This is a genomic window from Agrobacterium deltaense RV3, assembly GCF_900013505.1.
Classification (GTDB): domain Bacteria; phylum Pseudomonadota; class Alphaproteobacteria; order Rhizobiales; family Rhizobiaceae; genus Agrobacterium; species Agrobacterium leguminum.
In genome coordinates, this window is record NZ_LT009746.1 from 1,525,064 (window position 1) to 1,580,071 (window position 55,008).

At 60.3% G+C, this 55,008-nt stretch carries 57 protein-coding genes and 2 pseudogenes (1 of these 59 running past the window's edge); 34 read left to right on the top strand and 25 right to left on the bottom strand.

The genetic code is table 11. The features are described from left to right. Positions 1-104 precede the first annotated feature (104 nt). The 11 genes from tssH to AGR7B_RS21405 all read left to right on the top strand — a co-directional run bounded on the left by tssH (position 105) and on the right by AGR7B_RS21405 (position 10,345). Positions 105-2,759, top strand: coding sequence for a type VI secretion system ATPase TssH (gene tssH / locus AGR7B_RS21355; protein ID WP_080857815.1), 2,655 nt, complete (start codon positions 105-107; stop codon positions 2,757-2,759). Positions 2,760-2,816: 57 nt separating this feature from the next. After that, complete coding sequence (locus AGR7B_RS21360) at positions 2,817-3,293, top strand: Hcp family type VI secretion system effector (RefSeq protein WP_003504561.1); 477 nt, start codon at positions 2,817-2,819, stop codon at positions 3,291-3,293. 109 nt (positions 3,294-3,402) lie between these two features. Then, positions 3,403-3,792: a Rap1a/Tai family immunity protein gene (locus AGR7B_RS21365; RefSeq protein ID WP_065654968.1), complete on the top strand. Its 390-nt coding sequence runs from the start codon at positions 3,403-3,405 to the stop codon at positions 3,790-3,792. 11 nt (positions 3,793-3,803) lie between these two features. Continuing rightward, complete coding sequence (locus AGR7B_RS21370; RefSeq protein WP_059761067.1) at positions 3,804-4,304, top strand: type VI secretion system amidase effector protein Tae4; 501 nt, start codon at positions 3,804-3,806, stop codon at positions 4,302-4,304. Between the two features lie 13 nt (positions 4,305-4,317). Further along, a complete protein-coding gene (gene tssI / locus AGR7B_RS21375) occupies positions 4,318-6,681 on the top strand; it encodes a type VI secretion system tip protein TssI/VgrG (protein WP_080857816.1) in 2,364 nt (787 codons plus the stop codon). A gap of 8 nt (positions 6,682-6,689) precedes the next feature. Beyond that, entirely contained in the window at positions 6,690-7,286 is a 597-nt protein-coding gene (locus AGR7B_RS21380) for a DUF4123 domain-containing protein (protein WP_078053317.1), read from the top strand. Further along, positions 7,283-7,762 carry a hypothetical protein gene (locus AGR7B_RS21385; protein WP_078053316.1) on the top strand — a complete coding sequence of 160 codons (480 nt, stop codon included), beginning with the start codon at positions 7,283-7,285 and terminating at the stop codon, positions 7,760-7,762. The genes AGR7B_RS21380 and AGR7B_RS21385 overlap by 4 nt, the downstream gene beginning before the upstream one ends. Continuing rightward, a complete protein-coding gene (locus AGR7B_RS21390) occupies positions 7,759-8,685 on the top strand; it encodes an HNH endonuclease (protein WP_078053315.1) in 927 nt (308 codons plus the stop codon). Before AGR7B_RS21385 ends, AGR7B_RS21390 begins: the two co-directional genes overlap by 4 nt. 15 nt (positions 8,686-8,700) lie before the next feature. Beyond that, positions 8,701-9,219, top strand: coding sequence for an SMI1/KNR4 family protein (locus AGR7B_RS21395; RefSeq protein ID WP_121490445.1), 519 nt, complete (start codon positions 8,701-8,703; stop codon positions 9,217-9,219). 12 nt (positions 9,220-9,231) lie between these two features. Then, positions 9,232-10,020, top strand: coding sequence for a cell division cycle protein 123 family protein (locus AGR7B_RS21400; RefSeq protein WP_078053314.1), 789 nt, complete (start codon positions 9,232-9,234; stop codon positions 10,018-10,020). Between the two features lie 22 nt (positions 10,021-10,042). Beyond that, positions 10,043-10,345: a PAAR domain-containing protein gene (locus AGR7B_RS21405; protein ID WP_078053313.1), complete on the top strand. Its 303-nt coding sequence runs from the start codon at positions 10,043-10,045 to the stop codon at positions 10,343-10,345. A gap of 49 nt (positions 10,346-10,394) precedes the next feature. Here the strand turns inward: AGR7B_RS21405 and AGR7B_RS21410 are convergent, their stop codons facing one another. After that, positions 10,395-12,368, bottom strand: a complete 1,974-nt coding sequence (locus AGR7B_RS21410; RefSeq protein WP_162934221.1) for a putative bifunctional diguanylate cyclase/phosphodiesterase — start codon at positions 12,366-12,368, stop codon at positions 10,395-10,397. Between the two features lie 341 nt (positions 12,369-12,709). Here AGR7B_RS21410 and AGR7B_RS21415 point away from each other — a divergent pair, with 341 nt between their 5' ends. The 3 genes from AGR7B_RS21415 to AGR7B_RS21425 are packed head-to-tail and all read left to right on the top strand — an operon-like array spanning position 12,710 to position 15,897. Then, positions 12,710-13,549, top strand: a complete 840-nt coding sequence (locus AGR7B_RS21415; protein WP_080857817.1) for an inositol monophosphatase family protein — start codon at positions 12,710-12,712, stop codon at positions 13,547-13,549. Between the two features lie 60 nt (positions 13,550-13,609). Next, positions 13,610-14,218, top strand: a complete 609-nt coding sequence (locus AGR7B_RS21420; RefSeq protein ID WP_080857818.1) for a dual specificity protein phosphatase family protein — start codon at positions 13,610-13,612, stop codon at positions 14,216-14,218. Beyond that, entirely contained in the window at positions 14,212-15,897 is a 1,686-nt protein-coding gene (locus AGR7B_RS21425; RefSeq protein ID WP_080857819.1) for a metallophosphoesterase family protein, read from the top strand. Before AGR7B_RS21420 ends, AGR7B_RS21425 begins: the two co-directional genes overlap by 7 nt. Before the next feature lie 33 nt (positions 15,898-15,930). On the opposite strand, the gene AGR7B_RS21430 is transcribed toward AGR7B_RS21425, so the two are convergent. The 8 genes from AGR7B_RS21430 to AGR7B_RS21465 form a co-directional block, all read right to left on the bottom strand. Continuing rightward, positions 15,931-16,917: a LacI family DNA-binding transcriptional regulator gene (locus tag AGR7B_RS21430; protein WP_080857820.1), complete on the bottom strand. Its 987-nt coding sequence runs from the start codon at positions 16,915-16,917 to the stop codon at positions 15,931-15,933. 92 nt (positions 16,918-17,009) lie between these two features. Beyond that, entirely contained in the window at positions 17,010-17,231 is a 222-nt protein-coding gene (locus AGR7B_RS21435) for a hypothetical protein (RefSeq protein WP_080857821.1), read from the bottom strand. 54 nt (positions 17,232-17,285) lie between these two features. Then, the gene (locus AGR7B_RS21440; RefSeq protein ID WP_080857822.1) at positions 17,286-18,371 is read right to left on the bottom strand and encodes an ABC transporter ATP-binding protein; all 1,086 of its coding nucleotides are present in this window, start codon (positions 18,369-18,371) and stop codon (positions 17,286-17,288) included. Next, the gene (locus AGR7B_RS21445) at positions 18,368-19,195 is read right to left on the bottom strand and encodes a carbohydrate ABC transporter permease (RefSeq protein WP_065655228.1); all 828 of its coding nucleotides are present in this window, start codon (positions 19,193-19,195) and stop codon (positions 18,368-18,370) included. The genes AGR7B_RS21440 and AGR7B_RS21445 overlap by 4 nt, the downstream gene beginning before the upstream one ends. Beyond that, on the bottom strand, positions 19,192-20,094 hold the full coding sequence (locus tag AGR7B_RS21450; protein ID WP_078053306.1) for a carbohydrate ABC transporter permease: 903 nt from the start codon (positions 20,092-20,094) through the stop codon (positions 19,192-19,194). Before AGR7B_RS21450 ends, AGR7B_RS21445 begins: the two co-directional genes overlap by 4 nt. A gap of 110 nt (positions 20,095-20,204) precedes the next feature. Continuing rightward, positions 20,205-21,437, bottom strand: coding sequence for an ABC transporter substrate-binding protein (locus tag AGR7B_RS21455; RefSeq protein WP_078053305.1), 1,233 nt, complete (start codon positions 21,435-21,437; stop codon positions 20,205-20,207). Positions 21,438-21,499: 62 nt separating this feature from the next. Next, the gene (locus tag AGR7B_RS21460) at positions 21,500-22,402 is read right to left on the bottom strand and encodes a sugar phosphate isomerase/epimerase family protein (RefSeq protein WP_080857823.1); all 903 of its coding nucleotides are present in this window, start codon (positions 22,400-22,402) and stop codon (positions 21,500-21,502) included. A 12-nt stretch (positions 22,403-22,414) separates the two neighbouring features. Further along, positions 22,415-23,449, bottom strand: coding sequence for a Gfo/Idh/MocA family protein (locus tag AGR7B_RS21465; protein WP_080857824.1), 1,035 nt, complete (start codon positions 23,447-23,449; stop codon positions 22,415-22,417). 139 nt (positions 23,450-23,588) lie between these two features. On the opposite strand from AGR7B_RS21465, the gene AGR7B_RS21470 reads away from it, so the two are divergent. Then, entirely contained in the window at positions 23,589-24,617 is a 1,029-nt protein-coding gene (locus AGR7B_RS21470) for a LacI family DNA-binding transcriptional regulator (RefSeq protein ID WP_080857825.1), read from the top strand. A 15-nt stretch (positions 24,618-24,632) separates the two neighbouring features. Here the strand turns inward: AGR7B_RS21470 and AGR7B_RS21475 are convergent, their stop codons facing one another. Both AGR7B_RS21475 and AGR7B_RS21480 read right to left on the bottom strand, forming a co-directional pair. Continuing rightward, positions 24,633-25,511 carry a hypothetical protein gene (locus tag AGR7B_RS21475; RefSeq protein WP_080857826.1) on the bottom strand — a complete coding sequence of 293 codons (879 nt, stop codon included), beginning with the start codon at positions 25,509-25,511 and terminating at the stop codon, positions 24,633-24,635. A gap of 164 nt (positions 25,512-25,675) precedes the next feature. Then, on the bottom strand, positions 25,676-26,071 hold the full coding sequence (locus tag AGR7B_RS21480) for a (R)-mandelonitrile lyase (protein WP_080857827.1): 396 nt from the start codon (positions 26,069-26,071) through the stop codon (positions 25,676-25,678). Positions 26,072-26,375: 304 nt separating this feature from the next. Here AGR7B_RS21480 and AGR7B_RS21485 point away from each other — a divergent pair, with 304 nt between their 5' ends. The 8 genes and pseudogenes from AGR7B_RS21485 to AGR7B_RS21520 all read left to right on the top strand — a co-directional run bounded on the left by AGR7B_RS21485 (position 26,376) and on the right by AGR7B_RS21520 (position 34,352). Then, entirely contained in the window at positions 26,376-27,398 is a 1,023-nt protein-coding gene (locus AGR7B_RS21485; RefSeq protein WP_080857828.1) for a substrate-binding domain-containing protein, read from the top strand. A gap of 103 nt (positions 27,399-27,501) precedes the next feature. Then, complete coding sequence (locus AGR7B_RS21490; RefSeq protein ID WP_080857829.1) at positions 27,502-28,995, top strand: sugar ABC transporter ATP-binding protein; 1,494 nt, start codon at positions 27,502-27,504, stop codon at positions 28,993-28,995. A gap of 74 nt (positions 28,996-29,069) precedes the next feature. Next, positions 29,070-29,327 (top strand): annotated as a pseudogene (locus AGR7B_RS21495) (sugar phosphate isomerase/epimerase family protein); the annotation flags it as partial. A gap of 11 nt (positions 29,328-29,338) precedes the next feature. Beyond that, a complete protein-coding gene (locus AGR7B_RS21500) occupies positions 29,339-30,508 on the top strand; it encodes a Gfo/Idh/MocA family protein (protein ID WP_080857830.1) in 1,170 nt (389 codons plus the stop codon). A 129-nt stretch (positions 30,509-30,637) separates the two neighbouring features. Next, the gene (locus AGR7B_RS21505; protein ID WP_162934222.1) at positions 30,638-31,492 is read left to right on the top strand and encodes a sugar phosphate isomerase/epimerase family protein; all 855 of its coding nucleotides are present in this window, start codon (positions 30,638-30,640) and stop codon (positions 31,490-31,492) included. Positions 31,493-31,641: 149 nt separating this feature from the next. Continuing rightward, the gene (locus AGR7B_RS21510; protein ID WP_080857832.1) at positions 31,642-33,327 is read left to right on the top strand and encodes a GMC oxidoreductase; all 1,686 of its coding nucleotides are present in this window, start codon (positions 31,642-31,644) and stop codon (positions 33,325-33,327) included. Next, positions 33,327-33,887, top strand: coding sequence for a gluconate 2-dehydrogenase subunit 3 family protein (locus tag AGR7B_RS21515; RefSeq protein WP_080857833.1), 561 nt, complete (start codon positions 33,327-33,329; stop codon positions 33,885-33,887). The genes AGR7B_RS21510 and AGR7B_RS21515 overlap by 1 nt, the downstream gene beginning before the upstream one ends. A gap of 69 nt (positions 33,888-33,956) precedes the next feature. After that, the gene (locus tag AGR7B_RS21520) at positions 33,957-34,352 is read left to right on the top strand and encodes a c-type cytochrome (protein WP_080857834.1); all 396 of its coding nucleotides are present in this window, start codon (positions 33,957-33,959) and stop codon (positions 34,350-34,352) included. A gap of 58 nt (positions 34,353-34,410) precedes the next feature. On the opposite strand, the gene AGR7B_RS21525 is transcribed toward AGR7B_RS21520, so the two are convergent. The 3 genes and pseudogenes from AGR7B_RS21525 to nirK form a co-directional block, all read right to left on the bottom strand. After that, positions 34,411-35,112, bottom strand: a complete 702-nt coding sequence (locus tag AGR7B_RS21525; RefSeq protein ID WP_078053290.1) for a Crp/Fnr family transcriptional regulator — start codon at positions 35,110-35,112, stop codon at positions 34,411-34,413. A gap of 150 nt (positions 35,113-35,262) precedes the next feature. Next, a complete protein-coding gene (locus AGR7B_RS21530; protein ID WP_080857835.1) occupies positions 35,263-36,180 on the bottom strand; it encodes an SUMF1/EgtB/PvdO family nonheme iron enzyme in 918 nt (305 codons plus the stop codon). A 106-nt stretch (positions 36,181-36,286) separates the two neighbouring features. After that, positions 36,287-37,428 (bottom strand): annotated as a pseudogene (nirK, locus tag AGR7B_RS21535) (copper-containing nitrite reductase). Between the two features lie 236 nt (positions 37,429-37,664). On the opposite strand from nirK, the gene AGR7B_RS21540 reads away from it, so the two are divergent. Continuing rightward, positions 37,665-38,897, top strand: coding sequence for an NnrS family protein (locus tag AGR7B_RS21540; RefSeq protein ID WP_080857836.1), 1,233 nt, complete (start codon positions 37,665-37,667; stop codon positions 38,895-38,897). Between the two features lie 88 nt (positions 38,898-38,985). Here AGR7B_RS21540 and AGR7B_RS21545 read toward each other — a convergent pair whose 3' ends face one another. The 8 genes from AGR7B_RS21545 to AGR7B_RS21580 all read right to left on the bottom strand — a co-directional run bounded on the left by AGR7B_RS21545 (position 38,986) and on the right by AGR7B_RS21580 (position 45,714). Beyond that, positions 38,986-39,519 (bottom strand): DUF2249 domain-containing protein, encoded by a 534-nt coding sequence (locus tag AGR7B_RS21545; RefSeq protein WP_080857837.1) that lies wholly within the window; start codon positions 39,517-39,519, stop codon positions 38,986-38,988. 78 nt (positions 39,520-39,597) lie between these two features. Continuing rightward, entirely contained in the window at positions 39,598-39,903 is a 306-nt protein-coding gene (locus AGR7B_RS21550; protein ID WP_162934223.1) for a DUF2249 domain-containing protein, read from the bottom strand. Between the two features lie 143 nt (positions 39,904-40,046). Continuing rightward, positions 40,047-41,945, bottom strand: coding sequence for a nitric oxide reductase activation protein NorD (locus AGR7B_RS21555; RefSeq protein WP_080857839.1), 1,899 nt, complete (start codon positions 41,943-41,945; stop codon positions 40,047-40,049). A gap of 72 nt (positions 41,946-42,017) precedes the next feature. Next, entirely contained in the window at positions 42,018-42,830 is an 813-nt protein-coding gene (locus AGR7B_RS21560; RefSeq protein WP_080858202.1) for a CbbQ/NirQ/NorQ/GpvN family protein, read from the bottom strand. A gap of 64 nt (positions 42,831-42,894) precedes the next feature. Next, positions 42,895-44,241: a nitric-oxide reductase large subunit gene (locus AGR7B_RS21565; protein ID WP_080857840.1), complete on the bottom strand. Its 1,347-nt coding sequence runs from the start codon at positions 44,239-44,241 to the stop codon at positions 42,895-42,897. Between the two features lie 24 nt (positions 44,242-44,265). Continuing rightward, a complete protein-coding gene (locus AGR7B_RS21570) occupies positions 44,266-44,718 on the bottom strand; it encodes a c-type cytochrome (protein WP_003520968.1) in 453 nt (150 codons plus the stop codon). 167 nt (positions 44,719-44,885) lie between these two features. Continuing rightward, a complete protein-coding gene (locus AGR7B_RS21575) occupies positions 44,886-45,176 on the bottom strand; it encodes a hypothetical protein (RefSeq protein ID WP_080857841.1) in 291 nt (96 codons plus the stop codon). A 4-nt stretch (positions 45,177-45,180) separates the two neighbouring features. Continuing rightward, positions 45,181-45,714 (bottom strand): cytochrome c oxidase subunit 3, encoded by a 534-nt coding sequence (locus AGR7B_RS21580; protein ID WP_080857842.1) that lies wholly within the window; start codon positions 45,712-45,714, stop codon positions 45,181-45,183. Positions 45,715-45,851: 137 nt separating this feature from the next. Between AGR7B_RS21580 and AGR7B_RS21585 the strand changes: the two genes are divergently transcribed. Further along, positions 45,852-46,007 (top strand): hypothetical protein, encoded by a 156-nt coding sequence (locus tag AGR7B_RS21585; protein ID WP_003520964.1) that lies wholly within the window; start codon positions 45,852-45,854, stop codon positions 46,005-46,007. Between the two features lie 12 nt (positions 46,008-46,019). After that, entirely contained in the window at positions 46,020-46,697 is a 678-nt protein-coding gene (locus AGR7B_RS21590) for an NnrU family protein (protein WP_080857843.1), read from the top strand. A 4-nt stretch (positions 46,698-46,701) separates the two neighbouring features. Here the strand turns inward: AGR7B_RS21590 and AGR7B_RS21595 are convergent, their stop codons facing one another. From AGR7B_RS21595 to AGR7B_RS21605, 3 genes are read right to left on the bottom strand one after another with little or no spacing between them, the layout of a single operon-like run. Continuing rightward, positions 46,702-47,292 carry a UbiX family flavin prenyltransferase gene (locus AGR7B_RS21595; RefSeq protein WP_080857844.1) on the bottom strand — a complete coding sequence of 197 codons (591 nt, stop codon included), beginning with the start codon at positions 47,290-47,292 and terminating at the stop codon, positions 46,702-46,704. Further along, entirely contained in the window at positions 47,289-48,803 is a 1,515-nt protein-coding gene (locus tag AGR7B_RS21600) for a UbiD family decarboxylase (protein WP_162934224.1), read from the bottom strand. The genes AGR7B_RS21595 and AGR7B_RS21600 overlap by 4 nt, the downstream gene beginning before the upstream one ends. Before the next feature lie 55 nt (positions 48,804-48,858). Then, positions 48,859-49,209, bottom strand: coding sequence for a DUF488 domain-containing protein (locus AGR7B_RS21605; RefSeq protein ID WP_080857845.1), 351 nt, complete (start codon positions 49,207-49,209; stop codon positions 48,859-48,861). A 149-nt stretch (positions 49,210-49,358) separates the two neighbouring features. Between AGR7B_RS21605 and ubiT the strand changes: the two genes are divergently transcribed. From ubiT to AGR7B_RS21645, 8 genes are all read left to right on the top strand, one after another. Beyond that, a complete protein-coding gene (gene ubiT / locus AGR7B_RS21610; protein ID WP_080857846.1) occupies positions 49,359-49,874 on the top strand; it encodes a ubiquinone anaerobic biosynthesis accessory factor UbiT in 516 nt (171 codons plus the stop codon). After that, on the top strand, positions 49,865-50,842 hold the full coding sequence (ubiU, locus tag AGR7B_RS21615) for a ubiquinone anaerobic biosynthesis protein UbiU (protein ID WP_080857847.1): 978 nt from the start codon (positions 49,865-49,867) through the stop codon (positions 50,840-50,842). The genes ubiT and ubiU overlap by 10 nt, the downstream gene beginning before the upstream one ends. 5 nt (positions 50,843-50,847) lie before the next feature. Then, entirely contained in the window at positions 50,848-51,786 is a 939-nt protein-coding gene (ubiV, locus tag AGR7B_RS21620) for a ubiquinone anaerobic biosynthesis protein UbiV (RefSeq protein WP_080858204.1), read from the top strand. Beyond that, on the top strand, positions 51,783-52,166 hold the full coding sequence (locus AGR7B_RS21625; RefSeq protein WP_080857848.1) for a hypothetical protein: 384 nt from the start codon (positions 51,783-51,785) through the stop codon (positions 52,164-52,166). The genes ubiV and AGR7B_RS21625 overlap by 4 nt, the downstream gene beginning before the upstream one ends. 147 nt (positions 52,167-52,313) lie before the next feature. Beyond that, a complete protein-coding gene (locus AGR7B_RS21630) occupies positions 52,314-53,297 on the top strand; it encodes an ABC transporter substrate-binding protein (protein WP_080857849.1) in 984 nt (327 codons plus the stop codon). Positions 53,298-53,302: 5 nt separating this feature from the next. After that, positions 53,303-54,112, top strand: a complete 810-nt coding sequence (locus AGR7B_RS21635; protein WP_080857850.1) for an ABC transporter permease — start codon at positions 53,303-53,305, stop codon at positions 54,110-54,112. Continuing rightward, a complete protein-coding gene (locus AGR7B_RS21640) occupies positions 54,109-54,861 on the top strand; it encodes an ATP-binding cassette domain-containing protein (protein WP_080857851.1) in 753 nt (250 codons plus the stop codon). Before AGR7B_RS21635 ends, AGR7B_RS21640 begins: the two co-directional genes overlap by 4 nt. Further along, positions 54,858-55,008, top strand: partial view of an NnrS family protein gene (locus AGR7B_RS21645; protein ID WP_080857852.1) — the start only. The gene runs 1,037 nt beyond the window's last position; 151 of the gene's 1,188 nt are visible here — the first part of the coding sequence; its start codon is at positions 54,858-54,860; its stop codon lies off the right edge, out of view. The genes AGR7B_RS21640 and AGR7B_RS21645 overlap by 4 nt, the downstream gene beginning before the upstream one ends.

A 55,008-nucleotide genomic window follows, 5' to 3' on the forward strand; every position in this document is an offset into this window, starting at 1 on the left:
ATCTAACCCGATAAAAAATAAACTTCGGGGTGGACAACCCGGTTTCATCATCATAGTTATTCCACGTCACGTTGTGGAATGAACCCGGGCAGGAGGCTCATTGCATGTCGCATATCGATCTCAATCGCCTCGTTGAAGCGCTTGAGCCTGACCTGCGCGTCACGCTTGAAGCTGCGGCTTCCGTTGCGGTGCGTATGGGGCACAGGTACGTGGATATCCCGCATTGGCTGCTGGCGGTTGTAGATGCCGGTATCTATGCGAAAACATTCGAGGAATTAAAAATTCCACTTCCGGTATTGCAGGCGGAAATCGGCCGCAGCCTGGAAGAGGCCGTGATCGGCGATGGCGAGGCTTTGTCGCTCTCACAGAACATTCTGACGGCGGGCCGTGAGGCATGGGTTCTCGCGTCGCTGGAGGCCGGGCGCGACCGCGTGACGCTTTGCGATCTGCTTCTGGCGATGGACGAGGAAACCTCGCTTCGCTCTTTCGTCCGCTCGGCATTTCCGTCGCTGAAGGCGATGGATCGCGCGGCTCTCGAACGCCTTCGCAGTTCGGTTGAAGACAGCAGCGGAAGAGAAGTTCCTGCCGCGGCGGCGGGTGCCGCGACGGCCGCCGGCCAGAACGATTTTCTGCGCCTTTACACCCAGGACATGACAGCCGACGCCCGGAACGGCAAGGTCGATCCGGTGATCGGGCGCGATGATGAATTGCGCCAACTCGTTGATATTCTTACGCGCCGTCGTCAGAACAATCCCATTCTGGTGGGTGAGGCCGGCGTTGGCAAAACGGCGGTCGCCGAAGCGCTGGCGCTCGAAATCGCTTCCGGAAATGTGCCGGAAAAATTGCGCAACGTCCGCCTGCTGAACCTCGATATTTCGCTGCTGCAGGCCGGTGCCGGCGTGAAGGGCGAGTTCGAGCGCCGTCTTCATGGCGTGATCGATGCGGTAAAACGCTCGGCCGAGCCGGTCATCCTGTTCATCGACGAGGCGCATGGCCTTGTCGGCGCCGGTGGTACAGCCGGACAGGGCGATGCGGCCAATATTCTCAAGCCCGCTCTGGCGCGCGGCGAAGTGCGCACCGTCGCAGCCACGACCTGGAGCGAATACAAGAAATATTTCGAAAAGGATGCGGCGCTGACGCGTCGTTTCCAGCCCGTGCATGTGCGCGAGCCGGATGAGACGACTGCGATCCGCATGTTGCGCGGTGTCGCCGACAGCTTCGTCAGCCATCATAACGTTGTGGTTCGTGACGAGGCGATTGTGGCGGCCGTGCAATTATCGGCGCGTTACATGCCGGCGCGGCAATTACCGGACAAGGCCGTCAGCCTTCTCGATACGGCTGCGGCCGCCGTTTCGCTGGCGCGGCAGACCCTGCCGGAACGGCTGCGCGCCATGGAAAGCGAGCGGCGTCTTCTGACCGATGAGTTGAACTGGCTTCTGCGTGAACCGCAGGATGACGAGATGCAGAGCCGTATCCACTCGATACGCGACGAAGTCGAGAAGCTCGAGAGCGGGATCGACGATCTGCGCGGCCGTTACGATGCGGAAATGGCTGAACTCAGCGAAGAGCAGCCCGTTGAAACCGGTGCATCGAATGTGTCGCGCCTGCGGCCTGCGGCTGAGACCAAGCCGGCAAATGCCGAAAGACTTGTGCCGACGGTGGTCGACCGTGAAGCAATTGCATCCGTCGTATCGCGCTGGACCGGTATTCCGCTCGGTAAGCTTCTGGCCGACCAGATCGAAAGCGCGCGCACATTGGATGCGCGCATGCGCCAGCGGGTCGTGGGGCAGGATGCTGCAATTACCCGCATTGCCGATGCCATGCGCACCGCCCGTGCCGGATTGTCCGATCCGCGTCGCCCGCCCGCCGTGTTCTTCCTCGTCGGTATGTCCGGAACGGGAAAGACCGAGACGGCGCTGTCGCTCGCCGATCTGCTCTATGGCGGCAACAGCCATCTGACGACGATCAACATGTCGGAGTTCAAGGAGGAGCACAAGGTTTCACTGCTTCTCGGTTCGCCGCCCGGTTATGTCGGTTTCGGCGAAGGCGGCGTGTTGACGGAAGCGGTGCGCCGCCGACCGTTCGGCGTTCTCCTTCTCGATGAGATCGACAAGGCCCATCCCGGCGTCCAGGATATTTTCTATCAGGTGTTCGACAAGGGCGTGCTCCGCGATGGCGAAGGCCGCGATGTCGATTTCAAGAACACCACGATCTTCATGACGGCCAATACCGGTTCGGAGCTGCTGGCCGCGCTTTCCGCCGATCCGGATACGATGCCGGAAGGCGAGGCGCTGGAAGCGCTGCTGATGCCGGAACTGACCAGACAGTTCAAGCCCGCATTCCTCGGGCGCACGATCATCCTGCCCTTCATGCCGCTCGGTGCGGAAGAGCTCGCAAGGATCGTGGATATGCAGATCGGCAAGATCAGGGAACGCGTTCTCGCAACATACGGCGCCGACCTGACCCTTTCCGATACCGCGCGCGACGCGTTGGTGGCGCGCGCCGGTGCAAGTGAAATTGGCGCACGCGCCATTGAAATCATGATCGGCAAGGATCTCCTGCCGCCTCTTTCCAGCTTTTTCCTCGAAAAAGTCATCGCGGGAGAACGCGTGGGCAAGATCGTTGTCGATTTTGGTGAAAACAGGTTCGGCATTCGTGCCGAAGCGGCTGGGGAAACAGATGAATTCGCCGCGCCCGAAGAGGGTGGGGTGGATGAAGTTGCCGCGTCGGAAGGGGCTACCCGACGCATGCGGCATTAGACGAAGGGTAACGCGGCCTCGAAGCAAGAGGTCATTTCAGCTACAGGAGCTTACAGCATGCCAATTTATCTGCAGATTGACGGTATCCAGGGCGACGCCACGCATGAGGAACACCGCAAGTGGATGGACATCGAAGCCATTCACTGGAACGTAGCGCGCAACATGAACACTTCTGCCGGTTCTGCTGCAAACCGCGAAGCATCCGAACCGACCATTTCGGAAGTCATTCTGACCAAGGTTAGCGATTCTTCTTCCACCAAGCTTTTCCAGGAAGCCTGCGCCGGCCGCACTGGCAAGCTCGCAACCATCCATCTGGTGACTACGGGCAATCCGGGCAACACTTATATCGAGTATCTGCTGACGAACACGCTCATCGCGAGCTACTCGGTGGATTCCAGCGGTGACCGTCCGGTGGAAACCATCAAGCTCAACTTCACCAAGATGGAAGTGAAGTACACGCCGTTCGACGACAACAACTCGCCGCAGTCTCCGATGATCGCCTCTTACGATCTGGCGACGACGAAGGCCGCTTGATAGCGACGCGACCCGGTGCCGGTATTTGCCGGCACCGGAACGTTTTCATTGCAGTTTTGCAGCTCACGTCGTGATGTTTCTCATCCACGTTGGACGAGGCGGGTTTTTCATGCGCTCCCTATATGCGTTTTTTGTTTCCGTGCCGGTTGTTCTGGCTCTGTCCGGTCTTTCGCCGGCGGGTGCCGAGGAACGGACTTGGATATTCTCCGGTGCTGAACTCAAGCAGGCCATCGAGGGCAAACTTGCCCCGGAAGTGTCTGATCCGGAAATGCGGCGGCTGGTTTCCGTCGCAAAATCGAGCGCCTATATCGCCGGTGTGGCCGATCTGACAAGCGGATCGGACTGGTGCGGTGCGGGCGCCGTGGCGCCCCATGAACTCACCGACCGGATCTACACCTATCTCGGCGATCTTTCTGCGGAAAAACTGGATGAACAGGCAGCCACTCTCGTGCGGGAGGCGCTCAAGGTCTCCTTTCCCTGTGAGCAGAAAAGTAACTAGTGGGACGAACGATGCGCGTTAACTTTGACACTCTCTATAAGAATTATCCGAGCAGCGACCCGTCGCATCCAAACTATCTCAGCCAGCGTGATCTGTTCACGGAAATCGGCTGGGACGATTTCATCGGCAATCCGAACTATCACAATACCTGCGCCATCCGCGTCAGCATCGCTTTCGTGAAGTCGGGCATCAACATCGTGCCCGCCTCGCACCGCATCCAGAAGGGCCCCTATGCCGGAAAGGGCATAGAGGTGAACATGCGCCGCCTTGCCAGCCTGATGAAGCGGACGAGCTATCTTGGCGAACCCGAGCCTTTCACCCCCGCGACGGCGCGTAACGGTATCGGCGCGCGCAACGGTGTCGTGGCGTTCAACAATATCCCCGGCTACACGGGCGGCGGTCATATCGATCTTGTGCGGGGCGGCTCCGAAGCCACCCAATGCGCTTCGGCCTGCTACTACAATTCGGAAACGATCTGGTTCTGGCCCCTGCAGTCCAGCCGCGGGTCCTGATTAGGAGTATCCCATGAACGACCAGCCGTCTTTTTCCGATTTCGTTCAGGCGAGCCGCGTTCTGAAGGTGTCTTCGCCACTCGGCGAAGACCAGCTTCTGCCGGAGCGCCTGTCCGTCGAGGAGGGCGTGTCGCAGCTCTTCGACATTCGTCTGACGGTGCGTGCCAAGAAGGAAGCGGTCAAGCCCGAAGAGCTGATCGGACGGCTGGTCGATATCTCCATCGAGATCAGCCAGGGCGAGGGCGATGGCGGCGGTGTTCGTCGCCCCTTCAACGGCCTGGTGACGGAGCTGCATGAAGGCCCGCCGATCACCCGCGGCATGCGCTCCTATGCGCTGACGATCCGCCCGCAAATGTGGCTTCTGTCGCGCCGTTCCGATTGCCGTATCTGGATGGACAAGACGGCGGTGGAGGTCGTCGAGACGCTGTTTTCCGAACACGGTATTCCCGCTCCCGATACATCGGGCATCATCTCGCCGCCGCCCGCACAGCATTACAGCGTACAATGGAACGAGACGGATCTCGATTATCTCACCCGCCGTTTCGAAGAGGACGGCCTGTTCTACTGGTTCAGCCATGAGGATGGTTCCCACAAGCTGCATGTGGCCGATAGCGCCAGTGGCTGGCTCGGGCCGTCACCGTCCGCTAAGGGCGAGGGCCGGGTGCGTCTGGCGCAGGGGTCTTCGGATCGCAATCACATCAACGACTGGGCGCGGCGTTTTTCCTATGTCTCGGGCCAACGTGCGGGTGCGGACTGGAATTTCGAGACGCCGGGCATGGTGCCGGGCACGATGACACCGTCGCTGGTGCAGATGCCGGATGCGACGAAGCGCGAGCTTTACGAATATCCGGCCCGCATCAAGACGGTGGAAGAGGCCGAGCGCGCGCAGAAACTGCGCACCCAGTCCATCGAAGCCGATCACGACCGGGTTTTCGGTTCGTCGACCTCGCGCATTCTGGAGGCCGGCCGCCGTTTCACGCCTTACGAGGTCGCCCACCCCGAACACGCCTATGAAGAACATGTGATCATCAGGGCAAGCCACAATATCGTCGATCTCTCTTATGAGACCAATGGCAACGAGCCGGAATATCGCAATCACTTCGAGGCAATCCCCGCCCGTGTGCCGCTGACGCCGCACCGGTCAACAAAACGCCCGCGCATCGAAGGGACGCAGGTGGCGATCGTCGCCGGACCTGAGGGCGAGGAAATCCATCCTGACCAATATGGCCGCATCAAGCTGTGGTTCCCGTGGGACCGCAAGGCGAAGAAGGATGGCACGGATACGTGCTGGGTTCGTGTCAGCCAGGCATGGGGCGGCGGCACTTGGGGTGCGCAGGTTATCCCGCGCATCGGCATGGAAGTGATGGTCGCCTTTGTCGATGGAGACCCGGATAAGCCGCTGGTCATCGGCGTGGTCAACAATCCGGCCAATTCCGTGCCTTACGACCTGCCGGCCAACAAGACACGTATGGTGTTGCGCTCCAACAGCCACAAGGGCGACGGTTTCAACGAAATCACCTTCGAGGATGAGGCCGGCAAGGAGAACCAGTTCTTCCACGCCCAGAAGGACCAGACGACGCGGGTTCTGAATGACCGGACCAAGCGCATCGACCGGCATGAGGTCGCCTCGGTCGGCGGCAACCGCGCGGTGGAAGTTTCCGGCAACCAGAAACACGAGATCGGCGGCTCGGTAAACACCGTCGTCGGCGGAACGGGGCCGATGGCGATGATGGCCATGGCCGGCGTGCAGGCGCTCTCCGGGCAGACGGCGGGGCTGCTTTCGCAGGCCGCCCAGATCGCCGGCGGCGGTGGCCCGGGTGTCGCGGCCTTCGCCACCACGCTCGCCTCATCCGCACTCGGCTTCCTCGGCGCAGGCGGTCTTTCCTCGCGTGAGGGGGTCGTTTCCGGCCCGAGCCCGCGCGCGGATGCGGGTACGGCGCTTGCCGGCTCCGGCTCGGGCGTCGGTTCCGATGCTTCGGGATTGTTTCCGCTGCCGGGCATCATGAACACGATCGTCAGCACGTTCAAATCCGACAGCGTCGGGGTGGCGCGGGCAGAACAGATCGGGGTGAGCAAGGTTACGAATGTCGGCCAGACGTCGCTGGAAAGCGTCGGAAAGACAAAGAAGACAACCGTTGGAGAGCGTTACGAAATAAACGTTGGCAAAGCCATTTTCACGCAAACTGAAAATCACACGGTGATCGTCAGCGACAAGATAGTGCTTGCGGCACCGGGCGGCGTTATCGAGATCAACAAAAATGGGGTGTTTATCAAGGCAACCAAGTTCGAGGTCAAAGCAAACGCTGTGAACTTCAAGCGTGGCAGTGCCGGCAAAAGCACGAACAAGCCTTTTGCTGAAGACTGCTCGAAGAAGTAGGGGTTGGCGTGGAACTCAATAGCGAGAAGAGGCAGGAAGTTCTTTCCAAACTGCGCGAGGAGCAGGGGGCTGGCGGAGCCGCGCGTCTTTATGCCGTGGTCGATGCGTCCCGGGCGCCGATGATTATTCCACCGGCGCTTCAAGCCATGACGGACAAGGTAGCATGTCTTTACAGAGGCAATGCGCTTGAGGAGTTCGGGGACGATACGGCTTGGGTCGCAGAAATGACATCTGACGAAAGCGTGTTGCAATGGCTTATCGACAATGGCTTTGGCAAACGCTGGTCGATTTTTCTGCGAACGTCGCATGCATTGGAAGATGTCGTCCGGCATTTGAGGAAATTTACGATGGTCAAAGATAGTGAGGGGACCATTCACTTCTTTCGTTATTACGACCCACGAACGCTGCGCCAATATCTGCCAGTCCTAACATCGGAGCAGGCCGCTGTTTTTTTCAACGGAATTGAGTGTTTTTATTGTGAAAACGACCTGAAGGCGGGAGAATTCCTCAAGTTCCGCTTTGGAAATGGCATTGTACATCGTGAGATCGTTTTGCCTTCCGGAGGCACAGGTCAGGCAAAGGCAGTTGAGAGGGCATTATCATGATCATTGAATTCGATCCGCGTCAGATGAATGCGATGCTGCACGATGACGACGATTTTACGAATTATTTCACCAGAGAAGTGATGCCAAAGCATCTACCCAGTTTCGCTGATATGGCGGGGTCGCCCCAGGCTACCGAAATGACACGCTGGGGCAGACGCTATGCTGAGCATTTCGGCTTTTCCGACCCGATTTATCAGATTCACTTCGTTGTTCTGATGTGGCGGATCGGGCCGGATTTCTTTATGTTCGAACCTTATAAATCCATCCTTGCCGATCAAAACCAGACTGAGGAACAGCGCATCGAGCGTTGTAACCTTGAACCGACCATGAGCCAGGAAGGGAACGCGATCGCGCGGAGCGATAATGCCTTCTGGTTCCCGCAATATATGAAGAACAACATTCTCGGCGTCCCTTATGACGACATCGAGGAGGAGTTCGAGCGTGAGCGTGCTGCCAGGGCGAGAGACGTTCAATGAGCCAGCATCTTGATGATCTCGTCAATGTTCCTGACACGCGCGAGCTTGAACTGGCCCGTCGTGATCTGGACATGCTGAACCAGCGCTATACAGAAATCGCGAAAGAAGCGGGTTGGCTGGCTGCTTCGTCCGTTCCCGTAGTGGGTGGTGTCGTGGATGTTGCGAGCGCCATTGGAAACGCCTGGACTGGCAACTGGGCAGATGCCGGTCTGGATCTCGTCGGTCTCGTTCCCGTCTGGGGTGATGGGGCCAAGGCCGCTGCCAAAGGCACCAAGATTGCGCGGTATGCCGAAAAACTGATGAGCCAGGTTGCCGCCGCGCAGCGCAAGGTCAAGGCGCTCGAGGAGCATGTACGAAAGTCGGCGGCGGCATCGAAATATTGGGCTTCCAAGCGCGGCGAAGCCTACCGCAAGCTTCAGGAAGATTTGAGAAAATGCAATACGAAGGCATGCCGTCAGAAAAAAATCGACGAGTATAAGAATGGCGGCAAATACAAGAACATTCCACGAGAAGGGAAGTGGTCTGGAGAGCCGGGCAACAGCAAATGGTCCCCCGAGCCCGGATCGAATGCCGATAAAGCGCTGAAAGAATACGGTCAGGATGGGATTTCTTACAAAAACGGAAAACCCGATTTTTCACCATTCATGAAAAAAGGACCGGATGGGCAGCCGATTCAGACCCGCATATCCAATATGAAGGGCGACCTGGCAAGAGGGCCGGACGGCGACGTGGGCCAGGCCGTTGGTCCGCTCAAGGAAAGGTATGGCAGCTGGAGCAAGACTGCCGATGAAAATGGCTTTACGTGGCATCACAATGAAGACACATCCACGATGCAGCTGGTCGACTCGCGTATACATAATACCGGCCAAGGCGGCGGTGCCCACAGCGGCGGCGCTTCTGCAGTCAACGATCCTTCCTATTAGAACGGAGTTGTTCCAATGGTTGTCTTAAAAGATGCGGTTCAATTCCTGGAGGAGAACAGCGATTTTCAACGAGTTCCGGATACGACGTGGACTGACCGCGATTTCGGTCGCTTTACGGAACTTACCGGGCTGATCGTTCCGAAACAGCTGGAAGAGGTTCTGAGGCAATACGGTCACTGTGGAACCGAATACAACGATTCATTTCTGGTGGAATACGATGACGGCAGTCGGTCGGTACATGATGTGCAGGTGCTTGTTTCGAATTTCGATACCATCGTTTCGTGGCACGACACCTTTATTGCCAATTCCAGTTGGGAAAAACAGTTCACGCTCCCAATGATATTTTTTGGATCGGCGGATTCGGGACATGCCTATTTGTTGATGGATGGCAAAAATCCTGAAAATGGGGCTGTTTACTTCTGGGAAAGGGCGACAGACCCATTTGGTACAGGAAATAACGCAAAAGGGATCGTCAAGCTGGCGGACAGTCTGCCGGAATTCCTGATCAATCTCTCCGCACCAGAAAACCTTTGATGGGTAACGAATATGCTTGGTCTACACGAAAAATGGCGGGCAACCTTTATTGAATCCTGGCCGGACGAAGTGTGCGAGCTGGGGTTACCCTTTGAGCAGTGGCTTGTCTCGGAGCAGGATCGTCTCGCCATAGGGAGCAGGACCGCGGCTTTCCGGGCTCTGTTCAGTGTAGATGAACTCCCTCAACTGTCAGATGAATTCCGCGTAGCCATTGATGCCAAAACCGCGGTTTTCAAAGAAGGCGCCCATTTTCGCTTTGGTGGATGCAGTTTCAAGCAGCCAGGACAATACCAAAAGGGGCCGATCTTCAACAGCGCCCAACTTATGTCTCATATATTGCGGGATAACCCCCGTGTGGCGGGACTTCTTGCAAGTTCACTTCAAGATAAATTTGACGTTTGCATGTTCATACGGCCTTGGAAAGACATTCCGAAATGGTCTGAGTTCAGGCTCTTCATGAAAAACCGGGAATTCCTCGGCGCTTCCCAGTATTTTCATACGGCTTTTTTTCCTGAGATAGAGGCAAATGCCAAATCCATCGCGGCAGCTCTGGTGGATTTTGCGGACCGTTTCAGGGAGGTCGCTCATATTGATGATGCTATCGTCGACATTTACCTGAAACCTGGCGATGTCGCCGGATTTGAAGCTGTGCTTCTGGATATTAACCCGCTCATCGTGCGGTCCGACCCGTGCCTTTTTCAATGGAGGAACGGGGGGGATTTTGACAGGGGGCTACGCTTCCGGGGCGGGAATAATCGAGTGCTCGCCATAGCACCGTTGCCTTTTGCTCGTGCGGCTTGATTTAGTTGAGAAGGAGGAGCCAATGACCGCCAGCCCAGTCTCCCTTAAAGGCCACATGCATGTCTGCCCCAAGGTCGATCCCGGCCCAAGACCGCATGTTGGTGGTCCCGTCATCTCCACCCAACAGAGTTTTGTTACGGTTGAAGGAACGCCGGTCGCAACTGTCGGTGATACCTGTTTGTGCACGGGAGTTCCGACGACCGATACAATTACTGCCGGCTCGTCCTTTGCCGCTATTGATGGAAAGAAGATAGTGCGGCAGGGTGATGCATGCGCGCATGGTGGAAGATTGGTGCAGGGAACCTCCTGGATCACGTTCGAGTAATCTGAAATTAGGGTGCCGTGACGACAATCTGCCTCATGCAATGGTTTGACTAGCGGAGCCTGTTTCTGCGTTTGCCAGCGGAAGTTCCGCTTCTAGTCGCCTGTCCCGAAAGAAACGCACCGACATCCTCTTCCCGAAGCGGCGGTGCATAGATGTAGCCCTGTACCAGCGTGGCGCCGAGGCCTTCGAGTGCGGTTAGCTCGGCTGGTGTTTCCACCCCTTCCACCACGCATTCCAGTCCCATGTCGCGGCTGAGGGTGAGGAGGGATTTCACGATTTTGTAGCTGGCCGGTTTTTCGTGCAGGTCCGTGACGAAGCTGCGGTCGATCTTGATCTTGGTCAGCGGCAATGCATGCAGTCGCGTCAGGCTGGAATAGCCGGTGCCGAAATCGTCCAGCGATATGCCGCAGCCGAGGCGGCGCAGCATTTCGACCGATTGCCTCACCTGCTCGAAATCATGGGCAAAAGCCGTCTCGGTAATTTCAAGGTCCAGCCGTCGAGCATCGAAGCTGCTGTTTTCGATGATGCCGAGCAGGGAAAGCACGCCCTCATGAGAATTGAGGTCCTGGGCCGAAAGGTTGAACGACAGGCGCAGTGAAGGTTCCCACTTGGCGGCGGAGGCGAGCGCCATCTTGAGAAGCGGCCGCGTCAGCGAACCGACGATGCCGGCTCGCTCGGCGATGGGGAAGAACTGGCAAGGCGGCACATATCCGAGAACCGGGCTGTGCCAGCGCGCCAGCGCTTCAAACCCTGCCGTCCTTCCGTCGCGTATATCGACGATCGGCTGGAACACCACCGAAAGCTCGTTCTCCATATCCCGCTGTTTGAGCAGGTGCTCGACGCGGGCTTCGATATTGATCTGCTTTTCGTGCTCCGCATCGAAGAGAACGGCGTCGCCACGCCGGGTTTTCTTGGCGTGGTAAAGGGCATAATCCGCCCTGTCGAAAAGCTGTTCGAGCGTTGAGGCGAGGTTTGGAAACACGGCAATTCCCATGGAAGCGGAAACATGCACGGTTCCTTCCGGCATATGGTAAGGCGCCCTCAACTGCTCGGAGATCGCATTGGCATTTGTGACGAGTTGCGCGTCATCCGGTATGATCGGAGCGACGATGGCGAATTCGTCACCGCCCAGTCGAAAGGCCCTGCTGGTTTTCAGATTGGCGGTGAGGCGTTTGCTGACATTGACAAGCAGCCTGTCTCCCACGGAGTGTCCGTAAAGATCGTTGACCGGCTTGAACCCGTCCAGATCGATCACCCCCAGCGCCAGCCGGGTTCCGTTGGCCCTGGCTTTCTCGAGCTCGGCCTCAAGGTGAGCGAAAAAAGCGCGGCGGTTGGGCAGTTCCGTCAGGCTGTCGATATTGGCAAGCAGCAGGTTTTCGTTGCTGAGCGCTTCCGTGCGCTGTTGTGAAATGACCATGCGCTCGAAATTGCGGTAGTTGGTCAGCAGAATGGACATCATGCCGGTGCAGACCAGCAGCACGTTGATGGCGATGGCAACAAATGTCGGTTGCTGCGACGCCAGAAAGAAGGCGATGAAGGCGCCATTGACGATGAGCGTCACCGTGAAGGCGGCCGAGCGCACATACATCAGACAGAAAATGCAGGAAATGACGGTAATCGCCATATAGAAGGCGACGTGGGATTGCGTATAGGCATCCCCATAGGGCACCAGCAGAAAAGACCAGAGCGTGAATGCCATGGCGATGCCGGCAGCGAGGCGATTTGTGCGCCGAAGGGCTGCATGCGCCACCCGCGGTTCGGGATCCATGCCGCGCGTCCTCCACCAGAAGGCGACCCTGAGCGTGCAGCCGAGTGTGAATAGGGCGGGAACTCCAACGGTGAGCCAAGACGGCGCCAATTGCATATGCGTCACGGCAAGCGCCCATGTGCTTGAAAGCAGGATGAAATACATCATCGGCATCTGTCGGGTGAAAGCGCGGTACTGTGCTTTCAGCAGATCAGGATTGTCGGACCGGACGGACATGAAGTCCTGCAGTTTTTGTGTGGCGGTCAGTATTTTCATTCATGGCTCTTCAAGTACAGAGCGGCATTCGTAACATAACTCCCGTTACATCATTGGAAATACACAGGGTTAACCGACAGACAACTACATCAACCGCAAGATGCAGGCGCTGCGTTTCGCAACATTCTAATGTTCTTAGTATTAAACGATTCCTGCGGGGATATTGTTAGCGGTGAAGCAACCCTTTGCTTCATGCCACGTGTCGCGGCGAATCCATTGAATTGGCATGATCGGCCCGCCCTCTTCCAATGTCCGTTAGCTCCCTTTCAATGCGCCTTGAAAAGTTTGAACGCGCGTGCAATATGAACGCGTGTTCAAACTTTGAGAAATGGTTCTTGCGCATGGATTCGATCCACTATCCCGATACATTGGCGGCGCGTGCCGAATTGTGCCGCAGCGTTATTCTTTCCGCCGGCGAACTGGTGCTGAAAGGTTTTCAGGGCGAGGCGACGCGCAGCTTTTCGATGAAGGGGCCGCAGGATTTTCTAACGGTGACAGATGCTGCCTCCGAAGCGCATATTCGCGGCGCGATCACGGCCGCTTTCCCGGAAGACAGTTTTTTCGGGGAAGAGGGCGGCGGTGAGATCGGTGAGCGCGTCTGGGTCGTGGATCCAATCGATGGCACCGCCAATTTTGCCCGTGGCATTCCGCATTTCTGCATCTCCATCGCCTATGTCGAAAACGGCCAGACCGAAATCGGGGCGATCTATAATCCCGCCCTTGGCGAGCTTTATTTTGCTCGCCGCGGCGAGGGAGCGACGCGCAACGGTCAGCCGATCCGGACTGCGGAAACGGAGCGCTTCGATGCCGCTTCGATCGAGATGGGGTGGTCCACCCGTATCGCGAATGCGGCCTATCTCGATGTCGTCAGGAACCTGCTCGACATGGGCGCCAATGTCCGCCGCGCCGGCTCCGGCGCGCTGGCGCTTGCCTATGTGGCTGATGGCCGTTCCGATGGCTATCTCGAATTGCATATGAATTCATGGGATTGTCTTGCAGGGCTGCTACTGGTCAGCGAAGCTGGCGGCGATGTGTGCCCTTTTCTGGAGATCGGCAGTCTCAGGGAGGGCGGGCCGGTGCTGGCCGCAGCCGCCGGTGTTGCCAAAGGCGTCAGCCAGGCATCGAATATAGCGCTGGCCGCGCGGCAGCTGTCGGATCGTCCGCGGGCGGCATCGGCGTGATTCATGGCGGAGGCCCTTTTGCAGAGGGGGCCTCGTGCTTCATGCATGTGGAGGAATGAAATGGATGGACCCGTTTATGCCCGGCCTGCAATCAGCCTGATTGCGGAAGGGCTCGGCCCGCACAATGCCGCGCTTTACATTGGCGGCAGCGATGGTGCGAGCGATCTCGGGCTCCTGCGCCGGCATGGCATCACCACCGTCGTCAATTGCGCCGTCAATCTTGATATAAATCTCGTGCAGGCGGCGGAGGAAGAGGGCGACAGGCGCGCCGTGGGTTATGGCGATATCCGTTATTACAAGCTCGGCCTTATCGATGGCGAGGGCAGCCCCGACACCATGATGCTGGGCGCCTATTACATTCTCGACGGCGCGCTTCGACAGACCATGCCGAAGCGGGAAACCTATCCCTTTGCCGATGGCGGCAATGTGCTCGTCAATTGCCGCAGCGGCCGCAGCCGTTCAGTCTCACTGGTGGCGCTTTTCCTGCACAAGCAGCAGCCGGATCTCTATCCGACCCTCGACGATGCGCTGGCCGTGATCCGCACGAAAGGGGAATTGCGGCCTGACCAATGGTTCGAGACGCCGAAACCGATGCTTTACGCCGCCGCCCGCCGTGCTTCCGACTGGATCGACATGGTCGAGGGCAGAAAGACCACTCAACCATGCTGACACGCACGCTTCCCTCCGTTGCCGTCATCGCAGACGCGCATTTCCATGACACGGCAGCCGATTTCGGATTTCCCGGCATCGAAATCGATGGCCAGCGCATCACCATGCGCAGCTGGTCGGATACGCGTGAATCCACCCGGGTTTTCAATGAAAGCGCCGATGCATTGCATGCGGCGCTGGAAGAGGTGCGGCAGCGCGGCATTCGCCATGTGGTTCTGCTTGGCGACTATACCGATGATGGCCAGCGGGTGACGACTGAAACGCTGAAGAACATCCTGCAACGCCACAGCGACGTCCACGGCACGGCCTTCTACGCATTGCCCGGAAACCACGATATTTTCGGACCGCGCGGCCGGCACCATACCAAGGAGTTTTTGACGGAGAACGGCAAATGCCTTTCCGTTTCAAGCGATGCGCGGCGGGCCGGTGAGCGCGTCGTCGTGAACGACGGGATGTATTGCGAAGGCTATCCTGCAGGCCTTTGCCCTATGGCGGTTTTCGGTTATTTCCGCCAGCCGGATTATCTGCATTGGGAAACCCCTTTTGGTGTTTCCGATGCGCCGGAGGACCGGCTGTACGCGGTGTGTTCACCCGATGGGCGCAATGTTTACCGCCTGATGGATGCCTCCTATCTGGTCGAGCCGGAGACGGGCCTGTGGCTTCTCATGATCGACGCCAATATTTTCGAGCCGCTCGATGGTGAGTTCGAAGCGGGCGAGGAGGCGGCTTTTATCGACAGCACCTCCGGTGGCTGGAATGCGCTTTTGCGCTGCAAGCCCTTCCTCATCGACTGGATCGCTGATGTGCGCCGCAGGGCGGAGCTGCATGGCAAGACATTGCTCGGCTTTTCCCACTATCCGGCGCTCGATCCTTTCGATGGTGCAAGCGGTGCGGAAGGCGCCCTGTTCGGTGAAACCAATGTCGTGCGCCGCACGCCGCGCAAGGCGGTGGAGGATGCGCTGTTACAGGCCGGGCTTGCCGTCCATTTCAGCGGGCACCTGCACGTGGAAGGCGTGACCCGGCGCGGGGAGGGCGAAAATTCGCTCACCAATATCGCCGTGCCGTCGCTCGTCGCCTTTCCGCCCGCCTTCAAGGTCGTCCACCCGTCGCGGCAGGCAATCCTTGTCGAGACGGTGGAGATGGCCGCGCTGCCGGTCAATGGCCGCATTTGCGATGGCTATGCACAGGAAACCGCACTGGCGGGCGAGGCAAACGACGTAGCTTTTGCCGCCGGCAATTACGGTGAATTTCTGCTGGGCCACAAGCGGGCGCTGATCAGGCACCGTTATTTCGCCAAGGAATGGCCGGCCGAGGTCGTCACGGCAATCGCCGATAAAAGCGTTCGGGAGGTTTTCGGCCTGCTTGGAGGGGAAGGCCGATCTTCGTCTGATGCTGCTGTCCTCTCCTTGGACTTGCCGATGTTCGAGCTGATTGCCGACTGGTATTGCCTGCGCCAGGGCGCTGGCCTGGCGCTGCCGCACATCGCGCCGCAACGGCTTTCCCTTTATCGAACGCTGGCGGAGCGCTTCGGCCGCGAGCCGGATCGTCACGATGGTTCGGTCGAGAGCTTTCTCGAAATCTTCTTCGGAGCCCTCGGCCTGTTTCTCGAGCGTGCCGAAAGCAGCCCGCGCGATCTGAAACTTGGGCTTGTACCGCAGCATGAATGGCTTGCGGTTTGACCTGAAGATTTTTCGCCCCGAAGGACATTTGGTCTAGCGCGCGGTGATGCGCTCGACCATGGAAACGGGCACGACATGAAGCCGGGTTTCCGGCTCATCGCTATCGAGCGCGGTCAAAACCTTCTCGGTCAGCGCGTCGAAAGACTGGGCAACGGTCGTCAGCTGGTAGCTTTTCCAGCTGGCCTGCGGAATATCGTCGAAACCGACAATCGAGATATCTTCCGGCACCCGGCGGCCCATTTCCAGCCGGGCGGCGTCCATGAAACCAAGTGCCAGCAGATCAGTGACACAGAAGGCGCCGTCGATGGTCCTGTCCGCGAGCAATTCTCGGCCGGCCTGATAGCCACTGTCATAGCTGGTGGGGCCGCCGCACCATGGAATTACCTGGATACCCTCCATGGTCATGCGCTCGGTGAAAGCGTTGACGCGGCGCAACTGCGCGGGCGTCTGGCTGCCGCTGGAGACAACCGCAACCTTTCCGCATCTGGCAGCCAGAAGCCGCATGGCGGCCAGGTTGGCGCCGTGAGAATCGTCGCTCAGCACCATATTCGTATCGGTGCGGTCCACATGCTGGTTGATGAGGATGAGGCGCACGCCGTTGGCGATGCATTCGTCGATAATAGAGGCCGGAGGTTCACCGGAAAGAACGATGATGGCCTGCGCGCGGAATTCGAAGAGACGCTCGATGAGCGGCGCGATGTCCTTGCGCGCATCTGCCGCATTCAGCAGCAGGCATTGCAGGCCACGGCGCAAGAGACCGATGCTGAGGAAATCGAGCTGTTTCGAAATGAAGGGAGAACTGAGATTGGCCCCGACAACACCAACGAGGTTGGAGCGGTCGTTATTGAGGCCCTGCGCCAAACGGTTGACGCGATAGCCAAGTTCCTGCGCAGCTTTCAACACCCTGCGTCGGACGGCCTTGGATACGCTGCCGCCGGGAGTGAAGGTGCGTGAAACGGCGGAGCGTGAGACACCCGCCTTTTTTGCTACTTCTTCGGCCGTTACGAACCCTTTCGCCATTCAATCCCCCGTTGCGAATCCACCTGTCTGATAGCACAGGTCAGATTGCAGCGACTATTCCAATCGAAATATTTCGGGTGCTGTGGTCGCGGTCAGTTTTGCGGTTCCAGCGCGCCTGCCGCGGCCTCGGCACGCGCGGCGGCCTCCTTTGCTTCCCGCTCGGCGCGGGAGGCCGCTTCCGGGTTGCTCGAACCGTCATAACCTCCCATGGCGCGTTCCCCGATGGCGATGTGGACATCCTTGAGCTCGATGACCACAAGACCGGCGAGGATGGCTGCGCCGATAAGGAATACTGTTTTCCCGTTTATGGTCATTCGACTCCACGCTTCGTGTTTGCCGGCGGAGGAAACAGCCGGCAAAACCGCCGCTCAGCGGGTCAGGAGGCCGACGCCTGTTTCCGCATCGAACAAATGCATATCGGACGGGTCGATGTCGAGGCCGATCGTTTCACCTGCTTTGACTGCGCTGCGTCCCTGCACCGCGATGACCAGTTCGGTGGTGGTTCCCGTTGTGAGGAAGGTCGCCGAACCGGTTGTCTCCACCGCGGAAACCGGCAGCGTCAATGCCGCCCCGGCTGCTGCGGCCGGTCGGATATGTTCCGGCCTGATGCCGACGATCACATCCTTGCCGGGCGGCAGGGAGGCCGGATTCCTGATCGATTGCTGCGGTTCGCCTTCGCCGAAGCTGAGCTGAAGGGATGCGCCATCCGGGCTGACGGTCGCCGGAATGAAATTCATGGCCGGCGAGCCGATGAAGCCGGCCACGAAACGATTGACCGGGCGGTCGTATAGTTCCAGTGGCGTGCCCTGCTGCTCGATCACGCCGTCACGCATGACGACGACATGATCGGCCATGGTCATCGCTTCGATCTGGTCATGCGTGACATAGACCGAAGTGGCATGCAGGCGATCGTGCAGTGCGCGGATTTCCTTGCGCATGTGGACGCGCAGCGCCGCATCGAGATTGGAAAGCGGCTCATCGAACAGAAAGGCCTGCGGGTTGCGGACGATCGCCCGGCTCATGGCCACGCGCTGGCGCTGGCCGCCGGAAAGTTCGCGCGGATAACGCTTCATCAGCTTTGAAAGACCGGTCGTGGCCGCAACTTCTTCCGCCGCCTTGCGGGCCTCGGCCTTGGCGACGCCGCGCATACGCAGCGAATAGGTGAGATTTTCCTCCACGGTCATATGCGGGTAGAGTGCATAGGATTGGAACACCATAGCCACATCGCGCTTGCGCGGCGGCACGCCGTTCATGAGCGTGCCGGCAATGCGCATGTCGCCGGCCGATATGGTCTCCAGCCCGGCGAGCGAGCGCAGAAGGGTGGATTTGCCGCAGCCCGACGGGCCGACAAGTGCGACGAAAGTGCCCTTCTTGATGGAAAGGTTGATGTTCTTCAGCGCATGGAAGGCGCCGTAATATTTGTTGACGCCGGAAAGTTCGATCTGAAGGGTCATTTGAGCGCTCCTGAGGTCAGGCCGGAAACGATGCGGCGCTGCAAGAGAATGAAGAGGGCGAGAATGGGCGTCACATACATGGTCGCATAGGCCATGATGTTGTTCCATTCGCTGGTATTGGGGCCCATGAAGGAATTGAGGCCGACACTCGCTGGCTGCAATTCGGCCGCCTGGATCATCGATTTCGAATAGACGAATTCACCGAAGGCCTGCATGAAAATGAGGATGGCGCTGACGAGAATGCCGTTTCGGGCAAGCGGCAGAACGATGTTGAAGAAAGCGCCGACCCGGGAATTGCCATCCACAAGTGCGGCCTCTTCCAGTTCCTGCGGCACGGCCATGAAGGTGGCGCGCACAAGCACCACGAAAAAGGGCATGCTTTTCGCCGCAATGGCGAGGATGACCGACAGGCGCGGATAATCCAGAAGCCCGAATTGCGAGAAGCCGACGAAGATTGGCGTGATCATCAGCGATGCCGGCAGAACCTGCAGCATGAGGATGAGGAACAGGCCGATATCCACCCAGACATTGCGATAGCGCGCCAGCACATAGGCACAGCCGACGCCGAGAATGGTGATCAGCAGCACTGCGCTGGAGGCGATCAGCACCGAATTCCACAGGTATCGGCCCATGTTGCGGCTGTTCCAGACATAGGCATAGGTCTGCCATTGCGGGTCCGTGGGCCAGAAGGCGGGCGGATTGGCGAACATTTCCGAGCCGCTTTTGAGCGAGGTCAGATACATCCAGTAAAGCGGGAAGAGGTAGATGATGGCGAGCACGATGGCGATGGCCAGCATCAGACGGTTGCGGGTCGTGATGCTCATCCGCGCACCTCATGCCGTGTGGAGCGCACATAAACGATGGAGGCCAGCATGACGAAAACGATCATGATGACGGAGATCGTGGCGCCCTTGCCGAAATCATATTGCCGGAAGGACAGGTCCCAGGCCCAATATTGTGCCACGTTGGAGCTGTTGTTCGGCCCGCCATCGGTAATGGCGGCGAAAAGATCGAATTGCTGCAGCGTAAAGATCAGCCCGAGCGAAACGATCGCGCCGATGGTGGATCGCATCATCGGCAGGGTGATGGTGTGGAAGCGCTGCCAGGCATTGGCGCCGTCCAGCTCCGCGGCTTCATAGAGATCGCCGGGGATGGAGGCGAGGCCGACGGAAAGCAGGATCATGTTGAAGGACGTGCCGAGCCAGATATTGGCGATGACGACGGCCCAGAGCGAAAAATTCGCATCGGAGCGCCAGAAGATATTGCCCGATATCAGGCCGCTTTCCCGCAGGAAGAAATTCAACACGCCGAAATCGCCCGAGAGGATCCAGTTCCAGATCGCGCCCACCACGAGGCCGGGCATGACCCAGGACACGAGAAAAAGACCGCGCAGCCAGGTGGCGCCGGGAAAATTGACCCAGAAGAACAGCGCCAGACCGAAGCCGATAGCGAATTGCCCGGCAATCGAGGCCACGACAAAGGTGACGGTGTTGAAAAGGATCGGCAATGTTTCCGGCTGCCGGAACAGATCGATGTAGTTCTTGAAGCCGACGAAGGGGCGCACGAAGGTGCCCAGGCTGAACATGTCGACTTCCTGAAAACTCATGACGATGTTGTAGATGAGCGGCAGCCCCGCCATGACGAACAGGAAGCCCAAAGGAAAGGCGACAAGGACGATATCGAAACCGCGACCGTCACTGACGCTGGAAAACAGTTTTTTCATGAAACATCCTCGCAAGCTCCAGTCGGGGCCGCCGCCGCTTGTCGCGGCAGGCAGCCCCACCGGGAGGAACTCCTTGGGTGGAGGCCGGAGAACCCGGCCGCCCGCCCGGATCAGCCTTCGACCAGCTTTATCTTTTCAGCGGCCTGATCGAGCGCGGCTTTCGGCGTCATCTGGCCCGAAAGCGCACCCTGAATGGCATCCTGAATCGCCTTGGAAATCTTCGGCCATTCGGGCGAGGGGCCGCGCGGCTGCGCATATTTCAGCTGTTCCACGAAGGTCTTCAGCGCCTCATCCTTCAACGCATTGCCCGTGGGCGGAACCGGAATATCCGAGCGCGCTGGCAACTGGCCGAAGTTCTTGAACATGTCCTTGTCCTTTGAGGCGAAGAACTCGATTGCCTTGAAGGCCTCTTCCGGATGTTTCGTCTTGGAGAAGATCGCCCAGTTATAGTCGCCCATGGCCGAAGATCGCGGGGCGTCGGGTGTGGGCACCGGCAGCAAAGCGACACCCCAGTCAAACTTGGCGTCCTTCAGCATGCGGTCGATTTCCCATGGGCCGGAAATGACCATGGCGGCGTTGCCGGCGTTGAAGGTAGCGGTGGAATCCCACTGGCTGCGCGTCAGCGTATCCGGCGATGCCAGCTTTTCATCCAGCATCAGCTTCCACGTTTCGAGTGCTTTGACGGCACCCTCGGTATTGATGTTCTTGTAGGTCGCGCCCGCCATCTGCGCCCAGGGCAGGAACTGGAAGGTGCCTTCTTCATTCGCCTTGGCGCTGAAGCTGATGCCGTAAATATTCTTCGAGGGGTCGGTCAGCTTGCGCGCCGCTTCCACCAGCTCATCCCAGGTCTGCGGCGGTTTTGCCGCATCGAGCCCTGCGGCCTTGAACAGGTCCTTGTTGTAATAAAGCGCAATCGTGTTCGTGGCCTTCGGCACGCCGAAATATTTGCCGTCCCACATCACCGATTTCAGCGGTCCCGGAAAATAATTCTCCGTCTTGATGACATCCGACTTGGCGATCATGTCGGTCACATCGAGAAAGGCGCCGCGTGCGGCGAACATGGCGTGGTTGGGGTTGTCGATGGCGATGATGTCGGGCGCATTGCCGGTGGAATAGGCGCGCATGGATTCGCTCACCACATCATCGAACTGCAATTGCCGGTATTCGATCTTGATGCCGTTATTCAGCGCGTTGAACTCCTTGATGAGGTTCGGCGCCGGCTGGATATCGCGATCCAGCGACCAGAGGGTCAACGTCACATCTTCTGCCTGCGCCGCAATAGCGCCGGCGGATACGCCCGCCAGCAGAAATGCGCCGGCCATCATGCATTTCGCGATACCCATAATCTCCTCCTCTTGGTTATCGTCTCTGCAATTTTCGAAAACCTTCTCCCAAAAGGCTTCCGTTATGTCGGATCGACGACGAAATCGCCGCCGCGGCATTTTTTCAGATAGTTCAGGCCATGCACCTGGCCCGTCATTTCCAGCGCATCGCGATAGACGGGGTCATGCCAGCCCTCGATATCAATGGAGCCGGACCAGCCGGCGAGGCGCAGTTCGGAAATAATGTCCGTCCAGTTGCTGTCGCCGAAGCCCGGCGTGCGCATGAAGACGAATTTTTCCTTGCCGAAAATGCCGTGCTCGCGAATGACGTCCCAGCGGATGGTCGCGTCCTTGCCGTGCACATGAAAAATCTTGTCCGCCCATTTGCGGATCTGCGGCAGCGGATCGATCAGATAGGCCATCTGATGGCAGGGTTCCCACTCGATGCCGATATGCTCGTCCGGCGTTTCGTTGAAGATCAGTTCCCATGCGTCGGGATTGTGCGCGATGTTCCAGTCGCCGGTCTGCCAGTTGCCATCCATGGCGCAGTTTTCAAAGGCGATCTTCACGCCCTTGTCGGCGGCGCGTTTTGCAAGCTCGCTCCAGATTTGCCTGTATCGGGGAAGGCTTTCCGGCAGCGGCCTGCCGCGCAGCCGGCCGGTAAACCCCGCAACGCAGGTCGCGCCGAAATGATGGGCATTGTCGATGCAGTCTTTCCAGCCCTGCAATGTCTCAAGGTCGATGTCGGTTTCTTCCAGCGGATTGCCGAACATTCCGAGCGTGCTGATGGTGATGTCGCGCTCGCCGATCGCCTCGCGGCAGCGCTTGCCGAGTTCGGCAAGGTCCTGGCCGTTGGTCGTCTGCCAGAAGAACGGCTCGAAGCTTTCAAAGCCGAGATCGGCGATCTGGCCGATGCGCTCGGCCGCCTGTCCCTTGGTGGCGCTGACCATGGTGCCGATGCGGATGGATGTTGCCGGATTGCTCACGTCTTTCAGTCCTTATGCTGCAATGGAAACACGCTGGCCGAGGCGGGCGCTTTCAATCGCGCCGATCACCATGGCAAGGCTGTTGATGTTGTCGAAGGAGGCCGTTTCCGGCATCTCACCCGTGCGGATGGATTCGAGGAACGAGAGAATGACGCTGGCATGGCCACGCGTATCCTTCTCGGAAACGGCGTCGGAAACGTTTACGGTTCTAGACCCACGCAGAAGCCCCTGTTCGTCGCCGGCCACGGAGGCGGAGAAATTGTTTTCGCCATCCCAGAGGATCATGCCCTTCGAGCCGATCAGTCGCCAGCGCGCTTCCCAGCTGGTCCGCTCGCCTTCAGCGCACCAGGAGCCGCGATAGGTGAAGACGACATCATTCGAGAACTCGAAAATGGCGTTGGCGCTTGCGCCATGGGCATACCATGAGCCGGCCGGGTTCTTCTCCACGCAGAAGACGGAGAGGGGTTTTTCATTGGCGACAAAACGGGCCGCGTCGAACGTGTGGATCGCCATGTCGAGAAGCAGGACGTTTTTCATCTCCTCGCGGAAGCCGCCGAAATGCGGCCCAAGGAAGAAATCGCAATGGATGGCCGTCAAATCGCCGATGACGCCGTCTTCCAGCGCGCGGCGCAGCCGCCGGATTCCCGCCACAAACCGCCGATTTTGCACCACGGCATGAATTTTACCGGCCTTTTTCGCCAGTTCGACCAGCGTGGCGGCTTCCTCCATCGAGGCGGCAAGCGGCTTTTCGCTGAGCACATGGCACCCGGCCTCAAGACCGGCCTCAACCACGGCGAAGCGTGCCTGTGGGATGACGATATCAAAAAGGATGTCGGCTTTCGTTTCAGCGAGAACCTCGCGCAGATCCGTGCCGATGACCGCGTCGGTAAGGGCGAATTCCTCGGCAAGCGCGCGTGCCGTGTTCTCGTTCAGGTCGACCACCCCGGCGATCCGGATCGCGCCGGCGATTTCCGGCGTGGATTGAATGGCGCGCAGCCAGCCTTTGGCCATGGCTCCGCACCCGCATAAAACGGCATTGAATGTCATCTCATCTCCCCGGACTCTTTCGCAAACTCCTCTTTGCGCAGAGTGTCGTAAACGTTTACGAGACTATGCCGATGATGTTAGATATGTCAAGACCGTTAAGGGGCGCGTCGATTGCGCGCCGGGCCTGGGAGGGGAGTGCATGAAAGGAATTCGTCAGCTTGCCGATTATCTGGAGATATCGATAGGCACTGTTTCCCGTGCCCTGAACGGCAAGCCGGATGTGAACGAAGAAACGCGGCGGCGTGTTCTGGAAGCGGCGGAAAAGCTGGGTTATGTCGCCAACCAGTCCGGCCGTAGCCTCAGGCAGGGAACCACCAATGTCATCGGCCTGATGACCGGCAGCGACGCGCAGACCGTGGAGAACTCCGACAACTTTTTCCTCGGTGTGACGGACGGTCTGCAAAGCGTGTTTTCCGGACATAATCTCGATCTCATCGTTCTGCCCTGTCCGGGGGAAGAGGATCCGGATGAATATCTGAAGCGCATGGTGGCGCGCCGCATGGTGGATGCGATGATCATTTCCGCGACGCGACGGATAGACAAACGTGTGGATTTCCTGAAGCAGACCCGGCTGCCTTTCGTGGCGCTCGGACGGACCGCTTCCAGCGACACTCACGCCTGGATCGATCTCGATTTCGAGGGCGTCGCGAAAAATGCGGTCGACCGCCTTGCCGCTGCCGGTCATCGTTCGATTGCGGTGGCGGTGCCCGACAGCGATATCAATCTCGGTTACGTTTTTCTCGAAGGATACAGGCGCGCGCTGGAAGACAATGGCATCGCTTACGATTCCTCGCTGGTCATCCGCGCGAAATCGAGCGAGCAGGGCGGTTATCATGCCGCCAGCGAGTGGCTGCAGATGCGGCCCCGGCCAACGGCGATCGTGCTGATCTACGAATTGATGGCGGTCGGTCTTTATCGCCGGCTTGCGGAAGTGGGGCTGAAACCGGGGCGCGATCTCGCCGTCATCGGCTTCCGCGATGGCCCGCGCGGCCAGTTTCTGGAACCTCGGCTGACCAGTTTCCGCATGTCCCTGCATGATCTCGGCGTGACGGTGGCCCAGACGCTGCTATCGACCATGCCGGCCTACGCGCCCTTTTACCCCAATCAGGCCCGCCATTGCGTGTGGCCCATGCTTCTGGTGGCCGGCGAGAGCGATCCTGCCCCATAAGGCCGCAGGCGGGCGTTAAAGCTTGAGGCCATCAACGCTCACGACGCCGAAAGGATTGAATTTATATTCGTCCTCCTCATACCGTGTGTCGTCGGCGAGGGAGGCGCGACGGCCCTTCAGAGTGGCTTCAACGCCTTCACGCGCCATTTGCTCGGCGATATCGTCTATCAACGCGGCTATCTTCAGCTGTTCGGCGTTGGTAGACGGTTCATCCCCGTCTTTTTTGGTGAAGCGCACCTGCACATCGGGCAAGCCGATCAGGTGAAACCCGACGCTCGTCATGCCTTCGGCATCGTCTCCTATGGGGCGGCGTGCGAAAGCCAGACGACAGGTTCTGGCAAGCGCCATCCCGTCATCGGCCGCCGCCTCGCCACGCGACTGCTCGTAAAGCTGCTTCCAGCGCCTTGCGCCATGGGCGACGCCCGCACTTTCACCCTTCACGGCGACAGCGCCGTGATCGAGCATGTGCTGTACGAATCTGAGGGCGTTTGCGGATGTCTTCACGGCTGTTTCGGCATCCATGGATGGGCTGAGCACATAAAGAACCGAGCCGTGCGTGGCGACGGCTGCCTCATCCTCCGGCTGGTAGGCATCGGGGTCGACGCGATCCCAGCAGACATTGAACGAACGTTCCATCCGGTCGTCCGCCTCATCCTGTGAATAATCCTCGTCGAGACTGAAATCGGGCGCAAAATCATCGATGGCGGCGCGGGCGCTCTTCCGCAGCGCCGCCAGCCCATTTTTCGTGCCAAGAAAGCAGAGGATATGCCGGGGTTTGTATTCGGAACGGGATTCGGCAAAAGCCGCAGGCTTGCCCGATGCTGCGCCGAGAGACGGCCTTGCCAGCACAAGGCCGCCCAGAAATGCGAGAACGCCACGACGCCCGGAATTCATTCAATACCCCCAAGGTTTCCATCGACAGGACGAGGGGGTTTTACACCGGCATATATCATTCCGGCCATATCGCCGTTGATGTTTTTTAGCGTTCCAGCAGTCGCGGTGCAGGGCAGAGGCACACTCACGGTCCGCAGGATCAGCCTTCGGACTGCGCTGCCGCGTCAGCCGCCATATTGGTCATCTGTCACCTGTTCCATCCAGTCCACCACCTTGCCATCCTTGACCTCCTGAAGTGCAATATGGGTCATGGCGACATCGGGTGCGGCCCCGTGCCAGTGCCTTTCGCCCGGCGCGAACCAGACGGTATCACCGGGACGGATTTCCTCCACCGGGCCGCCTTCGCGCTGCGCCCGGCCAAAGCCGGAAACCACAATCAGGGTCTGGCCGAGAGGATGGGTGTGCCAGGCGGTGCGGGCGCCGGGTTCGAAGGTGACCTGAGCGCCCTGAACCCGCTCGGTATCAAAGGGGTTGAAGAGGGGATCGATGCGGACCTGCCCCGTGAACCATGCCTCCGGGCCTTTCGCCGATGCCCGTGTTCCTGCGCGCAATATTTCCATTGGTCGTTCTCCTGATGGCTGACTCGAGGCGATTTGAAGCGGGAATCCTCCCATTGTCCACAGTGAAATGAAAATCGGCGTGATCTGTCGGCCAAGGGCGTTTTCCGAAGCTCCGTGCCGCGTTGGTTTTGGCCCATGTCGCGATTTTTCAAGCCTTTTCCGTAAGTAGGAACTGCTCATCCGCCACCGTTCCACACCCTGCGATAAAAATTATTCTCGGGATTGACTCGTTTATGAAAACGGTTACATTTGCCGATGTAAACGGTTTCATTAGTTAAAAACCGTGCTTGGAGGAGCAAATTTCATGTTTAGACATTTGATGGCTGCTGCCGCGATGGTGCTGGCGGCGGGCACGTCGGCGCATGCCCAGGAGCAGAGCTTCAAGATCGGTCTTTCCAATTCTTTCGTCGGCAGCGAATGGCGCACGCAGATGATCGAAGAGGCTCAGGCTGCCGCCAAAGCGTGGGGCGAAAAGGGCGTCAAGGTTGAGGTTGTCGTTCAGAGCGGCAATGTTGATGTGCAGGGGCAAATCGGCCATATCCGCAATTTCATGAACCAGGGCGTCGATGCTATCCTCATCAATCCGGGCAGCCCGACGGCCTTCGATCCGATCTTCGCGCAGGCCAAGGCGCGCAACATTCTCGTTATCGCCACCGACGCCGAAGTGTCCTCTAAGGATGCGATCTATGTCGGCATCGACCAGAAGGCATGGGCGGCGCAATCCGCGCAATGGCTTGCGGATGCGCTGAAGGGCAAGGGAAGCGTCGTCGCCATCAACGGCATCGCCGGCAACCCCGCCAACGAAGCCCGCGTTGCCGGTTATCGCGAAGTGTTCAAGAAATACCCTGACATCAAGGTGCTGAACGAAGCCAATGCGAGCTGGGATCAGGCGCAGGGCCAGCAGGCCATGCAGAACCTGCTCGCCACCTATCCCGATATCAGCGGCGTGTGGGTGCAGGACGGCATGGCGGACGGCGCATGGCGCGCCATCGAAGCCGCCGGCAAGACCAAGGACATTGCCGCGACCGGTGAAATCCGCAAGGACTTCATGACCCGCTGGGAAAAGGAAAAGTTCAATTCCGGCGCTTCGGTCAATCCTCCGGGTGTCATGGCCAGCGCGCTCAACGTCGCGGTCCTGAAGCTGCAGGGCAAGGAATTCAAGGACGGCGTTTTCGGCGGCACCTATGGTAACGCCATCTATATTCCGATCCCCTTCGTCAGCAATGACAACCTTGCGAACAACATCAAGGCTGCCGATGGCAAGCCGGGCTACTGGTCCGTCACGGCGACCGTGACGCCGGAGCAGGCTGGCGAGTTCTTCAAGTAAGAGCCGTTTCGGGTCGGCGGCGAACGCCGGCCCGAACCACAATTTCGAGTGCGGACCGGGCCTTCGCCATCCGCCTGTGACAAGCATTATTCGGGGACATGCGATGGCGAACGCTTTGGAAGCGGCCGGCATAACGAAGAATTTTGGCGCGGTACGCGCGCTTTCCGACGGCAGGCTGACGGTTGGTCGCGGTGAAATTCACGCGCTTCTGGGCGCCAATGGCTGCGGCAAGAGCACGCTCTGCAAGATCGTTGCGGGCGCGGTCGCGCCGACCAGCGGCGCAATCAGGTTCAATGGCGAAGACGTGCGCTTCAAAAGCCCGCGGGACGCCGAAAATGCCGGTATTGCGCTGTTTTATCAGGAACTCAGCCTCGTTCCGCAGCTTTCGGTCGCCGACAATATTTTCCTCGGCCGTGAGCCGAAACGCGGCATCTTTGTCGACGGCAAAGCCCTGAAGGCCGAAGCGGCGAGGCTGATCGCGCTGTTCGATGGCGTGGCTGGCGAAGGCCTGGAGCCGGATGCGATTGTCGGCAATCTGCCGCCCGATCAGCGCCAGCTTGTCGAAATCCTCAAGGTCTTCGCGCAGAATGCCAGCCTGATGATCATGGACGAGGCGACGGCGGCGCTCGATGGCCGCCAGTCCCAGCGTTTTTTCGAGATACTCCGGGCGAAGAAGGCGGATGGTGTCTCCACCATCATGATTTCCCATCGTCTCGACGAGGTTTTCGCCGTCTGCGACCGCATCACCGTGATGCGCAACGGCGCGACGATTTCCGAACTCGATACGGCAGCCACCACCCGTGAGGCCGTCGTCCATGACATGGTCGGCGATGTTCGGGCCGCTCCTGCCCGTCAAAACGGGCGTTCGGCTGCTGCGCCGAGCCTGAAGCTTACGGATGTTGCGGGTGAGGGCGTTCGCGGTGTCTCTCTCGAAGCCTATCCGGGCGAAATCGTCGGTCTGGCCGGCCTGCAGGGTCAGGGCCAGTCGGCCTTGCTGAAGGGTCTTTTCGGTGCCAACCCATTTGCCTCAGGCCAAATCCAATTTGAGGGTCGTGAAATCACCATCGGCAAGCCTTCGCAGGCGGTTCATAGTGGTTTTGCCTATGTCTCTGGCGACCGTGGCCGTGACGCTTCCCTTCAGGGCCGGTCGATCTTCGAAAATCTCGTCGCGGCGCTGATGGTGCGCGAGAAGATGCGGCTGGTCCGTCCCGCGACGCTGAAACCGCGCGTGCAGAAGGTCGCGAACGACATGAAGACGAAGTTTGCCGGCCTCGATATGCCGATCGGCACGCTTTCGGGCGGCAACCAGCAGAAAATCTTCATCTCCCGCTGGCTCGCCACCGCACCGAAACTGCTGCTGCTCGACGATCCGACCAAGGGCATCGATCTTGGCGCGAAGGCCGATCTCTTCGCCCTGATGCGGCAACAGGCCGATGCTGGCGCGACCATCCTTCTTTATTCCTCGGAGGATGCGGAAATCCTCGAATATGCCGACCGCATTCTTGTGTTCAACGGTGGACGCATTTCTGCGGAACTGACCGGAGCCGACATGACATCCGTAAACATGACCCGCGCCGCTTATGGAGATGCCGCATGAGCGCCTCCGGTTTTCTGCGCAGGCAGCCATGGGTCATCACCCTCGTCGTACTGGCGCTTCTCATCGCCGTGAACGACCGGCCGGGGCGGTTCCGCTCGCTTGGCGACGGGCATGTCGATTTCGGCGCGGTTTTTTCCAAGCTCACCCAATATGACTTCGATGGCTGGGCGGTGCTGGAGTGGGAATGTGCGCTGAAGCATCCGGAAGACGGCGCGCGCGAAGGTGCCGGCTTCATTGAAAACCATATCATCCGCGTGACCGAACGGGCTTTCGACGATTTCGCCAAAAGCGGTGTCGATGATGCCGCCAATCGTCGCCTTCTTGGACTTTGAAAGGGATAGCCATGTCCTCCGCTACAAAGAAATTCGATAGCCGCCGTATCCGTCTCGGCATGGTCGGTGGTGGTCAGGGCGCCTTTATCGGTGCTGTGCACCGCATCGCGGCCCGGCTGGATGACCGTTATGAGCTGGTGGCCGGCGCGCTTTCCTCCGACCCGACACGTGCTGCCGCTTCGGCGACCCTGCTCGGCATTGCACCGGAGCGGTCCTATGCTTCATTCGAGGACATGGCGGCGGCCGAGGCTGGTCGGGAGGACGGCATCGAGGCGGTCGCTATCGTCACGCCGAACCATCTGCATTTCGCCCCGTCCAAGGCATTTCTCGACGCCGGTATCCACGTCATCTGCGACAAGCCGGTTACCGCGACGCTGGAGGAAGCGAAGGCACTGGCCGAGATCGTCAGGGCATCCGACAGCCTGTTCATCCTGACGCATAATTACACCGGCTACGCGATGCTGCGGCAGATGCGGGAAATGGTGGCGCGTGGCGACATCGGCAAGCTGCGCCATGTCCAGGCTGAATATGCGCAGGACTGGCTGACCGAAGCCGTTGAAAAGACCGGCGCAAAGGGAGCGGAATGGCGCACGGACCCCAGCCGTTCCGGCGCTGGCGGGGCAATCGGCGATATCGGAACCCATGCCTTCAACGCTGCTGCCTTTGTGACGGGTGAAATCCCGACAAGCCTTTATGCCGATCTGACGTCGTTCGTTCCGGGCCGACAGCTGGATGACAGCGCCAATATTCTGCTTCGTTATTCAAGCGGCGCAAAAGGCATGCTCTGGGCGAGCCAGATCGCGGTTGGCAACGAAAACGCCCTGTCGCTCCGGGTCTATGGCGACAAGGGCGGGCTTGAATGGCACCACCGGGTGCCGGATGAGCTGTGGTTCACGCCTTATGGCGAGCCGAAGCGGCTGATCACCCGCAATGGCGCGGGTGCAGGCGATGCCGCCAACCGCGTCAGCCGCGTGCCGTCAGGGCACCCGGAAGGATATCTCGAGGGTTTTGCGACGATCTACCGCGAAGCCGCAGATGCAATCATCGCAAAGAGGGAGGGAAAAACGGCCGCCGGGGATGTGATTTATCCCGGCATAGAGGACGGCCTTGCGGGTCTCGCATTCATCGATGCGGCCGTCCGGTCCAGTCGGACCTCGTCCTGGGTCGGGATCGACATCTAGCTCGCCCAATATCGGGCACGGACGACGCAGGGCACAGGAGGCGGTGCCCGGCATGACCCGGCCAGACGGCCGGGAAAGGCGAGGGCACGCGTGTCGTCACATTGATCAAACGGAAAGGGAGTTACGCGTTTGAAAACGTTCAAGTCAAAATTCGCTGGCATGGCATTCGTGGTTGGACTGGCGGCCGGTTTCGCAAATCCGGTTTTTGCCGATGACAGCAAGGTGCTGCCGATTGCCGCGCAGATGTACACGCTGCGCAATTCCGGAACGCTGGAAGAGCAGCTTGCCATTCTCAACCGCGCCGGCGTCTCCGCCGTTGAAACGGTGGACATGCAGAAGGTCAGTGCCGGCGAACTGAACACATTGCTGGAAAAGCACAAGATCAAGGTCATTTCCTCGCATGTGCCGATCGACAAGCTGCGCGGCAATCTTGATGCGGTCATCACCGAGCAGAAGGCTGTCGGCAATCCGGTCGTGACTGTGCCGTTCCTGAAGCCGGAAGACCGCCCGAAGGACGCCGCCGGCTGGACCGCCTTCGGCAAGGAGCTTGGCGGTTACGCGGACAAGCTTTCCGCAGCAGGCCTCTCCATGGCCTATCACAACCACGACTTCGAGATGGTCAAATTCGACGGCAAGACGGCGCTCGAACTGCTGCTCGACGCGGCAGGCCCGAAGCTGCAGGCCGAAGTTGATGTCGCCTGGGTGGCGCGCAGCGGCAATGATCCGGCAGAATTCCTCGGCACGTTGAAGGGCAAGGTTTTCGCCATCCACGCCAAGGACAATGCACCGGCCGGCACGGCGGAAAACGAGCGCGGCTTCGCCACACTCGGCACCGGCGTTCTCGACTGGAAAACGATCCTGCCGGCGGCCAAACATGCCGGCGCAAAATGGTTCATCCTTGAACACGATCTTCCGCTCGATGCTGAAGCCGTCGTGACCAAGGGCAACGCGTTCCTCAATGAACACCTGCCGACCATTCAGTAAACACTGCCAGTAAAACCAGAACCGCTCCCCGGCGGCCGGTTTCGGCGGGGAGCATGAGGTTCGACAGACGCATGACCATTTTCCGCCGCGCCGCGACGGGAAGCGCTTTGTCCTATCGTTTTTTCCAAGCTCACATCGGAGGAGTTATCATGGCAAACAATCATTATGATGCGATTGTTGTCGGCTCGGGCATCAGTGGAGGCTGGGCCGCAAAGGAACTTACGCAAAAGGGCCTGAAGGTCCTGATGCTGGAGCGCGGCCGGAATATCGAGCACATCACCGACTATCAGAATGCCGACAAGGAAGCCTGGGATTACCCCCATCGCAACCGCGCCACGCAGGAGATGAAGGCGAAATACCCCGTTCTCAGCCGCGATTACCTGCTGGAAGAAGCAACGCTCGGCATGTGGGCCGATGAGCAGGAAACGCCTTATGTCGAAGAAAAGCGCTTCGACTGGTTCCGCGGTTATCATGTCGGCGGTCGCTCGTTGCTCTGGGGCCGCCAGACCTATCGCTGGTCGCAGACCGATTTCGAGGCCAATGCGAAAGAAGGCATCGCCGTTGATTGGCCAATCCGCTATGAAGACGTTTCTCCCTGGTATGACTATGTCGAGCGCTTCGCAGGCATTTCCGGCAGCCGCGAGGGGCTGGAAATTCTCCCTGATGGCGAATTCCTGCCGCCCATTCCGCTCAATTTCGTCGAGCAGGATGTGGCCAGCCGGCTGAAGAAGGCGTTCAAGGGCACGCGCCACCTCATCAATTCGCGCTGCGCCAACATCACCCAGGAACTTCCCGATCAGGAGCGCACGCGCTGTCAGTTCCGCAACAAGTGTCGGTTGGGCTGTCCCTTCGGCGGCTATTTCAGCACGCAGGCCTCGACCCTGCCTGCGGCGGTCGCCACCGGCAATCTGACGCTCAGGCCTTTCTCCATCGTCAAGGAAATCCTCTACGACAAGGACAAGAAAAAGGCGCGCGGCGTCGAGATCATCGATGCCGAAACCAACCTGACCTACGAATACACCGCCGACATCATCTTCCTCAATGCCTCGACGCTGAACTCGACATGGGTGCTGATGAACTCGGCCACCGATGTCTGGGAAGGCGGTCTCGGCAGCAGCTCCGGCGAGCTCGGCCATAACGTGATGGACCACCATTTCCGCATGGGCGCGACAGGTCAGGTGGAAGGTTTCGAGGACTTCTATTTCAAGGGCCGCCGTCCGGCGGGCTTCTACATTCCACGTTTCCGCAATACCGGTGACGACAAGCGTAAATATCTGCGCGGTTTCGGGTATCAGGGCTCCGCCAGCCGTTCGCGCTGGGAGCGGGAGATCGCCGAACTCAATATCGGCGCCGACTACAAGGAGGCACTGACCGATCCGGGCGGCTGGACCATCGGCATGACCGCCTTCGGCGAAATGCTTCCCTATCACGACAACCGCGTGAAGCTCGATCATGACAAGAAGGACAAGTGGGGCCTTCCGGTCCTCTCCATGAATGTCGAGATGAAGCAGAACGAACTCGACATGCGCGAAGACATGGTCAATGACGCCGTCGAAATGTTCGAGGCGGTCGGCATCAAGAACGTCAAACCATCGCGGGGCAGCTATGCGCCGGGCATGGGCATTCACGAAATGGGAACGGCCCGCATGGGGCGCGACCCGAAAACCTCCGTCCTCAACGGCAACAACCAGGTCTGGGATGCGCCCAATGTCTTTGTGACGGACGGCGCCTGCATGACCTCGGCCTCCTGCGTCAACCCGTCTCTGACCTATATGGCGCTGACGGCGCGTGCCGCCGATTTTGCCGTTTCCGAACGCAAGAAGGGGAACCTGTGATGAACAGACGCGAACTGCTGAAACTGATAGCCATTGCCACCGGCCTTCCGCTGATCGGCGCGGATGTCCTCACGGCTGCCGAAAACGCCGCCAAGCCCGCCGGCGCTACCCACGTCTTCACCCCGGAGGAAATCCGCTTTCTGGACGAGGTGGCGGAAACCATCATTCCCCGCACCTCCACGCCGGGCGCCAAGGATGCTGAAGTGGGAGCATTCATGGCCGTCTATGCGGCCGATTGTTATACCGACGAACAGCGGACACTTTTCCTTTCGGCGATTTCCGACATCGAAAAGCGTAGTCAGGCCGAACACAAGAAGGGCTTTCTGGAGTTGACGCCGGAACAGCGGCAGGCGCTGCTTGCCGCGCTGGACAAGCAGGCCAAGGCGGAACAGACACCGGCAAAGCCGCACGCCTTCACGCTGGTCAAGCAGTTGACGCTGCTTGGTTTCTTCACCTCGAAGATCGGGGCCACGGAAGTTCTCATCTACGACGAGATTCCCGGCGGTTTCGAAGATCGCGTTCCCTACAAGAAGGGCACGCCCGCCTGGGGCACGACCTGAAGAGAGAACTGTTGGCCCGTCCGCATTTGCAGACGGGCCACACTCAAGCGGCAAGACAAGGATGACACGATGCGCAAGACAGTAATCATCGCGGCGGCTATGCTGACCGCAAGCACCGTTCCCGCTCTTTCTGAGGGCGATGTTGCCAAGGGGGAGGCGGTGTTCAAGCGCTGTTCCGCCTGCCACGCCATCGGCGAGGGCGCGAAAAACAGGGTCGGCCCGCAGCTTAACGGTATCATTGGCCGTGCAGCGGGCGGCGTGCCTGACTATACTTATTCGGCTGCGATGAAAAAAGCGGGCGAGGACGGCCTTGTCTGGACACCGGAAGAATTGCGGGATTTCCTGAGCGCGCCGAAAAAGAAAATACCCGGCAACAAGATGGCGCTGGCCGGCATCAGCAAGCCGGAAGATCTGGACAATCTCATCGCCTATATCGAAAGCGCCGCTTCGAAGCCGGCTGAGTGAGAGCAGCACGGCTGCCCGGTGGAAGTAAAACTCCTGGCGAAGGTCAGGCGCCTGCGCGCTACACCTGGCTCACTTCGCCCTCCGCCAGCTGGGCGAGGCCCGGCAGATTGCAGACCAGAAGCTTCTGCCGCCCGCCCTGCACCAGCCCCTTGCTCTCCCAACTGCTGAGGATGCGGGAAACGGTGTGCAGTGTCGTGCCGGTCATTTCGGCTATATCCTGTCGCGAGATTGGAAAGTCGATGCGGATACCGTCCAGCTCCTTGCGCCCCGCCTGTTGGGAGAGGCGCAGCACGGCGTGGGCCACCCGGCGCTCCACTTCCTGCGTCGACATTTCGCGGATACGTGTATGGGCTTCCTCGAGACGCTGGCCGATGGTCTGCATGGCGGAAACGGCAAGATGCGGGTTCTGTTCGACGAATTGCGGCCATAGATCGGTTTGCCAGGAGAGTATGACACTTTCGGCGGCCGTCGTGGCGGTGCCGGGATAATCCGACCTTTGCAGCGCTCTTGCGAAACCGAAGAGATCACCGGGATGCACCACGCGCACGATGATCTGCTGGCCGTCATGGGTCACCTGCGTCACCTTCAGGCGGCCGTGAATGAGCAGGAAAAAATGCGTGGCCGGCTGGCCCTGCTCGAAAATGGCTTCGCCCGGCGGCACCAGCCGGGATGTGGCGTGGGTCAGCAGCCCGTCCAGCTCATCGTCGGCCATCTTGGCAAACAAGGCCAGCGACCGGATGACGCTTCGGTCAATCTTCACTTGCACCCTCTCCGGTGATTGGCCGCCGCCCTGGTTCCCGTAATCGGCGTCGCGGGTGTCGGCCTCTTCTGTATCCTCACAATACAGCACTATCACGGGCTGAAGAAGATCAAATGATATGAATCAACCGATTGTTTTTATTGACGATTATCAAGAAAACAGAGCGGTTGCGCGAAGCTTTTCGAGAAGCGGCGCATACCAGCGGGTATCCCTCACCAGGCGGAAACCTAGATTATCCGGCGGCACGCCGACGGCGCAGCCGCCGCTCTTCGGGTTCTTGACGAAGGCGCTCATCGCCGCCCGGTGTTTTCCCGAGGCGACGGGAATGCCGCAGGAGGCGACGGTATCGACTACCTCGCCATCCTTGCCGAGTGTCACGCGGTGGCTGCAACTCGAGGTCCATTCCCAGACATTGCCGCCGAAATCGGCAAGGCCATATTCGTTTTCGCCGAAGCTGCCATAGGATTGCGGAACGGGGTTGCCCGAGGCCTTTCGGCTGGTCTGTCGCTCGTAATCCGCCAGCCAGCGCAAAGCGGGGTTTTCAGTGTCCGCAGCCACACCGAGCGTCTCATCCGGGAAAAGCGACCCGGCGGCGAAGGCCAGTTCAGCGTCGCTCGGCAGGCGCCAGACCTCGCCTGTCCGCTCGCTCAGCCACTTTGCATAGGCGCGGGCGTCATCCTGGCTGATGCCGGTTGCCGGTATCGCGCCACCGACCGGAGCGGCAAAGCCGGGTTCCGGCTGCTGACAACCGCCGTCTGCGACGCAGCGCGCATAATCCGCGCTCGATACCTGATATTTCATGATCGTCAGATTTTGCCGCATCGTTACGTCAACCATCGGCCCATCGACAGCATAACCATTGCGGAAATATTCGCCCTCCGCCCGGTAGGTGAAATGTCCGGCGGGCACTGTAACGACCTGCGGAGCGATCATGGCGGCGCGTGGATCGGCGCCGCTGCGGATGATCCCGGACTGGAAACCGATGGCCGTTGCCAGCAGCGTGGCAAGCGAGAGCGGGAGAAGAAGCGAGACGACATTTGGGAAGTGGCTGTTGCCGGGAATGCCCATGGGAGCCTGCCTGCGTCGAGGAGACGCCAGAGTTCGGGCCTGCTTTCAGGCCGCATAGCAGAAGGGGGAGCGCGCCGCACCTGCTGGCGGCGCGCTCCGGTTTGCGTCAGATGCTCGATGGGGCAAGCACCGCCTGCATCAGGTTGTTGTTCCACTCACCCGTCACCTTGAAGTGGGCGGCCGCGCCCAGTTCGAAGGCTTCGATGAGGTTGTGGTTGACATAGGCGTAGATGCCGGGCTGCTCAAAGGTATAGAAGGCCGCACCCGCCGTGCCGCCGGGGATGAACCAGGTTTCCTGGTCAAGATCCGGCGGGTTGCGGAACTTGCCCGTCGCCCAGACATAATCGCCATGGCCGCCGATGAGGTGCGGACGGGTATCACGGTTTGCCTGCGAATGGACGATCAGCACCTTCTCGCCAACGGCGGCCTGAAGAGCATGTTCCCCCGTCAGGGCGCCGACTGCGCCGTTGAAGACGATGTGGCTCGGCGTCAGCTTGCGCATCACCTCCAGCGTGTCGGCCATGGCGTCGCCGGCGCTTTCATATTTCTTGAAATTGCCGTTCTCGTCGCGCGGGATGTAGAAGTCCTGCTCGCCGACATAATAAACCTTGTCATAAACAAGTTCCTTGCCGTGGCCGTCCGTCAGGCCCTCTCGCGGCAACACCATGATCGCGCCATTCATGCCCGAGGTGACGTGCCAGGGCACCATGCCGGGAGGTGCGCAGTGATAGACAAAGACGCCGGCCTTGGTGGCCTTGAAGCGCAGGATCGCTTTTCACCGGGGTTGACGATGGTGAGCCCGCCGCCGCCGAGCGCGCCGGTGGCCGAGTGGAAATCGATATTGTGCTGCAGCTCGTTGCTATCGGGATTGATGAGGGTCAGTTCGACATAGTCGTCCTGATGCACCACCATCAGAGGCCCGGGAACCGAACCGTTGAAGGTCATGGCGTGGACCTCGGTGCCCTTGTCGTCGAGGATCATCTTCCGCTCTTTGATCGTGAGCGTGAACTCGACGATCTTCGGTCCACCTTCTGCTTTCTGCGTGTGGGCGTGCACGAAGGGCGGTTTGACGAGATCAACCTTTACGCGAGGTAGCGCTGCAATCTCCGCGCTCGTCAATGGCTTGGCTGCGGCCTTCTTTTCCTCTGTCGCGCTCGCTGCCGATGGCATGATGACGGGAGCTATAGCCCCTGCAAATGCTGCGCCTGCGAGAATATTACGCCGTGTGATGTGGAAGGTTTCCGTCATCATTCTTCTCCTATCCCTCTTGGGGCAGAGCATGTTTCGCTCTGTCACGGCATTTGTAGCGGAGGGGCGGAAATACAATTTGAGATGGAGCAAACTTCGCTTTCGGCACCCTGCGACATTTTGGCAGGCGGCTGAAGGCCGGTGAGGAAGCGTCGCACCGCCTCTTTGCCTGTTCGCAAAGAAGCCGGACGGGCTTGGGTCTAGACATATGTCAAGACCAAGCAAGGAGCATTAGAATGAGTGGCAGCGAAACCGTTCTCACCCAAGGGCGCAGCCGGCCAAAGGGCGGCATTCCAAGAGGGCTGGCGCGCACCGGCCCGGTTATCTTTTCTTACGGCTTCCGGCCGTTTTTCCTCGGCGGCGCCCTCTGGGCCATCGTGGCGATGGTGTTGTGGATCGCAGCCCTTTCCGGCTTCATCGACCTCGGCGGGGATTATGGCGCACCGAACTGGCATGCCCATGAGATGCTGTTCGGTTTCGCTTCGGCAGTGCTGGCGGGCTTTCTTCTGACCGCTGTGCCGAACTGGACGGGGCGGCTGCCGGTATCGGGCAAACCGCTGGTGTGGCTGTTTGCGCTCTGGTGCGCCGGCCGGCTTTTCCTGCTTGTGCCGGACCAGGTGGGCGTGGTCACCGCCGCAGCCGTGGACGGGCTTTTCCTGCCGGCGCTTCTGGCGATCTGCGCGCGTGAGGTCATTGCCGGGCGCAAATGGAAGGACCTCAAAGTGCTGGGCGGGCTGCTGGCGCTTTCCGTCGCCAACATCGTATTCCACGTTGCAGCGATTGGGGGCGATCATAGCCAGATGGCGACCCGCCTCGCGGTCTCGGCCTACACCGTGCTTGTCATCATCGTCGGCGGCCGCATTGTGCCGAGTTTTACCCGCAACTGGCTGAACCGTTTTGGCCGCACGGATTTTCCAGTCCCCTATAACGGTTTCGACACCGCAGCCATCCTCATCGGTATCGCGGCGCTGGCCGTCTGGACAATAGAGCCCGAAAGCATCGTGGCAGTGCCAACGGCGCTTCTGGCGGCTTTCATGCACGCCGTGCGTCTTATCCGCTGGCGCGGCTGGACGACCTGGCCAGAGCAGGTGCTGGTGGTGCTGCATGTCGCCTACGCCTTCATTCCCGTCGGTTTCATTACCATGGCGCTGGCAGCTCTTGACGTCATGGACACGCGTTCCGTCCTGCATGTCTTCACCGTGGGCGTTATCGGCTGCATGATGCTTGCGGTGATGACAAGAGCGAGCCTTGGCCATACCGGACGCAAGCTCGCGGCCAGCAGGGTCACCATCGCCGCGTACGTGGCGCTGATCGCCTGCGCGCTCCTGAGACCGGCAGCCGAGTTCTTCCCCGGCGCGATGATGCATCTCTACGCCTGCTCGGCGCTCTTCTGGATCGTGGGTTTCGGTCTCTTCTGTGTTGAATATGGGCCGATCCTGACGCGTGAGCGCAAACCGCTGAAAGCCTAGATTGCTTTGTTGCGATGAGGCCAAAAAAAACGAAACGCCCCGGAAGCAATTTCCGGGGCGTTTCGTTATCGAGAGATTTGTATCCGGCTTAATGCGCGCCGGCACCGGCGCGGATGAATATGCGAAAAGCCGTGCGCGCCTCGTCGAAATTGCCGGCCCATTGATGGCCCCGTGCCAGAAGGTCCGGGTAAAGGAAAGTCGGCTCCTGCGGCATCAGCACGAAGATCACGGCGCCGGGCGGAAGGCGGTCGAGTGCTGTAAGCGTGCGGCTCGCCTGGCCTTCGGCCGTCTCGTCGCTGAGATCGAGATAGATGACAGGATCGGGCCATATCTGCGGCTCCTCGGCATTGCCCGCAAGCGCCGGTGACACGGAAATCTGTTCGGTCTCAGTGGATTGCGGCGTAAACAGCACTTCCCAGTCGCCGCCGCCGATTTCCCTCACCTGATGGTCGAAACCGCGCTCTGCCATCACCTTGAACAGCGGAACGGGCCGGAAGGTGGCGTATAATCGCAGCGCCTCACCGGGAGCAAGCCCGGCCACGGCTTCCATGATGGCCGGAAAGGGCTCGCCGCCGCTCAGCAAAAGCGGCCGGACATCGAGTTCCCTGATCATTTCCGTCATTGCATCACCTCATCTGTCGGCTGGCGGCGGCAAGGGCCGGCCGCCAGAGGTCTTTTCACCACACGGCCGGGGCAGGGGTCAATGTTCGGATCCGCAGCAGCATTCGCAGCCGGACATATCGTCCTCGGAACCTTCGGCCCGTTCTTCAAGCCGGCCGATATCGAGGCGCCAGACTTCCGGGCCCTGTTCGAGATATTCCCAGCCGAACTGACCGGGAAAATTGGTGGCCAGCTGGTAAAGCAGCGGACGGGGATCGTGATCGCTGGTGATCTGCAGCGATTGACCCTCGGTCAACGCGCTGAGCGCACCGAAAATGCGCGGATGACGTTCGCGATGCGGAATGATGCGCACATCGATATTGGTTGCGGTTTGGGCTTCGGACATAGGCTGACTCCATGGCCACGGATGGAATGATGTCCGGCGGTGCGGCCGGCCGACGGACTGGAAAAACCTATCCGCCGTGCCGTTGGGAGACATTGTCGCCGCGCAAACAAACCTGAGATTCGTCAGGTCCGTCTGCGCGACAATCAGCCGGCAAGGCTGCGATAGATTGCCGGCAGCGCCGAGGGCAACTTGGCGATCCTGTTGACGATGGCATAACCGTTCTGGCCGAACATGGCCGGAATATAAGATTGCGCCTTGCTGTCGACCGTTACGCCGAAGACGCTGACGCCCGAGCGCCGCGCCTCGGAGACCGCGCGGCGGCTGTCCTCGATGGCGAAGCGGCCCTCATAGTGGTCGACATCGTTCGGCTTCCCGTCCGTCAGCAGCAGAAGCAGCTTGCGGCGCTCCGGCCTCTCATGCAGTTTGGCGCTGGCATGGCGGATGGCGGGGCCGATGCGGGTGTAGAAACCGGGTTTCAGCGCCGCGATGCGCCGCTCGACAGCGCGGCCCATCGGCTCCTCGAAATCCTTCACCGTTTCCACCCGCACCCAGGAACGGCGACGGGAGGTGAAGGTCAGGATGGAGTGACTGTCACCGCAGGCGGAAAGCCCGTGGGCAAGCACCAGCAGCGCTTCCTTTTCCACATCGAGAACCCGGCGATTGTCGAACCAGGCATCGGTCGACAGTGATACGTCAACGAGGATCGTTACGGCAAGATCATGCGCCTGCGGGCGGCTGGCCATATGAATGCGGTCGCTGCCCTGTCCGCCGGCGGCGATATCGCTTCTGGCGCGAACCACGGCGTCAAGATCGAGATCGTTGCCGTCAAGCTGGGCGCGCAGCATCTCGTGGCGCGGTCTCAGCACCTCGAATTGCCGCCTGACCCGGCGGATGAGGCTTTTGGTGTGCGGGTCGGGTTCCGGTGCCGTCTCCGCGTCTTTCGCCGGACCGGCGATGACCCGGCAATGATCGGCGAGATAGCTGCTGCTGCGATAATCCCATTCGGGATAGGTGAGCTCTGCCGTCAGCGCGGTATGGTTCAGTGCTTCGGGCGGCAGGTCCAGATCGAAGCGGAAGCGGGCGGAAGGCCGCCCTTTTCTTTCACCCAGCGTCATGTCATCCAGCTCGTCGGCTGCACTGCCATCGGCATCGTCGCTGTCGTCCCCGGGACGGTCGACATTGACCATCTCCGCCATGGCTAGGATTTTTTCGAAACGGTTGAGGATGAAGGGGCTGCGTTCGGTCTGGCGGTTCTCTGTCTTTTCGCGCACGGCGATATGACGGGCCGCTTCCGCCCCCTGTGGTGCTGCGCTCACCGCCGGCTGGTCTTCGCTTTGCCTGGCCTCGGATGTTTCGCGCAGCAGCGTGTCCGGCCATAGCGGCACCGGCAGCATCGGCAGATAACGCGGCGGCGCTTTGGCTAGAAGACCGACGGGCGGCGGATAGCCTTCGATCCCTGCTGCATCGGCCAGCATGGAAAGCACCCGCTGTTCCACCTGCTGTTCCGCCTGCGGCAGCGGCCGCTTCTGCCGCACCGCGAGCATGGCGGCGCAAAGCCGGCGATAACGGGTCTTCATTCCGGGGAAGGTATGGATGACGGCTTTTGCCAGTTCCGTGGCGCGGTCGAGCCGGGCAAGATCGTTGCGCAACGGGTCGGCGGCCATGACTGGTTCAAGTGGCATCATCGCCATGGCGGCAGCGAGCCAGAGATAAAGATCGCGGTTGAGGCGCGGGTCGGGAAACAGATCGAGCACCGGGGGCAGCATCAGCGTGGCATGATCGCGGCCGGGCTGGGCAAGCTTTTCTTCGCCGAGACCCATGCGCTGGCGAAGCCTCAGCCGGTGTGTGGAGGTGCGGGCGCGCGCCGGGGCGATCTGCACCGCGTGTTCACCGCCAAAACCGCGGAAACATATGGCCAGCACGGCCTGCATGTCTTCCAGCTTCACGGCATGATCCGGGAAGCGCAGCCATGTGCCGGTTTCGCCGATCAGCCTGTGCCAGGCGCGGCCGACGGTTTCTTCCAGTTCCAGAAAATCCAGCATGGTTTATCCTCATGGCATCGAGCCGGAATGCGCGGGTAATACCGCGCATTCAGATATGGATATAAATGCGCCTTATCGGATGACCGCATCCGCGACTTCGTGCAGCGCGGCCTTCACATCCGGCTCGTCGGTCAGCGGTTCGATCATCGCCGCGCGCACGGCCTGACGGGCGGGAAGGCCGGTATCGATAAGGCTGGCGCAATAAACGAGCAGGCGGGTGGAGACGCCTTCTTCCAGATCGTGGCCTTTCAGGCCGCGCAGCCGGTGGGCGAGATCGACGAGCGGCTCGACATCGCGCGCATCCAGCCCGCTTTCATGCGAAACGACGGCAATCTCCTGCTCCTTCGGCAGAAAATCGAATTCAATGGCGACGAAGCGCTGGCGGGTGCTGGGTTTCAGGCTCTTTAAAAGGTTCTGATAGCCGGGATTATAGGACACGACGAGCATGAAGCCGGAGGGCGCTTCCAGAACCTCGCCGGTGCGCTCCAGCGGCAGGATACGGCGGTCGTCGGTGAGCGGATGCAGCACGACAGCCACATCCTTGCGCGCCTCGACGATCTCGTCGAGGTAACATATGCCGCCCTGGCGCACGGATCGTGTCAGCGGGCCGTCCATCCACACGGTTTCGCCGCCTTTCAGCAGGTAACGGCCGGTCAGATCAGCGGCGGCAAGATCGTCATGGCATGAAACGGTGGAAAGCGGCAGGCCGAGTTTCGCTGCCATATGGCTGACGAAACGGGTCTTGCCGCAACCTGTCGGACCTTTCAGCAGCAGCGGCAATTGCCGCACCCAGGCGCTTTCGAACAGTGTGCATTCATTGCCAAGCGGGGTGTAGAACGGCGCGTCCGGCAAAGGGTGCGGCGCGGGGCGGAAAATCGTATTCATCGTCATCTCCATGGTTGATGGTAAGGACCGGCTCTCCGGGGGAAAAGGAGAGCCGGTCCGTTTCTCATTCGGCGGGCTGCACGAGGCGGGCGACGTCGCCCTGTTTCTGCTTGCCCGGCACCAGAACTGCCCAGATGAACATGATTGCCGAAATGAGAACTGCGAAACCGGAGCCGAGGCGGATCCAGTAGAAGATCGCCAGCTGGTCCTGCACATCCATGAAGCTTTCGCCCATGACCCGCTGAAGCTGGATCTGCACCACGCCGGCAAAGGTCAGCGCGAAGGTCATGACCGACATGGCCGTGCACATGACCCAGAAGCTCGTCATCGAAAGCCACTGATTATACGGCGCGCGTTTCTTCATTTCCGGTATGGTATAGGCCATCATGGCAAGGTTCAGCATCACATAAGCGCCGAAGAAGGCGAGGTGCCCGTGGGCGGCAGTGAGCTGCGTGCCGTGGCTGTAATAGTTCACCGAAGACAGCGTGTGCAGGAAACCCCAGACGCCGGCGCCGAAGAAGGCCATGACCGAGCAGCCGATCGACCACAGAAGCGCTGCGCGGTTCTCATGCTTGCGGCCGGCCTTCCAGGTCATGACGAAGGTGAAGATGACCATGGTGAAGAAGGGGGCCACTTCCAGCGTCGAGAACAGCGAACCGATCCACTGCCAGTAACCCGGTGCGCCGATCCAGTAATAGTGGTGGCCGGTGCCGAGAATGCCCGAGAAGAGGGCAAGGCCGACGATGACATAGAGCCATTTTTCCACCACTTCGCGGTCGATGCCGTTGAGCTTGATCATCAGGAAGGCGAGGATCGAGGCCATGATCAGTTCCCACACGCCTTCCACCCACAGATGGATGACGTACCACCAGTACATCTTGTCGAGCGCCAGGTTCATGGGGTTGTAGAAGGCGAAGAGGAAGAAGATCGCCAGACCCCAGAGGCCGAAGAGCAGGATGTTGATAACGGTGGTCTTGCGGCCCTTCAGCGCCGTCATGGTGATGTTGAACAGGAACATCAGTACGACAAGCACGATGCCGACCTTGATCGCAAAGGGCTGTTCGAGGAATTCGCGGCCTTCGTGGATGCGGAACATATATCCGACCACGGCAACCGCGGCGGCCACCAGGAAGATCCAGAACTGCGCGATGGCGAGTTTGGGGCTGTAAAGCTCGGTTTCCGTTTCTTCCGGCAGAAGATAGAAGGTCGAGCCCATGAAACCCATCAACAGCCACACGACAAGTGCATTGGTATGGATCATGCGCACGATGTTGAAGGGCAGAAGCTCGGAAAGCGTATTGGGCAGCACGTAGATCGTGGCGGCGACGACGCCGAACAGGATCTGCGCCACGAACAGCCCGATTGCGCCGTAAAAATACAGCATGGCGACTTTTTGCGTCTGGTATTTCATCTCGTCATCTCCTTGCCGTCAGCCTCAACCCGCATCGTTCGGCGGCCAGTTCTGCGTCTTGATCCGGCTCGTCCATTCGAGGAAGTCGACGAGATCATCGAGTTCCTGTTCGGTGAGATTGAACTGCGGCATCTGGCGGCGGCCCTCGATGCCGGTGGGCTGGGCGGCCATCCAGGCCTTGATGGAATCGCGCGCCGCTTCCTTGTCTTCCACGCCGCCATAGCGCTTCCAGACATTGCCGAGTTCGGGCGCGAAATAGGCGCCTTCGCCGAGCAGCGTGTGACAGTTGATGCAGGAGTTTTTCTCCCACACATGTTTGCCGCGCGCGACGCTTTCCGTCAGCGTGCTTTCATCCGTCGAGGTGGTGCGCATGTAATAATGGCTATGGGCCGTCAGCCCGACGAATATGGCGAAGAAGAAGATGGAGCCGCCGTAAAAGACGTTTCGCGCTCCTGTTTTGGTCAGGCGTTCTGCCATGCCAATGGTCCTTTCCATCCGGAAGACCGCTTATGCGGACTGGCTTGATCGAACCCTCATGCCGGGATTTACCGGCAGGCTTCGGGTCTCACCCCCCTTCTAGTCGTTGGCCGCCGTCGTTCTTTGCCATTTGGCAAACAAGTGGAGAGGTGGTGTGGTCCGCCTTTTCAGAGCGACAAAATGCCCTGCAGGAACGCCCGCAAAAGCGCGGCGGCGGCAAAGATGGCCGGCCATGCCAGAAGTGCTGTGCGCAGCAGGCCACGCTCTTCGCGAAAGCCCAGAAAATCGTCGATGACGCGCCTAGATTTCAGGAGCGCGAAAAGCAGCATCACGCAGGCGGCGGCGAACGGCGGCAGAAGCGCTGCCTTCCACGATGTCACGACGGCCGTACCGGCAAGAACGAGAATGGCGAGCATGGCGAAGCTTCTTGCAAGCTGGCGGGAGGTGCGGTGGATCATGATGTCAAACCAGATAAATAACGGGAAAAATGACGATCCAGACGAGATCGATGACATGCCACAGCGTCGTCACCAGCGTGACGTTCTCGTTTTTCGGGAAGACTGCGACGAGAAACAGCAGCACGGCCACGAAGACGACATGCAGCAGGTGGAAGCCGGTGAGCAGGAAATAAAGCTCGAAGAAAGCGCCATAGGCGGGATCGGAGGCGAAGGCGATTTCGGTGGAATATTCATGGAGTTTTACACCGACGAAAGCGAAGCCCAGCAGGCCGGCAAGCACAAGTGCCCGTCTTTTGCCCGCCAGCGCGGTGTAGCGGCTGGCCGCAACGGCCGCCTGCCAGCCGCTCGCCAGCAAAATCAGCGTATTGAGACCGGCAAGCTGCGGCTGCAGATGTTGGCGCGCGGCGGCGAAGGCCTCGGGATTGAGGGCGAAGGCGATAATGAAGGCGCCGGTCAGCGCGCCGAAAGCGGCAAGTTCGCTCCAGACCAGAATCCACAAAAGCAGGTTTCCGCTTTCCTCTTCCGTATTTATCGCCATGGTCTTGTCCGTAATTGTAAAACAGCAAGCCACGCTTAGGCGTCCTCAAACCCCGCTTCTTTGCGGTCGGTCAAAGAAGGGAGCGTGCAAAGCCCTATTGTCATGACAAAGCGCAACTCTCAAAAATGGAGCTTCCCATGAACGACGCGCAGGTCGGGCTGATTGTCGCAACCCCTATTATCATTGGCTTTGCGGTGCTGTTGTACCGTATGGGTGTGTTGCAGCGCATGGGTGCGGTCTCCGCCGTGCTTGCCTCCGTGGCCATTGCTTCTGTGCTGTTCCTGAACCAGTGAGAAGACAGTCGCATGCTTGAACTTGTCGCCGCTCTTTCGCTTTTCGTGGCGCTGCATTCCATTCCCGCCGTGCCTGCCGTGCGCGGCCGGCTGATTGCGACCATCGGCAGGCCCGCCTATTTCGGGGCTTATTCCGTGGTCTCGCTTCTGACGCTGGGCTGGGTATTTTATGCCGCGCTGTCGGTCGATTATATTCCGCTTTGGGATGTCGCGCCCTGGCAGGCGCATGTCACGTTTCTCGCTGCACCAATTGGCCTGTTTTTCGTGCTGGCTGGCCTTTTCAGCGTCAATCCGCTTTCCATTTCCGTGCGGCAGGGAGATAGACCGGGGGCAATCGTGCGCATCACGCGGCACCCCGTACTCGTCGGCTTTCTATGCTGGTCGTTGGGGCATGTCGTGCCGAATGGCGATCTGCGCTCCGTCATCCTGTTCGGTGGCTTTGCACTGTTTTCGCTCGGCGGAATGGCCATGACCGAAAAACGCGCGCGGAAAAGACTGGGTAATGCATGGAGCGCGGCGGCTGCTAAAAATGCAACGATCCCTTTCGCAGCAATCCTATCAGGCAAAACGCGTCTCGTCGTGGACGGGCCGATGCTGTTAGCCGCAGCGCTGACAGGGTTGACGGTGTGGTGGCTGCTGGCCGGCGGCCATGCCGCGCTCTTTGGTGCTGACCCGATGGCCTATCTTTGATGGCTCACGACGTCTTCACCATATGCGGCTGCCATATCGGCGCCTGCGGCGCGGAAGCGATGCCGAGCTGGTCGATGGCGCGGGCGGCGAGCTGGTCGACAATATCGTCGACGCTTTGCGGCTTGTTATAAAAGGCCGGCACCGGCGGCATGACGATCGCACCTGCCTCCGTCACCGTGCACATGTTGCGCAGATGGATGAGATGCAGCGGCGTCTCGCGCGTCATCAGCACAAGTTTCCGACGTTCTTTCAAATGCACATCGGCGGCGCGGGTAAGGAGATTGTCCGAAAGCCCGGTTGCAATGGCCGCAAGTGTGCGCATGGAGCAGGGGGCGACGATCATGCCGGCCGTCGGGAAGGAGCCGCTGGCAATCGCAGCGCCGATATCGTCGATGGCGTGATTGAAGCCGGCGAGCGACAACATCCGCCCCATGGCTTGCGCCCCTTCCTCGTGCAACACGGTGCGTCTGGCGGATTGCGACAGGACGAGATGGATTTCGACGCTTTTCATCCCGGCAAGGAGCTCGACGATGCGCAACGCAATGCCGGCACCCGAAGCGCCGGTGACGCCGACCACGACGCGGCACGGGATCATGGCCGTTCTCCAAGGCCGAGATCGCGCCACATAAGATCCACCTTTGCGATCACGTCAGGCGTCATGGATAGCACGCGGCCCCATTCGCGCTCCGTTTCCGGCGGCAGCTTGCGGGTGGCGTCCAGCCCCATCTTGCCGCCGAGACCGGCTTTAGGAGAGGCGAAGTCGAGATAATCGATTGGCGTATCGTTTATGATCATCGTATCGCGCGAGGCGTCGAAGCGGGTGGAGAGCGCCCAGATGACATCCGCCCAGTTGCGCACATCAATGTCGGGATCAACCAGAATGATGAGCTTCACATAGCTGAACTGCGGCAACATCGACCAGAGCCCCATCATCACCCGCTTTGCCTGACCGGGATAACGCTTGTCGATGGAGGCGACCATGATGCGGTAGGAACAGGCCTCCGGCGGCATCCACAGATCGACGATTTCCGTAAACTGCTTTTTCACGAGCGGCAGGAAAATCTCGAGCATGGCTTCGCCGAGAACAGAAGGCTCATCCGGCGGCCGGCCGGTATAGGTGGAAAGATAGATCGGATCGCGACGCATGGTGATGGCCGAGAGCGTCATGACCGGAAAGGATTCGACCGAATTATAGTAGCCGGTATGGTCGCCATAGGGCCCTTCGAGTGCCGTTTCCGTTGCCGAAACGGTACCCTCCAGCACAATTTCGGCATTGGCCGGCACCGGCATCGGCACGGTCAAGGCGCTGGCAATGCGGCTTTTCGAGCCGCGCAGCAGGCCGGAGAAGCCAAGCTCGCTGATATGGTCGGGAAGCGGCATCACGGCGGCAAGAATGGTGGCAGGGTCGGCCCCAATGGCGACGGTAACGGGCATATCCAGCCCGCGCGCCTGCCACAGCCGGTGGTGATGCGCGCCGCCGCGATGCGCCAGCCAGCGCATGATCACCCTGTCCGGTCCCAACACCTGCATGCGGTAGATGCCGACATTGATATCGTCGGGATCGTCAGGCGAACGGGTGATGACCAGCGGCCAGGTGATGAGCGGGGCCGGCTCGCCCGGCCAGCACCATTGCACCGGCAGGCAGGCAAGGTCGATTGAGTCACCCGTCAGTACCCTTTCCTGCACCGGCGCGCGCGAGACGTTTCGTGGCCGCATGGAAAGCGCTGCTCTCAGAAGAGGTAGCTTACCCCACGCTTCGGCCATGGATTTCGGCGGCCGTGGTTCGCGCAATTCGGCGAGCGTTTGTCCAAGTGCGGGCAGGCCGCCAGTCTCCACCCCGAGCCCCCACTCGATGCGCCGTCGCGTGCCAAACAGATTGGCAAGCAGCGGTATCGCCCGCACCTTGCCCTCATGGTCGACGGGTTGCTCGAACAGCAGCGCCGGCCCGCCACCGGCAAGCACGCGGCGGTGGATTTCGGTGATTTCGTGCACCAGCGATACCGGCTGGCGGATTCGCCGCAGCTGCCCACGTTCTTCCAGCAACCGGATGAAACCGTGCAGATCGGCGGTGCGGACGGGTCTCGTTTCTGTTTCTTCGTCTCTCATGCCGCCTGTTTGCAGGCGGCAATGCGGCATGTCCTTGCGCTGCCGCAAATGCGGCTCAGTGCGAACGAAGATAGTCGGCAAGAACCAGGGCGTGGTTATGTACGGTATCGTGGGCGGCATAAAGCAGCGTGACCCGGCCCTTCGCCATTAGCTCCTTCATGTGCGCCACGGCATCGGCATTTGCGGCCAGCTCCTCATGATAATGCCGGGTGAATTCCTCAAAGCGAGACGGCATATGGGAGAAGTTCTTGCGCAATTCGTTGCTGGGCGCGATTTCCTTCATCCACAGGGAGAGCTTTGCATTTTCCTTGCTCATGCCGCGCGGCCATAGCCGGTCCACCAGAATGCGCGCGCCGTCATCGTCGCTGGCGGGTTCGTAAATCCTTTTGACCCTTAAATCGCACACGGGTGGCCTCCCTGGCTCGGCAAGTGAATGATTTATAGCGGCTTTTGTGAAGGCGCACCCGAAAATTTCCCTGTCTTTGCGTTCGCTCAAACCGCCACCCGCGCGCTGCGGTTAGGTTGCCGCCCGCAACTGAGCCGACAGGACCTTCCATGAGACCTTTTCCCGCCGCCATCGCCCGCCCCATGAATTTCCTGCCCATTGCCGTGGTGCAGCGAGCGACGGCGGCGATGCTGGCGCAGATCATGAAGCGGCATCCGGATATGTTCGTCCGGCTCGGTGAACATCGTGGCAAGCGCTACGCCTTTCTGCCCGTCGATCTCCCCTTCGCCTTCATGGTCGAGCCGGCAGGTCCTGCCATCACCGTCAGCCGCAAGGCCCGCCTGCCCAAGACGGACGCGGCGGTGGAAGGGCCGCTTTTCATGCTGCTTGCGCTGATGGAGGGGCGGCAGGATGCCGATGCGCTGTTCTTCTCGCGCGATCTCAGCGTGACCGGCGACATGGAGGCGATGCTGGCGCTACGCAATGCGCTTGACGATAGCGGCATCGATCTGCCGCGCGATCTCGGTGCATTTGCCGGGCCTTTCGCGCCAATGGTAACGGGCCTTGCGAACCGCCTGCGCGGCCATGTTATTTCGGAAACGCGGGGAGGTTCGGCATGGAGCTGATCTGTCCTGCGGGAACGCCCGCCGCCTTCCGCGAGGCCGTGGATGCCGGGGCGGATGCCGTTTATTGCGGCTTTCGCGATGAAACCAATGCCCGCAATTTCCCCGGCCTTAATTTTTCCCGCGAGGAACTTGCCGAGGCCATCGTTTACGCGAAAAAGCGCGGTGTCCAGACCTTCGTGGCACTCAACACCTTCATGCGCGCCGGTAGTGAGGATATCTGGTATCGCGGTGCCGCCGATGCCGTGAAGGCGGGGGCGGATGCACTGATCCTCGCCGATTTCGGCCTGATGGCGCATGTGGCGGAACGCCATCCGCAGCAGCGCATCCACGTCTCCGTGCAGGCCTCCGCCTCCAATGCCGACGCGGTGAATTTCCTCGTCGATGCCTTCGGCGCGAAACGCGTGGTGCTGCCGCGTACCCTGACGATTTCCGACATAGCCCGGCTGGCGCGGCAAATCCGCTGCGAGATCGAAATCTTCGTGTTCGGTGGTCTCTGCGTCATGGCGGAGGGGCGCTGCTCGCTGTCCTCCTACGCCACAGGCAAATCACCCAACATGAACGGCGTCTGCTCCCCGGCAAGCCATGTGCGTTACCGGCAGGATGGGCAGGCGCTGGTATCGGAACTCGGCGATTACACCATCAACCGCTTTCCGGCCGGAGAGGCGGCGGGTTACCCGACGTTGTGCAAGGGTCGTTTCGACATCGCCGACGACAAATCCTATGCCTTCGAGGATCCGGTATCACTTGACGTGATGGACCAGATCGATGCCTTGCGCGAAGCGGGGGTCAGCGCGCTGAAGATCGAGGGCCGCCAGCGCGGCAAGGCCTATGTGGCGGAAGTGGTTTCCACCCTGCACCGGGCGCTGGCCGCCAGCGCTGAAGAGCGGGGAAGGCTGCTTTCACGCCTGCGACTCCTAAGCGAAGGTCAGCGCACCACCGTTGGCGCTTATGAGAAACGCTGGAGATGACAGCGATGGCACACACAACAAAGGCCACATTGGCGCTCGGCCCGGTGCTTTATCTCTGGCAGGGCGAGAAATGGCGCGATTTTTACTTTCGCATCGCCGATGAGGCGCCCGTCAGCCATGTCTATCTTGGCGAAACCGTCTGTTCCAAACGGTTTCATTTTACCGAGCCGCATCTGGCCGAGGTGATCGAGCGGCTGGAGAGTGCCGGAAAACAGGTGGTCCTCTCGACGCTTTCCCTGGTCACTCTGGAGCGCGAAAGCCGCCAGCTCCGCGGCCTGATCGCCGACAGCCCCTATCCCGTCGAGGCGAACGATCTTTCCGCGCTCGGCATGTTGCATGGTACGCCGCATGTCGTTGGGCCGATGGTGAATGTCTATAATGCGGCCACTGCGCGGCTGCTCGCCTCGCGTGGGGCAAGCGCCATCTGCTTGCCGCCGGAACTGCCGGCAAGTTCGGTGGAGCGTATCGTGGCGGAAACGCCTGAAGTGGAGTTCGAAATCTTCGCCTTCGGCCGCCTGCCGCTCGCCATTTCGGCCCGCTGCGCCCATGCCCGCGCCAAGGGCAATATCAAGGATAATTGCCAGTTCGTCTGCGGCGACGATCCGGATGGATTGCCGGTCCGCACGCTCGACCGGCAGTCGTTTCTGGCGCTGAACGGCGTACAGACGGTGTCGCATACCTGCCAGTCGCTGCTTGGCGAATTGCAGGATCTGGCCGCCGCCGGCATTTCCCGCTTCCGGCTGTCGCCGCAGGACTGCGACATGGTCGCGGTGGCGCAAATCCATGACGATGTCCTGGCCGGCAGGCGGGAGGCGGAAGACGGCCTTGCACGTCTCGGGCACATCTATCCGGACGTGCCCTTTTCCAATGGTTTTCACCACGGGCAGGAAGGGGCGGCCTGGATCGCCCGTGCCCGCAACACGGCGCATGGGGTGAATGCATGACGACGAACGGGCAAAGCGAGCAAAAGCTGCCCGCAGCCGCACCGGGCGGAGCGGATATCGCGGCGGCAATCCATCTGGTGCGCGATATTGTCTTGCAGAGCGCGCTTGATTGCGCCTGCCGCGACAGGGTGCACGAGGCGCTGCGCGAACTCGAGGATTTCGAGCGCCAGCGCAATATCGTCAAGCTTCTGGCCGCCGCCCGCGAGGAGCGGCGCAAGATCGCGCTCCTGACCGAGATGCTCTGCGATTTCGCCGAAGACGACACGTTGGATCAAGGCGTGGTTGAAACCGCAAGCCTGATGTTTCTCGATATCGCTGCCGCCGCTCAGGAGGGCTCGCGGCTCCTGCGGGACGCGCTCTCACTCAAGAAGGGTGAATAATTCCTGTTTTTGGCCCTGTTTGATCCTGCGCAAAGAGCGGGCGCTTGCAAAATGTCATTTCCGGGGTGGTGACGCGCCGGGACCGGAAAACGGCCTGAGCGAGCGTCACGCGCATCATGGCGCTTCCGGCGCGAAAGGATCAGGACCATGGCCCATCTCACCCGTCGTCAGGCTCTTTCGGCCTTTTCCGGGCTCGCGGTCGCGACACTTGCCGCACCGCATGTTGCGAAGGCGGAAGCGCCGCTCACCTTTTATGGCCCTCCGGCCGCGCCGTCGGCCGTGCTGGCCCATGCGGTAAAGGGCGGGTTCCTGAAGGATGTCGCACCCGGAGCGGTTTTCAAAGCCTGGAAAACGCCGGACGAAATGCGCGCCGCCGTCGCCTCCGGCTCCATGGGAGCGGTGGTGATGCCGAGCTACGGCGTCGCCAATCTCCATAATCGCGGTCTCGGCCTCGGGCTGTTGAACGTGCTGACCACGGGCCTGCTCTATATCGTTTCGAAAGACGGGACGCTGAACTCCCTGCAAGGCCTTTCCGGCAAGACGCTCGCTTTGCCGTTCAAGAACGACATGCCCGATTTCGTGCTACGCCGCCTTGTTGCCGAAAACGGCCTGAAGCCCGGCGACATCAAGCTGGAATATGCCGCTTCGCCACCGGAAGCCGTGCAATTGCTGCTGACGGGACGGGTGGATGCCGCCCTGCTGAGCGAGCCGGCCGCGACCGCCGTGCTCATCAAGGCGAAGTCTTTTTTCATGACCGTCCATCGCACCATCGATATCCAGCGGGAATGGGCGAAGGTGGCCGGCAAGGCTGAAATTCCGCAGGCTGGCCTCGCCTTGACATCGCCGGTCCAGCAAAAACTCGGCAGGGCCGGCATCGAGGCTTTGCAGGACGCCATGGAGACGGCGCTCGCCAGCGCCGTAGCCGATCCGAAGGCGGCGGCCGATGCGGCCGCCGATGTCTTGGGTTTCCCGCCGGAAATCATCGCCGCCTCCTTTCCGACAAGTCATCTGTGCGCCCTGAAGGCGAGCGCTGCGCGCGCCGATCTCGAGGCGTTCTACGATGAGCTTGCCAGGACCGACCCGGCAATCATCGGCGGCCGGCGGCCGGATGACGGATTTTATCTGGTGTAGCAGGCATGAACCGCATTCTCGAAAGTCTTGGCTGGATGGGCCGCTATCTGTGGGCGGGCTGGGCCGGGCTTTCAGGCATTTTCTGTTTTCTCGCCGCCTGGCAGGCCGGGCATGAGATTTATGGCTCCTTCATCCTGCCTTCACCGGGGGAGACCTTCGCGGCAATGGGGCTTTTGGCGGCGCGGCCGGATTTCTTCGCCATCCTGTCGCAGAGCGCCGTCAGGGCCCTGACCGGCTTTGCCATCGCGGCCGGCATCGGCACGGTGGCGGGCGTGCTGGCGGGCTATTCCTTCGCGTCCATGCGGTTGATGAAGCCTGTTGTCACCGTTCTGCTCGGCGTGCCGCCCATCGGCTGGATCGTGCTGGCGCTCATCTGGTTCGGCTCGTCCGGCGGCACGGCTGTCATGACCGTCATCATCGCCTCGGCCCCCGTGTCCTTTGCCGGTGCGCTGGAAGGTGTCGCCAAGCGGGACCGTCAGCTGGAGGTGATGGCGCAGGCTTTCGGCGCTCCGTGGTTTTACCGGCTGCGCACCGTCACCATGCCGCATGTGCTCTCCTACCTCTTCCCGGCCTGGACGACGACGGCGGGAAGCGCGTGGAAAGTAACCGTCATGGCCGAGCTCCTTTCGAATTCCGGCGGGATTGGCGGCGAACTGGCCACCGCACGTGCGCTGTTCGACATCGCGCAGGTCAGCGCCTGGCTCGCCATCACCGTCGCGCTGGCGCTGCTCACCGATTACGGCCTGCTGCATCTGCTGCGCGAGGCGCTGGAACGCTGGCGCGCCGCCGGGTTGCCATGGGGTGTCAAGCGATGAGCGACCGTTCCATCCTGCGTTTCGAACATGTCGGCCACGCCTTTCTCGGCCGCAGCCTGTTCGAGAATTTCGATCTCGGCATAGCGCCGGGGGAAACCGTGGCGCTGCTCGGCCCCTCCGGCAGCGGCAAGACAACGATTTTACAGATCGCAGCCGGTATCATCGATCCTGTTCGCGGCCGCGTGCACCGCCATTATCGCCGGCAGGGTCTGGTGTTTCAGGAGCCGAGGCTGCTGCCGTGGATGACATTGATCGACAATATCGCCTACGGCCTTGCGGCGGCCGGCATGCCGAAACGGGAGCGGCGCGAAAGGGCGGGCCTTTTTGCGCTGGAGGTCGGTCTGGAGGTGGCTGATTTCGGCAAATATCCGGTGGAACTCTCCGGCGGCATGCGCCAGCGCGCGGGCGTTGCGCGGGCGCTCGCCGTGGAGCCGGACATGCTGTTTCTGGATGAGCCCTTCAGCGCCGTCGATGTCGGCCTGCGCCGTCATTTGCAGGAGCTTCTGGTGGGCGCCGCCCGTCGGCGCGGTTTTTCCACGCTTCTCGTCACCCATGATCTTCATGAGGCGTTGCTTGTTGCCGACAGGCTGATCGTGCTCTCCGGCGTCGATGGCCGAGTCGTTGCCGCGCATAAGCCCGCGGGTGCGCCGGGCCGGCGCATGGCGCGTGCGGTTTTCGACGAAGCGGAGCGCCTGTCCGAGAGCCCGGCCTTCGCCGAATTATTTTCAGCAAAGGAGCGTGTGCGATGAGGCAGCCCCCCATCCTTTCTGAAGCCCTGCGGCTGTTTTTCCCTCTGGCCGCCCTGCACGGCGCGGGCTGGCCCTTCCTGTGGGTCGTCATCGGTGGTTATGCCCTGCCTTTCGCCGATGCAGTGCCTGCATCGCAATGGCACGCCC

Excerpts from the sequence above, each read along its gene's own strand:
- tssH (WP_080857815.1), top strand. The coding sequence starts at position 105 with ATGTCGCATATCGATCTCAATCGCCTCGTTGAAGCGCTTGAGCCTGAC.
- AGR7B_RS21360 (WP_003504561.1), top strand. The coding sequence starts at position 2,817 with ATGCCAATTTATCTGCAGATTGACGGTATCCAGGGCGACGCCACGCAT.
- AGR7B_RS21365 (WP_065654968.1), top strand. The coding sequence starts at position 3,403 with ATGCGCTCCCTATATGCGTTTTTTGTTTCCGTGCCGGTTGTTCTGGCT.
- AGR7B_RS21370 (WP_059761067.1), top strand. The coding sequence starts at position 3,804 with ATGCGCGTTAACTTTGACACTCTCTATAAGAATTATCCGAGCAGCGAC.
- tssI (WP_080857816.1), top strand. The coding sequence starts at position 4,318 with ATGAACGACCAGCCGTCTTTTTCCGATTTCGTTCAGGCGAGCCGCGTT.
- AGR7B_RS21385 (WP_078053316.1), top strand. The coding sequence starts at position 7,283 with ATGATCATTGAATTCGATCCGCGTCAGATGAATGCGATGCTGCACGAT.
- AGR7B_RS21390 (WP_078053315.1), top strand. The coding sequence starts at position 7,759 with ATGAGCCAGCATCTTGATGATCTCGTCAATGTTCCTGACACGCGCGAG.
- AGR7B_RS21395 (WP_121490445.1), top strand. The coding sequence starts at position 8,701 with ATGGTTGTCTTAAAAGATGCGGTTCAATTCCTGGAGGAGAACAGCGAT.
- AGR7B_RS21400 (WP_078053314.1), top strand. The coding sequence starts at position 9,232 with ATGCTTGGTCTACACGAAAAATGGCGGGCAACCTTTATTGAATCCTGG.
- AGR7B_RS21405 (WP_078053313.1), top strand. The coding sequence starts at position 10,043 with ATGACCGCCAGCCCAGTCTCCCTTAAAGGCCACATGCATGTCTGCCCC.
- AGR7B_RS21410 (WP_162934221.1), bottom strand. The coding sequence starts at position 12,368 with ATGAAAATACTGACCGCCACACAAAAACTGCAGGACTTCATGTCCGTC.
- AGR7B_RS21415 (WP_080857817.1), top strand. The coding sequence starts at position 12,710 with ATGGATTCGATCCACTATCCCGATACATTGGCGGCGCGTGCCGAATTG.
- AGR7B_RS21420 (WP_080857818.1), top strand. The coding sequence starts at position 13,610 with ATGGATGGACCCGTTTATGCCCGGCCTGCAATCAGCCTGATTGCGGAA.
- AGR7B_RS21425 (WP_080857819.1), top strand. The coding sequence starts at position 14,212 with ATGCTGACACGCACGCTTCCCTCCGTTGCCGTCATCGCAGACGCGCAT.
- AGR7B_RS21430 (WP_080857820.1), bottom strand. The coding sequence starts at position 16,917 with ATGGCGAAAGGGTTCGTAACGGCCGAAGAAGTAGCAAAAAAGGCGGGT.
- AGR7B_RS21435 (WP_080857821.1), bottom strand. The coding sequence starts at position 17,231 with ATGACCATAAACGGGAAAACAGTATTCCTTATCGGCGCAGCCATCCTC.
- AGR7B_RS21440 (WP_080857822.1), bottom strand. The coding sequence starts at position 18,371 with ATGACCCTTCAGATCGAACTTTCCGGCGTCAACAAATATTACGGCGCC.
- AGR7B_RS21445 (WP_065655228.1), bottom strand. The coding sequence starts at position 19,195 with ATGAGCATCACGACCCGCAACCGTCTGATGCTGGCCATCGCCATCGTG.
- AGR7B_RS21450 (WP_078053306.1), bottom strand. The coding sequence starts at position 20,094 with ATGAAAAAACTGTTTTCCAGCGTCAGTGACGGTCGCGGTTTCGATATC.
- AGR7B_RS21455 (WP_078053305.1), bottom strand. The coding sequence starts at position 21,437 with ATGGGTATCGCGAAATGCATGATGGCCGGCGCATTTCTGCTGGCGGGC.
- AGR7B_RS21465 (WP_080857824.1), bottom strand. The coding sequence starts at position 23,449 with ATGACATTCAATGCCGTTTTATGCGGGTGCGGAGCCATGGCCAAAGGC.
- AGR7B_RS21470 (WP_080857825.1), top strand. The coding sequence starts at position 23,589 with ATGAAAGGAATTCGTCAGCTTGCCGATTATCTGGAGATATCGATAGGC.
- AGR7B_RS21475 (WP_080857826.1), bottom strand. The coding sequence starts at position 25,511 with ATGAATTCCGGGCGTCGTGGCGTTCTCGCATTTCTGGGCGGCCTTGTG.
- AGR7B_RS21480 (WP_080857827.1), bottom strand. The coding sequence starts at position 26,071 with ATGGAAATATTGCGCGCAGGAACACGGGCATCGGCGAAAGGCCCGGAG.
- AGR7B_RS21485 (WP_080857828.1), top strand. The coding sequence starts at position 26,376 with ATGTTTAGACATTTGATGGCTGCTGCCGCGATGGTGCTGGCGGCGGGC.
- AGR7B_RS21490 (WP_080857829.1), top strand. The coding sequence starts at position 27,502 with ATGGCGAACGCTTTGGAAGCGGCCGGCATAACGAAGAATTTTGGCGCG.
- AGR7B_RS21500 (WP_080857830.1), top strand. The coding sequence starts at position 29,339 with ATGTCCTCCGCTACAAAGAAATTCGATAGCCGCCGTATCCGTCTCGGC.
- AGR7B_RS21510 (WP_080857832.1), top strand. The coding sequence starts at position 31,642 with ATGGCAAACAATCATTATGATGCGATTGTTGTCGGCTCGGGCATCAGT.
- AGR7B_RS21515 (WP_080857833.1), top strand. The coding sequence starts at position 33,327 with ATGAACAGACGCGAACTGCTGAAACTGATAGCCATTGCCACCGGCCTT.
- AGR7B_RS21520 (WP_080857834.1), top strand. The coding sequence starts at position 33,957 with ATGCGCAAGACAGTAATCATCGCGGCGGCTATGCTGACCGCAAGCACC.
- AGR7B_RS21530 (WP_080857835.1), bottom strand. The coding sequence starts at position 36,180 with ATGGGCATTCCCGGCAACAGCCACTTCCCAAATGTCGTCTCGCTTCTT.
- AGR7B_RS21540 (WP_080857836.1), top strand. The coding sequence starts at position 37,665 with ATGAGTGGCAGCGAAACCGTTCTCACCCAAGGGCGCAGCCGGCCAAAG.
- AGR7B_RS21545 (WP_080857837.1), bottom strand. The coding sequence starts at position 39,519 with ATGACGGAAATGATCAGGGAACTCGATGTCCGGCCGCTTTTGCTGAGC.
- AGR7B_RS21550 (WP_162934223.1), bottom strand. The coding sequence starts at position 39,903 with ATGTCCGAAGCCCAAACCGCAACCAATATCGATGTGCGCATCATTCCG.
- AGR7B_RS21555 (WP_080857839.1), bottom strand. The coding sequence starts at position 41,945 with ATGCTGGATTTTCTGGAACTGGAAGAAACCGTCGGCCGCGCCTGGCAC.
- AGR7B_RS21560 (WP_080858202.1), bottom strand. The coding sequence starts at position 42,830 with ATGAATACGATTTTCCGCCCCGCGCCGCACCCTTTGCCGGACGCGCCG.
- AGR7B_RS21565 (WP_080857840.1), bottom strand. The coding sequence starts at position 44,241 with ATGAAATACCAGACGCAAAAAGTCGCCATGCTGTATTTTTACGGCGCA.
- AGR7B_RS21570 (WP_003520968.1), bottom strand. The coding sequence starts at position 44,718 with ATGGCAGAACGCCTGACCAAAACAGGAGCGCGAAACGTCTTTTACGGC.
- AGR7B_RS21575 (WP_080857841.1), bottom strand. The coding sequence starts at position 45,176 with ATGATCCACCGCACCTCCCGCCAGCTTGCAAGAAGCTTCGCCATGCTC.
- AGR7B_RS21580 (WP_080857842.1), bottom strand. The coding sequence starts at position 45,714 with ATGGCGATAAATACGGAAGAGGAAAGCGGAAACCTGCTTTTGTGGATT.
- AGR7B_RS21585 (WP_003520964.1), top strand. The coding sequence starts at position 45,852 with ATGAACGACGCGCAGGTCGGGCTGATTGTCGCAACCCCTATTATCATT.
- AGR7B_RS21590 (WP_080857843.1), top strand. The coding sequence starts at position 46,020 with ATGCTTGAACTTGTCGCCGCTCTTTCGCTTTTCGTGGCGCTGCATTCC.
- AGR7B_RS21595 (WP_080857844.1), bottom strand. The coding sequence starts at position 47,292 with ATGATCCCGTGCCGCGTCGTGGTCGGCGTCACCGGCGCTTCGGGTGCC.
- AGR7B_RS21600 (WP_162934224.1), bottom strand. The coding sequence starts at position 48,803 with ATGAGAGACGAAGAAACAGAAACGAGACCCGTCCGCACCGCCGATCTG.
- ubiT (WP_080857846.1), top strand. The coding sequence starts at position 49,359 with ATGAGACCTTTTCCCGCCGCCATCGCCCGCCCCATGAATTTCCTGCCC.
- ubiU (WP_080857847.1), top strand. The coding sequence starts at position 49,865 with ATGGAGCTGATCTGTCCTGCGGGAACGCCCGCCGCCTTCCGCGAGGCC.
- ubiV (WP_080858204.1), top strand. The coding sequence starts at position 50,848 with ATGGCACACACAACAAAGGCCACATTGGCGCTCGGCCCGGTGCTTTAT.
- AGR7B_RS21625 (WP_080857848.1), top strand. The coding sequence starts at position 51,783 with ATGACGACGAACGGGCAAAGCGAGCAAAAGCTGCCCGCAGCCGCACCG.
- AGR7B_RS21630 (WP_080857849.1), top strand. The coding sequence starts at position 52,314 with ATGGCCCATCTCACCCGTCGTCAGGCTCTTTCGGCCTTTTCCGGGCTC.
- AGR7B_RS21635 (WP_080857850.1), top strand. The coding sequence starts at position 53,303 with ATGAACCGCATTCTCGAAAGTCTTGGCTGGATGGGCCGCTATCTGTGG.
- AGR7B_RS21640 (WP_080857851.1), top strand. The coding sequence starts at position 54,109 with ATGAGCGACCGTTCCATCCTGCGTTTCGAACATGTCGGCCACGCCTTT.